Annotated in this window: 52 protein-coding genes (1 of these 52 running past the window's edge); 16 read left to right on the plus strand and 36 right to left on the minus strand. The window is 65.8% G+C overall.

The genetic code is table 11. The features are described from left to right. Positions 1-146: 146 nt before the first annotated feature. Positions 147-566 carry a YbaN family protein gene (locus ASE52_RS03110; RefSeq protein ID WP_057223717.1) on the minus strand — a complete coding sequence of 140 codons (420 nt, stop codon included), beginning with the start codon at positions 564-566 and terminating at the stop codon, positions 147-149. Positions 567-672: 106 nt separating this feature from the next. Here ASE52_RS03110 and def point away from each other — a divergent pair, with 106 nt between their 5' ends. Continuing rightward, on the plus strand, positions 673-1212 hold the full coding sequence (gene def / locus ASE52_RS03115; RefSeq protein ID WP_057223719.1) for a peptide deformylase: 540 nt from the start codon (positions 673-675) through the stop codon (positions 1210-1212). Positions 1213-1222: 10 nt separating this feature from the next. Here the strand turns inward: def and ASE52_RS03120 are convergent, their stop codons facing one another. The 3 genes from ASE52_RS03120 to map form a co-directional block, all read right to left on the minus strand. After that, positions 1223-1660, minus strand: a complete 438-nt coding sequence (locus ASE52_RS03120; protein WP_010461123.1) for a universal stress protein — start codon at positions 1658-1660, stop codon at positions 1223-1225. A 306-nt stretch (positions 1661-1966) separates the two neighbouring features. After that, positions 1967-4576: a [protein-PII] uridylyltransferase gene (locus ASE52_RS03125; RefSeq protein WP_057223721.1), complete on the minus strand. Its 2610-nt coding sequence runs from the start codon at positions 4574-4576 to the stop codon at positions 1967-1969. A 91-nt stretch (positions 4577-4667) separates the two neighbouring features. After that, entirely contained in the window at positions 4668-5483 is an 816-nt protein-coding gene (gene map, locus ASE52_RS03130) for a type I methionyl aminopeptidase (protein WP_057223723.1), read from the minus strand. A 136-nt stretch (positions 5484-5619) separates the two neighbouring features. On the opposite strand from map, the gene purL reads away from it, so the two are divergent. Next, positions 5620-9627: a phosphoribosylformylglycinamidine synthase gene (gene purL, locus ASE52_RS03135; RefSeq protein ID WP_057223725.1), complete on the plus strand. Its 4008-nt coding sequence runs from the start codon at positions 5620-5622 to the stop codon at positions 9625-9627. A 65-nt stretch (positions 9628-9692) separates the two neighbouring features. Here purL and ASE52_RS03140 read toward each other — a convergent pair whose 3' ends face one another. From ASE52_RS03140 to ASE52_RS03165, 6 genes are read right to left on the minus strand one after another with little or no spacing between them, the layout of a single operon-like run. Beyond that, positions 9693-10022: a non-heme iron oxygenase ferredoxin subunit gene (locus ASE52_RS03140; protein WP_010461129.1), complete on the minus strand. Its 330-nt coding sequence runs from the start codon at positions 10020-10022 to the stop codon at positions 9693-9695. A gap of 6 nt (positions 10023-10028) precedes the next feature. After that, a complete protein-coding gene (locus tag ASE52_RS03145) occupies positions 10029-10517 on the minus strand; it encodes an aromatic-ring-hydroxylating dioxygenase subunit beta (RefSeq protein WP_198928055.1) in 489 nt (162 codons plus the stop codon). Positions 10518-10519: 2 nt separating this feature from the next. After that, complete coding sequence (locus tag ASE52_RS03150) at positions 10520-11779, minus strand: aromatic ring-hydroxylating dioxygenase subunit alpha (RefSeq protein ID WP_057223727.1); 1260 nt, start codon at positions 11777-11779, stop codon at positions 10520-10522. Between the two features lie 24 nt (positions 11780-11803). After that, a complete protein-coding gene (locus ASE52_RS03155) occupies positions 11804-12499 on the minus strand; it encodes a fumarylacetoacetate hydrolase family protein (protein WP_057223729.1) in 696 nt (231 codons plus the stop codon). 39 nt (positions 12500-12538) lie between these two features. Continuing rightward, on the minus strand, positions 12539-13588 hold the full coding sequence (gtdA, locus tag ASE52_RS03160; RefSeq protein ID WP_057223731.1) for a gentisate 1,2-dioxygenase: 1050 nt from the start codon (positions 13586-13588) through the stop codon (positions 12539-12541). A 34-nt stretch (positions 13589-13622) separates the two neighbouring features. Then, positions 13623-14606: a 2Fe-2S iron-sulfur cluster-binding protein gene (locus ASE52_RS03165; RefSeq protein ID WP_057223733.1), complete on the minus strand. Its 984-nt coding sequence runs from the start codon at positions 14604-14606 to the stop codon at positions 13623-13625. 143 nt (positions 14607-14749) lie between these two features. Between ASE52_RS03165 and ASE52_RS03170 the strand changes: the two genes are divergently transcribed. Next, a complete protein-coding gene (locus tag ASE52_RS03170; RefSeq protein WP_057223735.1) occupies positions 14750-15670 on the plus strand; it encodes a LysR family transcriptional regulator in 921 nt (306 codons plus the stop codon). An 83-nt stretch (positions 15671-15753) separates the two neighbouring features. On the opposite strand, the gene ASE52_RS03175 is transcribed toward ASE52_RS03170, so the two are convergent. Continuing rightward, a complete protein-coding gene (locus ASE52_RS03175) occupies positions 15754-16440 on the minus strand; it encodes a methyltransferase domain-containing protein (protein WP_010461143.1) in 687 nt (228 codons plus the stop codon). Between the two features lie 272 nt (positions 16441-16712). Between ASE52_RS03175 and ASE52_RS03180 the strand changes: the two genes are divergently transcribed. Both ASE52_RS03180 and ASE52_RS03185 read left to right on the plus strand, forming a co-directional pair. Then, positions 16713-17699, plus strand: a complete 987-nt coding sequence (locus ASE52_RS03180; RefSeq protein WP_057223737.1) for a DUF808 domain-containing protein — start codon at positions 16713-16715, stop codon at positions 17697-17699. A gap of 130 nt (positions 17700-17829) precedes the next feature. Next, positions 17830-18420: an OmpW family outer membrane protein gene (locus tag ASE52_RS03185; protein ID WP_057223739.1), complete on the plus strand. Its 591-nt coding sequence runs from the start codon at positions 17830-17832 to the stop codon at positions 18418-18420. Between the two features lie 138 nt (positions 18421-18558). On the opposite strand, the gene ASE52_RS03190 is transcribed toward ASE52_RS03185, so the two are convergent. The 3 genes from ASE52_RS03190 to ASE52_RS03200 form a co-directional block, all read right to left on the minus strand. After that, positions 18559-19191 carry a LysE family translocator gene (locus ASE52_RS03190; RefSeq protein ID WP_057223741.1) on the minus strand — a complete coding sequence of 211 codons (633 nt, stop codon included), beginning with the start codon at positions 19189-19191 and terminating at the stop codon, positions 18559-18561. Beyond that, entirely contained in the window at positions 19188-19436 is a 249-nt protein-coding gene (locus ASE52_RS03195) for a DUF1272 domain-containing protein (RefSeq protein WP_057223743.1), read from the minus strand. The genes ASE52_RS03190 and ASE52_RS03195 overlap by 4 nt, the downstream gene beginning before the upstream one ends. A gap of 203 nt (positions 19437-19639) precedes the next feature. Beyond that, a complete protein-coding gene (locus ASE52_RS03200; RefSeq protein WP_241776905.1) occupies positions 19640-20314 on the minus strand; it encodes a protocatechuate 3,4-dioxygenase in 675 nt (224 codons plus the stop codon). A gap of 322 nt (positions 20315-20636) precedes the next feature. Between ASE52_RS03200 and egtD the strand changes: the two genes are divergently transcribed. After that, positions 20637-21557: an L-histidine N(alpha)-methyltransferase gene (gene egtD, locus ASE52_RS03205; RefSeq protein ID WP_057223745.1), complete on the plus strand. Its 921-nt coding sequence runs from the start codon at positions 20637-20639 to the stop codon at positions 21555-21557. 13 nt (positions 21558-21570) lie between these two features. Further along, on the plus strand, positions 21571-22842 hold the full coding sequence (egtB, locus tag ASE52_RS03210; protein ID WP_057223746.1) for an ergothioneine biosynthesis protein EgtB: 1272 nt from the start codon (positions 21571-21573) through the stop codon (positions 22840-22842). Positions 22843-22869: 27 nt separating this feature from the next. Here the strand turns inward: egtB and ASE52_RS03215 are convergent, their stop codons facing one another. The 19 genes from ASE52_RS03215 to ASE52_RS03305 form a co-directional block, all read right to left on the minus strand. Further along, entirely contained in the window at positions 22870-23223 is a 354-nt protein-coding gene (locus ASE52_RS03215) for an energy transducer TonB (RefSeq protein WP_057223749.1), read from the minus strand. A 178-nt stretch (positions 23224-23401) separates the two neighbouring features. Beyond that, positions 23402-24685 carry an aminotransferase class I/II-fold pyridoxal phosphate-dependent enzyme gene (locus ASE52_RS03220; RefSeq protein WP_010461160.1) on the minus strand — a complete coding sequence of 428 codons (1284 nt, stop codon included), beginning with the start codon at positions 24683-24685 and terminating at the stop codon, positions 23402-23404. Positions 24686-24812: 127 nt separating this feature from the next. Then, complete coding sequence (locus tag ASE52_RS03225; protein ID WP_010461162.1) at positions 24813-25610, minus strand: Crp/Fnr family transcriptional regulator; 798 nt, start codon at positions 25608-25610, stop codon at positions 24813-24815. An 89-nt stretch (positions 25611-25699) separates the two neighbouring features. Then, the gene (locus ASE52_RS03230; protein ID WP_057223751.1) at positions 25700-27595 is read right to left on the minus strand and encodes a VWA domain-containing protein; all 1896 of its coding nucleotides are present in this window, start codon (positions 27593-27595) and stop codon (positions 25700-25702) included. A gap of 70 nt (positions 27596-27665) precedes the next feature. Beyond that, complete coding sequence (locus ASE52_RS03235) at positions 27666-28697, minus strand: 4Fe-4S binding protein (RefSeq protein ID WP_057223753.1); 1032 nt, start codon at positions 28695-28697, stop codon at positions 27666-27668. 25 nt (positions 28698-28722) lie between these two features. Beyond that, the gene (locus tag ASE52_RS03240; RefSeq protein ID WP_057223755.1) at positions 28723-29532 is read right to left on the minus strand and encodes a CbbQ/NirQ/NorQ/GpvN family protein; all 810 of its coding nucleotides are present in this window, start codon (positions 29530-29532) and stop codon (positions 28723-28725) included. A gap of 18 nt (positions 29533-29550) precedes the next feature. Beyond that, a complete protein-coding gene (locus ASE52_RS03245; protein ID WP_057223757.1) occupies positions 29551-30987 on the minus strand; it encodes a cbb3-type cytochrome c oxidase subunit I in 1437 nt (478 codons plus the stop codon). 15 nt (positions 30988-31002) lie between these two features. Next, complete coding sequence (locus ASE52_RS03250) at positions 31003-31437, minus strand: cytochrome c (RefSeq protein WP_057223759.1); 435 nt, start codon at positions 31435-31437, stop codon at positions 31003-31005. Between the two features lie 193 nt (positions 31438-31630). Then, positions 31631-31903: a cytochrome C oxidase subunit IV family protein gene (locus ASE52_RS03255; RefSeq protein ID WP_057223762.1), complete on the minus strand. Its 273-nt coding sequence runs from the start codon at positions 31901-31903 to the stop codon at positions 31631-31633. 8 nt (positions 31904-31911) lie between these two features. Next, entirely contained in the window at positions 31912-32514 is a 603-nt protein-coding gene (locus ASE52_RS03260) for a cytochrome c oxidase subunit 3 family protein (protein WP_241776906.1), read from the minus strand. Beyond that, positions 32511-34079: a nitrite reductase gene (locus tag ASE52_RS03265; protein WP_241776945.1), complete on the minus strand. Its 1569-nt coding sequence runs from the start codon at positions 34077-34079 to the stop codon at positions 32511-32513. Before ASE52_RS03265 ends, ASE52_RS03260 begins: the two co-directional genes overlap by 4 nt. A gap of 100 nt (positions 34080-34179) precedes the next feature. After that, a complete protein-coding gene (gene nirJ, locus ASE52_RS03270) occupies positions 34180-35418 on the minus strand; it encodes a heme d1 biosynthesis radical SAM protein NirJ (RefSeq protein ID WP_057223766.1) in 1239 nt (412 codons plus the stop codon). Next, on the minus strand, positions 35405-35902 hold the full coding sequence (locus ASE52_RS03275; protein ID WP_057223769.1) for an AsnC family transcriptional regulator: 498 nt from the start codon (positions 35900-35902) through the stop codon (positions 35405-35407). Before ASE52_RS03275 ends, nirJ begins: the two co-directional genes overlap by 14 nt. Beyond that, positions 35892-36371, minus strand: a complete 480-nt coding sequence (locus ASE52_RS03280; RefSeq protein WP_057223771.1) for an Lrp/AsnC family transcriptional regulator — start codon at positions 36369-36371, stop codon at positions 35892-35894. Before ASE52_RS03280 ends, ASE52_RS03275 begins: the two co-directional genes overlap by 11 nt. After that, positions 36364-37353: an Lrp/AsnC family transcriptional regulator gene (locus ASE52_RS03285; RefSeq protein ID WP_057223773.1), complete on the minus strand. Its 990-nt coding sequence runs from the start codon at positions 37351-37353 to the stop codon at positions 36364-36366. Before ASE52_RS03285 ends, ASE52_RS03280 begins: the two co-directional genes overlap by 8 nt. Before the next feature lies 1 nt (position 37354). Further along, positions 37355-38548: a cytochrome D1 domain-containing protein gene (locus ASE52_RS03290; protein WP_057223774.1), complete on the minus strand. Its 1194-nt coding sequence runs from the start codon at positions 38546-38548 to the stop codon at positions 37355-37357. Further along, on the minus strand, positions 38545-38895 hold the full coding sequence (locus ASE52_RS03295) for a cytochrome c (protein ID WP_057223776.1): 351 nt from the start codon (positions 38893-38895) through the stop codon (positions 38545-38547). Before ASE52_RS03295 ends, ASE52_RS03290 begins: the two co-directional genes overlap by 4 nt. A gap of 10 nt (positions 38896-38905) precedes the next feature. Next, entirely contained in the window at positions 38906-39229 is a 324-nt protein-coding gene (locus ASE52_RS03300) for a c-type cytochrome (protein ID WP_057223778.1), read from the minus strand. Positions 39230-39389: 160 nt separating this feature from the next. Next, complete coding sequence (locus ASE52_RS03305; RefSeq protein ID WP_057225152.1) at positions 39390-41111, minus strand: nitrite reductase; 1722 nt, start codon at positions 41109-41111, stop codon at positions 39390-39392. Positions 41112-41319: 208 nt separating this feature from the next. On the opposite strand from ASE52_RS03305, the gene cobA reads away from it, so the two are divergent. After that, positions 41320-42153, plus strand: a complete 834-nt coding sequence (gene cobA, locus ASE52_RS03310; protein WP_057223780.1) for a uroporphyrinogen-III C-methyltransferase — start codon at positions 41320-41322, stop codon at positions 42151-42153. Positions 42154-42205: 52 nt separating this feature from the next. Here the strand turns inward: cobA and ASE52_RS03315 are convergent, their stop codons facing one another. Then, a complete protein-coding gene (locus ASE52_RS03315) occupies positions 42206-44878 on the minus strand; it encodes a cation-translocating P-type ATPase (RefSeq protein WP_057223781.1) in 2673 nt (890 codons plus the stop codon). Between the two features lie 34 nt (positions 44879-44912). Next, positions 44913-46916, minus strand: a complete 2004-nt coding sequence (locus tag ASE52_RS03320; RefSeq protein WP_057223784.1) for a U32 family peptidase — start codon at positions 46914-46916, stop codon at positions 44913-44915. Between the two features lie 219 nt (positions 46917-47135). Here ASE52_RS03320 and ASE52_RS03325 point away from each other — a divergent pair, with 219 nt between their 5' ends. The 5 genes from ASE52_RS03325 to ASE52_RS03345 all read left to right on the plus strand — a co-directional run bounded on the left by ASE52_RS03325 (position 47136) and on the right by ASE52_RS03345 (position 52085). After that, positions 47136-47810 carry a hypothetical protein gene (locus ASE52_RS03325; protein ID WP_010461202.1) on the plus strand — a complete coding sequence of 225 codons (675 nt, stop codon included), beginning with the start codon at positions 47136-47138 and terminating at the stop codon, positions 47808-47810. 243 nt (positions 47811-48053) lie between these two features. Continuing rightward, complete coding sequence (locus ASE52_RS03330; RefSeq protein WP_057225154.1) at positions 48054-49184, plus strand: branched-chain amino acid ABC transporter substrate-binding protein; 1131 nt, start codon at positions 48054-48056, stop codon at positions 49182-49184. Positions 49185-49318: 134 nt separating this feature from the next. Then, on the plus strand, positions 49319-49573 hold the full coding sequence (locus tag ASE52_RS03335) for a hypothetical protein (RefSeq protein WP_010461206.1): 255 nt from the start codon (positions 49319-49321) through the stop codon (positions 49571-49573). A 58-nt stretch (positions 49574-49631) separates the two neighbouring features. Further along, positions 49632-51023, plus strand: coding sequence for a tRNA adenosine(34) deaminase TadA (gene tadA, locus ASE52_RS03340; RefSeq protein ID WP_057223787.1), 1392 nt, complete (start codon positions 49632-49634; stop codon positions 51021-51023). 78 nt (positions 51024-51101) lie between these two features. After that, complete coding sequence (locus tag ASE52_RS03345) at positions 51102-52085, plus strand: LD-carboxypeptidase (RefSeq protein ID WP_057225157.1); 984 nt, start codon at positions 51102-51104, stop codon at positions 52083-52085. 66 nt (positions 52086-52151) lie between these two features. Here the strand turns inward: ASE52_RS03345 and ASE52_RS03350 are convergent, their stop codons facing one another. Next, positions 52152-52505: a hypothetical protein gene (locus tag ASE52_RS03350; RefSeq protein WP_010461212.1), complete on the minus strand. Its 354-nt coding sequence runs from the start codon at positions 52503-52505 to the stop codon at positions 52152-52154. A 331-nt stretch (positions 52506-52836) separates the two neighbouring features. Here ASE52_RS03350 and ASE52_RS03355 point away from each other — a divergent pair, with 331 nt between their 5' ends. The 3 genes from ASE52_RS03355 to ASE52_RS03365 all read left to right on the plus strand — a co-directional run. After that, entirely contained in the window at positions 52837-53766 is a 930-nt protein-coding gene (locus ASE52_RS03355) for an adenylate/guanylate cyclase domain-containing protein (RefSeq protein WP_029413749.1), read from the plus strand. Between the two features lie 118 nt (positions 53767-53884). Continuing rightward, positions 53885-56410, plus strand: a complete 2526-nt coding sequence (locus ASE52_RS03360; RefSeq protein ID WP_057223789.1) for a penicillin acylase family protein — start codon at positions 53885-53887, stop codon at positions 56408-56410. A gap of 22 nt (positions 56411-56432) precedes the next feature. Then, positions 56433-57097, plus strand: the 5' portion of a protein-coding gene (locus ASE52_RS03365) for an asparaginase (RefSeq protein WP_057223791.1). Its footprint extends 343 nt past the window's final position; the window shows 665 of its 1008 coding nt (coding positions 1-665); it begins with the start codon at positions 56433-56435; the stop codon falls past the right edge of the window.

A 57097-nucleotide genomic window follows, 5' to 3' on the forward strand; every position in this document is an offset into this window, starting at 1 on the left:
CAAGACTTAGATTATATACATAAAAATGGGGCCTCTAAAGATTCTGCAGCTTGTTCGAGCATGCAAATGCGGTGATACGGAGGGGTGGTGAAGGAGCGATGTAGGAATCACCCCATGCGCCGCCAGCACTCGCTGAGTGGGGCTCTTCAGGGCTCCGGCCGGCGCCACAGCCAGGCCGCCACGCAGACCATGCAGGTGATCGCAATACCTGCCACCCAGGGGCGGGAGCCCGTGGCGAACAGCACGATGCCGCTGAGTGCCATGAGCAGCGTGGCGCTCCACTTGGCCCGCCGACTGACCTTGCCGCCCTGGGCCCAGTTGCGCAGCAGGGGGCCGAACAAGCGGTGGTTCCACAGCCAGCGATAGAGCCGTGGCGAGCTGCGTGCAGCGGCCCATGCTGCCATCAAGATGAACACCGTGGTCGGCAGCCCGGGAACGATCACACCAATGATGCCCATGACCAGGCACAGCACGGCAAACACGAGCAGCAGCCAGCGCACGGGCCAGGGCAGGGTGCGCAGTTGCGGTGTGGTGTCCTCGGGGGACTCGGGTGGGGGCTGGGACATGCCCTGTATTGTGAATGCGCTGGTCGCTCCGCGACGGGCGCGCACGCGCTATGCTGCCGCAGCTGCGCGTGTGCCGCTTCCTCCCCTTGAACTGAATGCACCTTCGATGACCATCCATACCATCCTGAAGATGGGCGATCCCCGCCTGCTGCGCATTGCCCAGCCCGTCACTGAGTTCGATACCGATGCGCTCCACCTTCTGGTGCGCGACATGTTCGACACCATGCAGTCTGTCAATGGTGCGGGGCTTGCCGCACCGCAGATCGGCGTGGATCTGCAGCTCGTGATTTTTGGCTCTGGCGAGCGCAATCCGCGCTACCCGGACCGGCCGGTGGTCCCTCGCACCGTCTTGCTCAACCCGGTTATCACGCCGCTTGGTGATGAGGAGGATGAGGATTGGGAAGGTTGCCTGTCCGTCCCAGGTTTGCGTGGCAAGGTGCCTCGGTGGTCGCGCATTCGCTATACCGGGTTTGATCCGTATGGAGACCCGATCGACCGCACGGTGGAGGGCTTTCATGCCCGGGTGGTGCAGCACGAATGTGACCACCTCATTGGCAAGCTCTACCCCATGCGGGTGCGCGACTTCACGCAGTTCGGCTTTACCGAAGTGCTCTTCCCGGACATCAGCGCCACCGAAGACGACTGATCAATCTCCATCACCTGTGCACCAGCACCGGGATCTTGCTGTGGGTCAGGACTTTCAGCGTCTCGCTGCCCAGCAGGAGGCCCTGAAGCCCCCGGCGGCCATGCGATGCCATCAGGATCAGGTCACACCCCTGGGCGTGTGCGGCGTCAATGATGGCTTCGTACGGGTGGTCGCTGATGCTGGTCACGGTGTCGCAGGGCACGCCGTACTGTGCCGCTGTCTCCCGGATGTAATCCAGCACCACTTCGGCGCGGGCGCGGGCCTGGTCCTCCTGGCTTTTGCGCGTGTGTTCCAGCATCTCTGCGTGGTAGGCCAGCGAATGGAACTCGGGCAACGCGTAGAAACCGGTGACTTTGGCATGGGCCTCGCGGGCAAAACGCATGCCACGCAGGATGGCTGCTTCCGACAGGGCTGTGCCGTCGGAGGGCATCAGGATGTGCTTGTACATGCTGGCTCCTTGGGGCTGCGCAGGCAGCCTCGAAGGGCGCTGGGTGCCCACCTGGGCTGCGGTGGCGCAACGCGGCAGGGCGGACACCGTGGGCGCCTTGAACGCGCCACATTCACGGTTCTCTTATAGGCCGATGACACGCGCAAAGCAAGCGCGTACCCGAGTTCGCGGTGGCGGGGAAATATGGCTGTAGATGCCTCTATCGCCTATTCATCATCGATTTTTGCTATTAAAAATATAGCAATATTGCGCAAAAAATGCATCGCGGGTGTGCAGGCCAGCCGCTGGACTGATTGTCCGCGCCGGTCAGTCGGACAACTCGCGCAGGAGCTCGGTTTCGATCTGGATCTGGCGGGCGTTGTTCTGCAGCTCGGGGCCCTGGATCAAGAACGTGTCTTCCACCCGCTCCCCCAGGGTACTGACCTTGGCCAGCTGCACGCTCAGGTGATGCTGCGCCAGGATGCGGGCCACCAGGTAGAGCAGGCCCGCCCGGTCGCTGGCCGAGATGGCCAGCAGCCAGCGCTGCGCTTTCTCGTCGGGACGCAGCGTGACGCGGGGTGCCACCGGAAAACTCTTGACCCGCCGCGAGACCCGCTTGCGTGCGGGTTCTGGCAACGGACCACCGGCCTCGATCACACGGACCAGATCGCTTTCGACCATGTGCGTCAGCTCCCGGTAGTGCCCGGGCTGGGAGGACGCCACCACCTGGAAAGTGTCGAGCGCGTAGCCGTTGTTCGCGGTGTGCACGCGCGCGTCCAGGATGGAGAAGCCCGCACGGTCGAAATAGCCGCAGATGCGTGCGAACAGGTCGGCCTGGTCGGCCGCATACACCATGACCTGCAAGCCGTCGCCCGCGAGCGACTGGCGCGCACGCACCACAGGTTTTGCCGTGCCGACATGGCGCGAAAGGTGGCGCGTGTGCCAGGCGATGTCGGCCGCTTCATGGCGCATGAAGTAGCTCACGTCCAGCGTGGCCCACAGCGCCTTGTGCGCCTCGAAGGGCAGGGCGCTCAGGGCCAGCAGCACCAGCGCCTCGCGCTTGCGCGCCTCGATCTCGGCGGCAGCGTCGGGCGCGCGGCCGCCCAGGGTGCGTAAGGTGGCACGGTACAGGTCTTCGAGCAGCTTGCCCTTCCAGGCGTTCCAGACCTTGGGGCTGGTGCCGCGGATGTCGGCCACCGTGAGCAGGTACAACGCGGTGAGGTAACGCTCGTTGCCCACGCGCTGTGCAAAGGCGGCAATCACATCGGGGTCGCTCAGGTCTTCCTTCTGGGCGATGCGGCTCATCGAGAGGTGTTCGCTGACCAGGAACTCAATGAGCTTGGCGTCCTCGCGGTCCACGCCGTGCTGGCGGCAGAAGTGCCGCACCTCCACGGCGCCGATCTGCGAGTGGTCGCCTCCACGGCCTTTGCCGATGTCATGAAAGAGTGCTGCGATGTACAGAATCCACGGCTTGTCCCACCCGGCGGCCAGCTGTGAGCAGAAGGGGTATTCGTGCGCATGCTCGGCCATGAAGAACCGCCGCACGTTGCGCAGCACCATCAGGATGTGCTGGTCCACCGTGTAGACGTGGAACAGGTCGTGTTGCATCTGCCCCACGATGCCGCGAAACGCCCACAGATAGCGCCCCAGCACCGAGGTCTGGTTCATCAACCGCATGGCATGCGTGATGCCCGACGGTTGCTGGAGGATGCGCATGAAGGCCGCACGGTTGGCCGGGTCGCGGCGAAACGCCCCGTCCATCACGCCACGCGCGTTGTACAGCGCGCGCAGGGTGCGGGCCGACAGGTCCTTGAGGCCCACCGTGGTCTGGTAGAGCAAAAAGGTTTCGAGGATGGCGTGTGGGTCACGCGTGTAGAGGTCGTCGCTGGCCACCTCGATGAGCCCGGCCTTTTCGAAAAACCGCTCGTTGATGGGGCGTGGCTCGTGCGTGGAGGGGTTCAGCCGCTCCTCGATGTTGAGCAACAGGATCTGGCTGAGCTGCGACACAGCCTTGGCCGCCCAGTAGTAGCGCCGCATCAGGCTCTCGCTCGCCCGCATGGGCAGGCGTGATCCGTCGGGCGCCTGCGAGCGGTAGCCGAACGACTCGGCCACGGCGGTCTGCAGGTCGAACACCAGACGATCCTCGTGCCGCCCAGCGGCTGCATGCAGGCGCGCGCGGACGAGGCACAGCACCGCCTCGTTGCGTTCGATCTGGCGCACTTCGAAGGCCGTGGCCATGCCGCTGGCGGCCAGTTCCTTCCAGTTGCGGCCCAGGCCCGCGGCCTGGGACACCCACAGGATCATCTGCAGGTCGCGCAGCCCGCCGGGCGACTCCTTGCAGTTGGGCTCCAGCGAGTAGGGTGTGTTCTCGTACTTGTTGTGGCGCTGGCGCATCTCCAGCGTCTTGGCCACCAGGAAGGCCTGTGGGTCCATCTGCGCGCGGTACTGCCGCTGGAACTCCTCGAACAACGTTGCATTGCCGCACACCAGGCGCGATTCGAGCAGGGAAGTCTGCACGGTGACATCGCCTGCACTTTCGGCCAGGCATTCGGCCACCGTGCGCACGCTGGAGCCAATCTCCAGCCCCGCATCCCAGCAACTGCCGATGAAGCCTTCGAGCTGGGTGCGCAGTGCGCTGCCCGCGTCGGGCGCTGCACCGTCGGGCATCAGCAGCAGCACATCGACATCCGAATAGGGAAAGAGCTGGTCGCGCCCGAACCCCCCCACCGCCACCAGCGCCATGTCGGCTGGCAGCTCGGCGCGCTGCCACAGGGTTTGCAGCAGGTGGCCGGCCAGTGTGGAGAGCTTGCGCAGCAATACACGGATGCCGCGCGTGGAGGCTCCCGTGGCCTTCATGGCAGCCAGCAGGGCGGCTTTGTCGTTGCGGTAGGCGTCCCGCAGGGCATGCACTTCAGGCAGGGCACGGATTTTGGTCATGGTCGTTGAGGGTCGCGCTGAAAAAGGGCCATGCAAAAAACCATGCAAGAGTTGTACGCGCCGGCTGGCGATGGGCCATCCGGCGCGCGGGTCAGGTCTTGGTCGCGGTCACAAACGCCGGCAGCGGGGGGGAGCCTGCCGACAGCGTCATCACTTCATAGCCCGTCTCGGTGACCAGCACCGTGTGCTCCCACTGGGCCGACAGGCTGTGGTCCTTGGTCACGATGGACCAGCCATCGTTGCTGAATTCCTTGACCTCGCGGCGGCCGGCGTTGATCATGGGCTCAATGGTGAAGACCATGCCGGGCACCAGCTCTTCGAGTGTGCCGGGGCGGCCGTAGTGCAGCACCTGGGGTTCTTCGTGGAATTTCTTGCCAATGCCGTGGCCGCAAAACTCGCGCACGATGGAAAAGCCCTGGCCTTCGGCAAACTTCTGGATCGCGTGGCCGATGTCGCCCAGGTGGGCACCTGGCTTGACCTGCACGATGCCATGCCACATGGCATCGAACGTGATGGCCGACAGCCGCTTGGCGGCGATCGAGCATTCTCCAATCAGGTACATGCGGCTGTTGTCGCCATACCAGCCGTCCTTGGTGATGACCGTCACATCCACGTTGACGATGTCGCCCTTCTTGAGCGGCTTGTCGTTGGGGATGCCGTGGCACACCACATGGTTGACCGAGGTGCACAGCGAGGCCGGATAGGGTGGATAACCCGGCGGTTGGTAGCCCACGGTGGCCGAGATGGTGCCCTGCTGGGCCATGCATTCGGCGCCCAAGCGGTCGATTTCCTTGGTGGTGATACCGGGCTTGATGTGGGGGGCGATGTAGTCCAGCACTTCGGAGGCCAGGCGGCACGCAATGCGCATGCCGGCGATGTCCTCTGCGCTTTTGATGGTGATGCTCATGCCTTGATTATCCCATTGGCCCCCGCGCCGTGCAGGCGGCACGGCCTGGGCCGGTAAAATGGCGGGCTCCGGTCCTGGCTGCAAGCTGCTGGGCCGGGTCTCTGTCTACCCCTCACACCCCCAACAGGCCGCTACCGTGACCTTGCACATGACCACGCTGGCGGGCGGCAACGCCCTCAGCACCTTCCGCGCCCAGCAACTTCAACCTGCCCTGGAGGCGATTCACCCCAAGATCAGTGGCATTGCGGCACGTTTTGTGCACTTGGTGGTGACCGACGCAGCCCCCACGGCGGCGGAACAAGAACGCCTGGCCGCGCTGCTGACCTATGGCGACCCGTACGCAGGCCCCGAGGACGGCGCCGTCCTCATCGTCACGCCCCGCCTGGGCACGCTGTCGCCCTGGGCCTCCAAGGCCACCGACATTGCGCGCAACTGTGGCATCGCCATCCGCCGCGTGGAGCGCATCACCGAATACCGCGTCAGCCTCAAATCGGGCCTGCTGGGCAAGACGCCCGAGCTGACCGCCGAGCAACTGGGCCAGGTCGCCGCCTTGCTGCACGACCGCATGACCGAATCGGTGGTGGCTGACCGCAGCGCTGCTGCCGCCCTGTTCACCGAACTGCAGCCCGCGCCCATGGAGCATGTGGACGTGCTGGCCGGTGGCCGCGCTGCCCTGGAGGCCGCCAACACCCGCTTTGGCCTGGCCCTGGCCGATGACGAAATCGACTACCTCGTGACCGCCTTCACGGGCCTCAAGCGCAACCCCACCGATGTGGAACTGATGATGTTCGCGCAGGCCAACAGCGAACATTGCCGCCACAAAATCTTCAACGCCGAGTTCACCATCGACGGCGTGGCGCAGGACAAGAGCCTGTTCGGCATGATCCGCAACACCCACCAGCTGGCGCCCCAGCACACGGTGATCGCGTATTCGGACAACGCCTCGGTCATGGAGGGCCATCAGGTCGAGCGTTTTGTGGCAAAAATGGCCTCTGGCGCTTATCCATCAAGCGCCAATAGCTATCAAAAAAGTAGCGTTACCCAGCATGTGCTGATGAAGGTGGAAACGCACAACCACCCCACGGCCATCTCGCCCTTCCCAGGTGCATCCACCGGTGCAGGCGGCGAGATCCGCGACGAAGGCGCCACCGGCCGGGGCTCCAAGCCCAAGGCGGGCCTCACGGGCTTCACCGTCTCCAAGCTTTGGGGCTCCACCGTGGGCAAGCCCGAGCACATTGCCAGCCCGCTGCAGATCATGGTCGAGGGCCCCCTGGGTGGCGCGGCGTTCAACAACGAATTTGGCCGCCCCAACCTGAATGGCTACTTCCGCGAATACGAGCAGGAAGTTGCTGGTGTGCAGCGCGGCTACCACAAGCCCATCATGATCGCGGGCGGCGTGGGCGTCATCGATGCCGAGCTGACGAAGAAAATCGAGTTTCCTGCGGGCTCGTTGCTGATCCAGTTGGGCGGCCCGGGCATGCGCATCGGCATGGGCGGTAGCGCGGCCAGTTCCATGGCCACGGGCACCAACGCGGCCGAGCTGGACTTTGACTCGGTGCAGCGTGGCAACCCCGAGATCGAGCGCCGTGCGCAAGAGGTCATCAACCATTGCTGGGCGCAGGGTACCGACAACCCCATCCTGGCCATCCACGACGTGGGCGCGGGCGGCCTCTCGAACGCCTTCCCAGAGCTGACCAACGATGCAGGCCGTGGCGCACGCTTCGATCTGCGTGCCGTGCAGCTCGAAGAATCGGGCATGGCGCCCAAGGAGATCTGGAGCAACGAGTCGCAAGAGCGTTACGTGCTGGCCATCGCGCCCGAGTCGTTGCCCCTGTTTCAGGCCTTCTGCGAGCGCGAACGCTGCTCGTTTGCCGTGATCGGCACGGCCACGGAAGAGCGCCAGCTGGTGCTGCACGACCCGGCCGCGACGGCCGACGACCAGAAGCTGCCCGTGGACATGCCGATGAACGTGCTGCTGGGCAAGCCGCCCAAGATGCACCGGGACGTGAAGACCGTGGTGCGCGAATTCGCACCGATGGACTTGACCGGCGTGCCGCTGCAAAAAGCCGTGATCGACGTGCTGGCCCACCCCACGGTGGCGTCCAAGCGCTTCCTCATCACCATCGGCGACCGTACCGTGGGCGGCCTGAGCCACCGCGACCAGATGGTCGGCCCCTGGCAAGTGCCCGTGGCCGATTGCGCCGTGACTTTGGCCGATTACAAAGGCTTTGCCGGTGAGGCGATGAGCATGGGCGAGCGCACCCCGCTGGCCGCCATCAACGCCCCCGCATCGGGGCGCATGGCCGTCGCCGAGGCGCTGACCAACTTGTTGGCCGCCCCGATTGAACTGCCCCGCGTGAAGCTCAGCGCCAACTGGATGGCCGCCTGTGGCGAGCCCGGCGAAGACGCCGCGCTGTACGAAACCGTGAAGGCCGTGGGCATGGAGCTGTGCCCGGCCCTTGGCATCAGCATCCCCGTGGGCAAGGACAGCCTGTCCATGCGCACGCAGTGGAACGAAGGTTCGGGCAAGAAAAAGGTCACATCACCCGTCAGCCTGATCGTGAGCGCGTTTGCCTCGCTGTCCGACGTGCGTGGCACCCTCACCCCCCAGCTCAACGCCACCGAGGCCGACACCACGCTGGTGTTGATCGACCTGGGCAAGGGCCAGAACCGCATGGGTGGCAGCATCCTGGGCCAGACGCTGGAGCAAAGCGGCGACGTGGTGCCCGATGTGGACGACCCGAAAGATCTGGTCAATCTCGTCAACGCCGTGAACGCGCTGCGCGCCAAGGGCCAGATCCTGGCTTACCACGACCGCAGCGATGGCGGCCTGTTGGCTGCAGCGGCAGAAATGGCGTTTGCAGGCCACGTGGGCGTGGCGCTCAACGTGGACATGCTGGTGACCGAGGGCGACGGCATCAGCGACAGCCGCATGGAAACCGGCGACGCCAAGAACTGGGCGCAGCAGGTCAGCGCGCGCCGTGAAGAACTGACGCTCAAGGCACTGTTCAACGAAGAGCTGGGCGTGGTGCTGCAGGTGCGTACGGCCGAGCGCAACGATGTGATGCAGACTCTGCGCGAGCACGGCCTGTCCAAGTTCAGCCACTTTGTGGGCAAGACGCGCCCTGCGTCGTCCGAGATCGATGCTGGCAAGGGCGAGCTGCAGGTCTGGCGCGATGCCAAGTCCGTGTTCAGCGCCCCGTTGGCCGATCTGCACCAGGTGTGGGATGCGGTGAGCTGGAAGATCTGCCAGCAGCGCGACAACCCCGCCAATGCCGATGCCGAGCACGCCGCAGCGGGCGAGCCCACCGACCCCGGCCTGCATGTGCACCTCACGTTCGATGCCACCGACAACGTGGCAGCGCCGTACTTGAATCTGTCCCGTCCCAAGGTTGCCATCCTGCGCGAGCAGGGCGTGAACTCGCACATTGAGATGGCCTACACGTTCACGGAAGCAGGCTTTGAGGCCTACGACGTGCACATGACCGACCTGCAGACTGGCCGCGTGAAGCTTGAAGACTTCAAGGGCGTGGTCGCCTGTGGTGGCTTCAGCTATGGCGACACGCTGGGTGCGGGCATTGGCTGGGCGCGTTCCATCACCTTCAACCCGGTGTTGGCCGCTCAGTTCCAGGGCTTCTTCGGCCGTTCCGACACCTTCGGCCTGGGCGTGTGCAACGGCTGCCAGATGTTTGCCGAGCTGGCTGACATCATCCCCGGCGCGCAAGACTGGCCACGTTTCACCACCAACCAGAGCGAGCGCTTTGAGGCCCGCCTGTCGCTGGTGGAAGTGCTCGAATCACCCAGCCTGTTCCTGCAAGGCATGGCCGGCAGCCGCCTGCCGATTGCCGTGGCGCATGGCGAGGGTTATGCCAACTTCAAGTACCGGGGCAATGCTGAGAAGGCGATTGCCGCCATGCGCTATGTGGACAACCACGGCCGCGCCACCGAGCAGTACCCGTTCAACCCCAACGGCAGCACGGGTGGCCTCACGGCCGTGACCACGGCCGACGGCCGCTTCACCGCCATGATGCCGCACCCCGAGCGCGTGTTCCGCAATGTGCAGATGAGCTGGACCAGCGAAGACGCATCGCAGTACAGCGCCTGGATGCGCATCTGGCGCAATGCGCGCAAGTGGGTGGGGTGATGTGGCCTGAGGCATCCTGCGGCGCAGGTTGCCCACTGCCAGCCTATCTGCGATGAATGCTTCTTTCAGGTGGATGAAATGCCCACCTGAAGGAACACGCGGCCCCCATCAATGCGCACCGGGTAGCACGTCAGCGGGGCCGTGACCGGAGCACAGGTGGGCTGGCCATCGCGGACATCAAACTTCCCCTGGTGCAGGGGGCACTCGATTTCATGGCCGTCCAGAAAGCCATCGCAAAGACGCGCATGCCCGTGCGTGCAGATGTTGTCGGTCGCAAAAACACTTCCGGCAACCTTGTACAGGGCAATGCTGCGCTCACCCACCTGCAATCCGATGACATCGTCTTCGGGTACTTCGGCCTCGCTGGCAGCGTCAATCCAGGATGATTCGTTCATGGCGGTTCAGATGGGATAGATGATGGAGTTCGGGATCATTTCGCTGTCGTACACGCAAATGCGCGTTGCAAACTTGAGCCCTGCAGGGGTGCGTTCGATCACGTCGAGATACCGCCCCACGTTGAACACTGTCGATTCGCGCGAGAGCTTGGTGCGAAACACTGCGTAGTTCGCCTCTGCCTCGAAGCGGTTTTCACTGGCTATGAGGATCACAGGCGCGCCCACCACATGGCGTTGGTAGTAGGGGTCATGGAACAGGGTTTCCCGGATGCCGTACACACGGTCCTTGAGCATCCCCTTGCTTTCAAACAGGAGCGTTGCCAATGGAAATCCGCGCTCGTGGTTCTCGCGGGGCACCAGCTTGTAGGTGCAGTCGTCCGTGAAAAACTCGGGCCACAAATCCCAGTCGCCAGAGTCCACAGCCAGTGCGTACTCTGCATACAGGCGCGATATGGCCAGGTAGTCATCAAAGTGAATGTGGGGGGCGGCGCTCATGGTCAGGCCTCCATCACTTCACGCCAGTACGCATACATTCCGCGGATCAGCGTTTCGGTCACCATGTGGTCGGTGTTTTCCACGGTCTTCCCCCCCAACTCCGCCAAGGTGCGGTGGTAGGGCTTGCTTTCAAAGCCCTGCTGGGAAAACTCGATCACCTCTCCGTCGTCTGCGGAGACGAACCCGGCAGGGCCGAACAGGTTGGCCTGTCGCAGGCGGCGCTGCGTCATCTCTTCGGTGTCATCCTCAAAGCCGAAGTGCGTCCACACGAAGTCGAAGGTGCCGTGGCCATCCGGCTGGATGTGCCGGGTGGAGACGCTGTTGACCTGCTGCTGAAGGATGACGCTGGGAAACACCGTCATCATCACTGCGGTGGGGCCACCCCACCAGGGCTCTGGCACGATGTCGAGGAATCGGGGATCGTGCAGCTGCATGCTTTCCTTGAAGCTGGACACCTGGGTGACCTGGTCGGCTTTTCCTGCCTGACCCCGCGTCGAGATCATGGCCGCATGCCGATGGCGTGCGTCCATCTTCAGCTCACTCTTGTTGTCCGCCCGCCAGAGGCCAAAGGTCACAAACCAGGTGTGAAGCAGGCCTGGGTGGTAGGGGTCCTTGATGTTCTCCTGCATGAGTTTCCAGTTCCCTGGAATGCGCTGACGGTTGTAGCCCAGAATTCTCAGCTGCCGGCCGTTGAAGAGCCGGTCAAAGTACGAAAGAATCTCTGCTCCCAGGAAGTCTTCGAGGGACTCGATGTCATGGTCGAAGCTGGCAAACACGACGCCACCGCGGGTCGCCACTTTCAGCTTGTTCAGGCCGTGGTCCGCTGTCTGGAAATCAGCGGGCATGCCGCCGTTGACCTTTCCGTCCTGCTTGACGCCACGACGAAACGGCACCCCCTGAAGATCCCCCTGCAGCGTATAGCTCCACTGGTGGTACGGGCACACAAAATCTTTCTTGTTGCCATGGCGCTCGCGGCAAAACTGCATTCCACGATGGGCGCATACGTTCTCGACGACGTGGACGCCATCCGCGTCGCGCACCATGAGGACCGAACGTTCACCCACCACCGTGCGCTTGAAGTCACCAACCTTCGGAACCTCGGCTTCCAAACCGACGTAGTTCCAATGCCGCTGGTAGAAGAAGCGTTCAAGCTCCTTCTTATGCAGGTCGTCGTCGGTGTAGGCCATGAAGGGAATTCGGCTGCTTCCCTCGGTTTCCCATCGCATCTGGGCGGGGAAGACTTCATTTGTCGGTGTGCTCATCGCTATCTCCTTCGCTGCTTTTTCTCAGGCTTCGACAGTGACGGTGATGGCCGACAGGCCATCGATTTCCCCATGCATCACATCTCCCCGCACCACGGCGTTCACGCCCTCGGGAGTGCCCGTCATGATCAAGTCCCCGGGCTCCAGGGCTTCGTACTGGGACAGATAGGCGATGCACTCCTCGACAGACCAGATCAAGAGACCGACATCCGAGGACTGCCGTGCCGCACCATTGACGCTGACGCGGATGGCACCGTGAGAGACTGGTTCGTGGGATGTGGCTGGAGTGATCGCGCCGATCGGTGCAGACTGAGAAAACGACTTGCCAAATTCCCATGGACGCCCTTTGTCACGGGCTTCCAGTTGGAGGTCGCGGCGCGTCATGTCCAGACCCACGGCGTACCCAAAGACGTGTTCGTATGCCCGGTCTTGTGCAATGTCACGCCCGCCCTTGCCGATCGCCACGACGAGTTCAATCTCATGGTGAAAGTTAGTCGTCTTGGGTGGATAGGGGATGGTTGTGGGCGTCGAGGCATCGACCGCGGCATTGGCAGGCTTCATGAAGAAGAAAGGGGGATCGCGGTCAGGGTCCTTGCCCATCTCACGGGCATGCGCTGCGTAGTTGCGGCCCACGCAGAAAATCCGGTGGACCGGAAATCGCTCAGGCTGCCCTTGAATGGACAACGAAGGAACAGCGGCGGGAGCTATGGCGAAGGACATGGGTGGGTCTTTCAAGGCAAAGTGGGAAATGGCAGGACTTCAGGATCGCTGCTCGCGCCACAGGCCAAGTGCCTGTTGCACGGGACGATCGGAGTAGCTGAACAGCACCGCCTCAGTGAGTGCGCAGAACTGCTGGGAATGCCACGAGGGGACCACCAGCACGTCGTTTTCCTCCAGGCGAAAGGTCTGTCCTTCGATGTGGGCTTCTGCCGAACCGGAGAGGCAGACGTACACCGTTCCATCCGTGCAGCGATACGGCTGGGTCTCGAAGCCTGCGGGAATCAGTTGCGCGAAAGCGGCCATCGTTGGCATGGGCGAACGTCCTGTAGCCGGGTTCACGTAGCGCTGCTTGTGGCCGAAATGAGGGTCTGGACTGCCAGCCTTCAGGGCATGCAGCGTGGACAGGGTGCGCTCCCAGGGGTATACAAAGACCTTGGTCGGGTCGGATGGTTGCTGCTGGAAGTCCACCGGGAGCATGTTGGAGCCATACCGGGCCAATGCGTCCCCTTCCGGGCGGGTGACCGTCTGGTATTCGCTATCGCTTTTTTCAGCAAAACCTGCGTCCAGAAAGCGCACGATCGGGATGTCCAGCCCATCGAGCCAAACCACGGGTTCAGTGCCCAGGTTGCCATGGTCATGCCATGTCCAGGCGGGCGTGATGATGAAGTCACCACGCCGCATCGTTGTGCGTTCTCCATCCACAGCGGTGTAGGCGCCAGCACCGTCCAACACCAGGCGCAGGGCGGACTGGGTGTGGCGATGGGCCGGTGCAACCTCGCCAGGCAGGATGAGTTGAAGACCTGCATACAGTGCCTGCGTGATGCTGGACTGGCCTCGCAATGCGGGGTTCTCCAGAATCAGAACGCGGCGTTCCGCCTCTGCTGCGCTGATCAACGAACCAGCCTCCAGCACCTTGGCGCGGACCTGGGCATAGGACCAGGCGTGCGCCACCGCAGGAGATCGGGGCTGTTGCGGCACCAGTGCTCCCAGCACTTCCCACAAAGGGGTCATGCTTTCTTCGGCGATGCGGTCGTAATAGCTTTTGCGCTGCTGGCTTGTTGCAACATCGGCAGACAGGGTGGTGTTCATGGGTTGCTCCTGAAATCAGTGCGAGGAACCTGGTTTACGTGCCGCTGGCATAGAAAGCATCCGCGTAGACCTGTCCGGGCAAAACACCCATTTGCCGCACCAGCAGGGACGTGGCTTCGACCATGGGCGGTGCGCCGCAGAGGTACGCGCGAAAGCCCGCCAGGCTGGGCCAGTCCTTGGCGATGGCGTCGGTCACCAGGCCTGTGCGGCAACCCTGTGCCTGGCCAGACGCGACCACAATCTGCACCTTGAGGTTCGGGTGTTGACGTTGCAGCGCTTCCAGCCATTCACGGCCATAGATGTCGCGCTCAGATCGGACCCCGAAGTACAGATGGATGGGATTGCCCATGCCTGCGGCAACGGCACCGCGAACAACGGACAGGATCGGCGCCAGCCCCGTGCCGCCCGCTACACACAACATCGGCCCGGTGTGTTTGCGCCGAAGGTACGCAGAGCCCAGTGGGCCGCTCACTCGAACCGAGTCCCCCACGCGAAGTTCGTTCGCGACATAGGCGGTGACACGGCCTTGCGGAATCAGCCTCAGATGGAACTCCAGCGTTTCGTCGCTGGTCGTGCCGGCCATGGAATAGGGTCGCGCGTGGGTCGGTGTGAATTGCAATTGCGCATACTGGCCCGGCGAAAAATCCAAGGCCTTCGCTGGCTTGAGAATCAGTCGCTTGATGTCATGGGTGGTGTCTTCAATGGCCACAACGGTGGCCTTGATGATCCGCGCCGCATGCACGACCACTTCATCAGGCTCAGCAATCTCCACGGTGCAGGCCTCCGTCAAGAAGGTCTGGCACGCCAGGACGTACGAATCTTGCGCGGCCAGAGGTTGCTGCACCTCGCGCCCCGACTCCAGCACGTTCCCCGTGACGATCTTGCAACGGCAAGTTCCGCACCTTCCCGCCATGCAGCTGTACGAAACCGGCACGTCGTTTTCGCGCAAGGCGTCCAGCAGATTGGCGCCGGCTGCGACATTGAAAGTGCGCTCTAGTGGGCGTACGTGGATTTCCATCGTGCGTTGTCTCTGATGTTCTTTTCGGCATCGTTTCCTGCAGCAGGAATCGCAGGGTCCGATGATCAGACTCGCGAGAAAATCAGTCAACGCGATGGTGTGAATGTTTAATATCATTCAAATCAATATTCAAGGAAACCCCGATGGAGCTCAAAGACATTGACCTGAATCTGTTGGTGGTCTTCAATCAGCTCCTCACCGAACGCAAGGTCTCCAAGGTGGCGGAGAACCTGGGTCTTGGGCAGCCAGCCGTGAGCAATGCCCTTTCGCGGCTGCGCAAGCTGTTTGACGACGAGCTGTTCACCCGCACCGCGAGCGGGATGCAGCCCACCCCGTTTGCGGACCAGCTGGCGGAATCGGTGGGGTATGCACTTGGCATGATTCACGGGGCTGTGAACGCCAGAAATTCATTTGATCCAGGCACCAGCAAACGCAGTTTCACTGTGGGGATGACGGATATCGGGGAGATCTACTTTCTGCCGCAACTGATGCAGCGAATTCAGGAGGTCGCGCCGTTCGTGGCCATCAGCACCGTGCGCAATGCCGCCACCAACCTGAAGGACGCCATGGAGGCAGGCCATGTGGATCTGGCGATGGGCCTGCTGCCGCAGTTGAAGGCGGGGTTTTTTCAACGCCGGCTTTTCGAGCAGAATTACGTCTGCATGTTTCGCAAAGGCCACCGGCTGGATCAGAAAAAAATCCGGTTGCAGGACTTCTTCAGCGCGGACCATGTGGCCATCGTGTCTGCGGGCACGGGCCATGGGCAGGTGGACGAGATACTGGACAACCATTCACCCCAGAGGCAGGTGAAACTCAAAGTACCCCACTTTGTCGCGGTGGGGCATATCTTGCAGTCCACCGATCTCATCGCCACCGTACCGGAAAGGCTGGCCGAGCGCATGGCCGAACCTTTCCAGCTCCAGTACCTTCCTCACCCGGTCAAGCTGCCAAAAATAGCCATCAACATGTTCTGGCACGCGAAATTTCACAAGGACCCTGCGAACCAATGGCTGCGCGCGCTGGTCTTTGATCTCCACGCGGATGCTTCAAGCCTCAGGGCCTAGATGCCGCCGTGGGGCAGCGGTGCCCTGCAATAAAATACCGCTTGAATCTTGATGGCGGGAGCTCTTCCCTGTGTCTCCATCGCTCAGGCCAGCACGGGTCTTTCGTACACCAGCAGACGCCCCTTGTAGGCCGGCACGCTGCCGAGCGCAGGGTGATCCAGGCGCTCTTCCACCACCTCAAAACGGTGCGCCGCCATCTGCTTGTGAAAGGTGGAGCGGTTGCCCCGGTTCGGGTCCACGATCCAGATCTGTGCGCCTTGGCTGGCGTGGCGGTCCAGAAAACTGGCCAGCGAGGCGCGGGCGTCGCGTTCATACAGCACATCGCTGCCCATGATGAGGTCGAACTCGCCGTGCACGGCACCGGCAGGTGCCGAGGTGTCTGCTCCCCAGTGGCCGGTGCGGTACTTGAGGGGCGGCAGACTGTTGAGCCGGGTGTTTTCCTGCAGGAACTGCTGCGCCAACGGATGGCAGTCGCTGGCAGTGACATTGATGCCGCGCCGGTGGCACACCAGACTGGCCAGGCCCAGTCCACAGCCAATCTCCAGTACACGCTCGCCAGTCTGCAAAGGGCGGCTGGCCATGCGTTGCGCCAACTGTGCGCCTGAAGGCCAGAGCAGGCCGAACAGGGGCCATGCGGCGGACGAAATGCCAAGGGCCTCGGCGGTGCCCAGCGGGTCGGAGAACTGTTGCTTGTCGAGCAGTGATCGAATGATCAGGTCGGCGGCGCCGACGATGGAAATGTCTTCTTGCTTGGTGAGATAGCCGGGCATGGCTCGGGCGTGAAGCCCGGATATGAGCACATGCTCGAGGACCCCAGAGGTGGTGGGTGAGGGCGCGAGTATGCGCTTCTCCCTTGGAAGGGCCATGCAGGCGGTCGTTGGCAAAGGAAACCGGCGGCCCGCCGGGGGGTGAATACGAAGGAATGGCCGCCCACGCCGAGGGGACTTTGGTGGGTGATGCAGCAGTCTTGCGCGTTGCTATAGTGCAGCGCACACAGGCGGCATGCCCGCCGCTTTTCACAGACCCATTTCAAGGACTCCCCATGGCCGCTGGCAGCCTGCTTGCCCTGTTGGACGATATCGCCACCATCCTCGACGATGTGGCCCTCATGACCAAGGTGGCGGCCAAGAAGAGCGCCGCCATGGCCGATGACGTATCGGTCATGACCAAGGTCGCAGCCCAGAAGACAGCGGGTGTGCTGGGGGACGACCTGGCGCTCAATGCCCAGCAAGTCACCGGTGTGCGCGCTGAGCGCGAAATACCCGTGGTGTGGGCCGTGGCCAAAGGGTCGTTCATCAACAAGGTCATCCTCGTGCCGACGGCGCTTTTGATCAGTGCCTTTGCGCCTTGGGCCGTGACGCCCTTGTTGATGGTGGGCGGCGCCTTCCTGTGTTTTGAGGGTTTTGAAAAGGTGGCGCACAAACTGCTTCATGCGCAGCATGAGGATGACGCCGAGCACGAAAGCCACGCCAAGGCCAATGCCAACCCGGCGGTGGATCTGGTGGCCTTCGAGAAAGACAAGATCAAGGGCGCTGTGCGCACCGACTTCATCCTGTCGGCGGAAATCATCGCGATCACCCTCGGCACCGTGGCGGCGGCACCTTTCACGCAACAAGTGGCCGTGCTGTCGGGCATTGCGGTGATCATGACCATTGGTGTGTATGGTCTGGTGGCGGGCATCGTCAAGCTTGACGACCTGGGCCTGTGGCTGAACGGCAAGGCCAGCAGCGCGGCCCGGGCCGTGGGTGCAGGCATCCTGCGCGCTGCGCCCTGGCTCATGAAGGGCCTGTCCATCGCGGGCACGGCGGCGATGTTCCTGGTGGGTGGTGGCATCCTGGTGCACGGGGTTCCGATGCTGCACCACGCGGTGGACGCCTCCGGTGCGGTGGCCGCGCAATGGCCCGTGGGCGGGCTGTGGGCGGTGCTGGTGCCCAATTTGCTCAACGCCGTGGTGGGGATTGTTGCCGGTGGGCTGGTGCTGGTCGGCGTGAAGCTGGTGCAGCGCCTGCGCGGCAAGTCCACTGCGTGAGAGTGGGTATGTCTTGATGTAGATCTAAGGGTTAGTACGGAGGCCTTGAGATAGGGCAAGGCCGGTGGGTGGGTGCAGCGGTTCAATAGATGCACGGGGGTCGTCCCCGTCCAACCGATGCGAAATCACCATGAAAAAAAACCTGCTGGCTGTCGCCGTTCTTTGTGCCCTGTCTTCTGGCGCCGCCTTGGCGCAACAGGCTGAAGGCCCCTGGATGGTCCGTGCACGCGTGGTGCACCTGGACAGCGCCAACAAGGACAGCACGCCCCTGGGCCTGTCGATCAACGACAAGACGATTCCCGAAGTGGACGTCACCTACTTCTTCAACAAGAACGTTGCGGCCGAGCTGATCCTGACCGTGCCCCAGAAGCACACACTCAGCGCTGGCGGCGCTGCCATCGGCACGCTCAAGCACCTGCCACCCACGCTGTTGGTGCAGTACCACTTTGATGCCGCTGGCTTCAAGCCCTATGTGGGCGCAGGCCTGAACTACACGCGGTTTTCCAGTGTGAACCTGCCCGCAGGCGTGGACATTGACCGCAACAGCTTCGGCCCCGCGCTGCAAGTGGGTGTGGACATCCCCCTTGCCAAGAATCTGTACCTCAACTTCGATGTGAAGAAGGTTTTCATCAAGACCGACGTGAGCGCCGGCGGTGCCAAGCTGGGCACCTTCAAGGTGGACCCCGTTCTGGTGGGGGTGGGTCTGGGCTGGCGGTTTTGATTACCCCTCTGAGCTGTCTTTGGCCCCTCAGCCCCTGAAGGGGCGTCGCCGGTGGCCCGGCGAAGCCCGTTGCGCGGTGGCGCTGGCTGGGGTTGCGCCAGTTTCATAGTGCTGCGATGGCAAGACGTCGTGGGCTGACTACGTCCGCTTGTAAATGGCCAGTGAGCCCGCCAAGGCCAGCAGAGCGCCGCCGCAGCAGCGGTCCAGCCACAGCACCGCGCGACGGCGCAGCAGCTTGACGGCGCGCGCGCCGATCAGCGCGTAGGCCAGCATCACGGCGAAGTCGAGGGTGGCGAAAACGGCTGCAATGGCGGCGTACTGCGGCCATTGCGGTGTACTGGAGTCGATGAATTGCGGCAGCAGTGCCGAACAGAAAAGATAGCCCTTGGGGTTGGTGACCGCCACCAGGAACGAACGCGCGAAGATACTGCGCGGCGTGGCCAATGGGCCGGAGGCTGCTCCGCCCGCGGCCGCAATGTCCAGCCCGCCTTGCGAGCGCAGCAGTCGCAATCCCAGCCAGGCTAGGTAGGCCGCGCCCAGCCACTTCACCACCGAAAACCAGAACTCCGACGCTGCCAGCAGCGCCCCCAGGCCCAGCGCCACTGCACCGACCAGCACAAGGTCCGACGCCACGGCGCCCAGCATGCCCGGCAGCGAGCGGCGCATGCCGTAGCGCGAACCATTGGCCAGCGCCAGCAGCACCGTGGGCCCTGGCGTGGCGATAGCCACCAGGGCCACCAGCGCGAAGACAAGCAGTGTGGCGATGGTCATGCCAGCATCCCGCAGCCCTGGGGCTTGAGCACGCGTTCGGTGGAGGCCGGGTACTGGGACAGCTTGGAGGCTGGCCTGCGGGGGCGCTGCACCAGGTCGCCTCCGCAGTTGGGGCAGACGTGGCCCAGCCGCGTGCCGGTGCAGTCACTGCAAAAGGTGCATTCGAAGGTGCAGATGCGTGCGTCGGTGGAGTTGGGCGGCAGGTCCCTGTTGCAGCATTCGCAGTTGGGTCGCATCTGGAGCATAGGGTGTCCTTTGGGAAAGAAGTGGGGGCCGGTTGCGGCAAGCGTATGGCAGGCGGTGCGGCGGGGCAAGGGACAGATGCCGCGATTCCAGGCAGTACACCCGCGCTGCGTATCTGTCCTGCTGGGGCTGGCGAGGGGTTGGGTGGTTGCACTCTGCGCGGGGCCGTCTTTCGGGCCGCAGCAGCAGGGGGAGCTTCGCAGCGTCAGGCCTGCACCACGAGCGCGAACTGGGCACGCACGCCATCGGGCGACGGCGCAAAGGGCACGGTGAGCGCTGCGCGCTCGGCATCGCCCAGGCGGCTCCAGAGGTAGTCGCGTGTGTTGCCGGGATCTCCTGCCACGTACATCTGCGTGGTCAGCAGCTCGCGCCCCGGCAGCCGCACCTTGAAGTGGATGTGCGGCGTGCGCCCGGTGTATGGCGCTGGCCGGATGGTGCGAAAGCGGTAGCGCCCGTCGCGCCCCAGCACCACACGGCCGAAGCCCTGGAACGCCGGGGCCGCCTTGCCGCCGTCGCCCGGGTGGTGGTAGTGGCCGTCGGCATCGCACTGCCAGATCTCGACCGTGCCGCCTGACAGCGGCACGCCCTGTGTGTCTGTGACCCGGCCTTCCACCCAGACAGCCTCGCCCTGGGTGTAGCGCAGCATGCCGTTGCGCAGCAGGTCGCCGTCGCTGTCCGCCGGGATGTCCACGGGGTAGTAGGGCCCTTCGGTCTGGCGCGGCGTGGGCATGGCGCGGGCCTGGGCTGCTGCGGGCTGCACCAGCGCCGGCGCGGCCACCAGGGCAGCACCCCGCAGACCCTGCTGCAGCCACTGGCGGCGTGTGGCGGCGGTGGGGGCGGGGTGCAGTGGCGAAAGACTCGGGGTGGCAATGTCGGGCATGGTGGGCTCCTGCCTGGGGCGGCTGCGGGTGGTGATCCGCTCCGTGCGGGTCGCACGGCGGTAGGAGCCACCCGACGCGCAAAAAGTGCCGCAGTGTCGTGCCGGGCGGCGAGGGCGGCCTTTGCGCCGCAGGCAACGGGGAAATGACCTACACGCAGCATCGTCCCGCCGTCGCAGAATGTCCCGATGGTCGTGGGGTTATATTGCCTTTCACGGTCCAGCCTGCGGGCGGGATGGTCGTCTCGGAGCCTGTGGGCTCCACGGCGGTTCCGCTCTTTCACCAGCAGTGGCAAGCCATGCCGCGCGAGACGCTTCAAGATCCATGCCTTTGCCCAGCCCCACCGATGACATCACGCGCGGCCTGAACCAGCGCCCCGCCAGCATCTCCCCCAAATACTTCTACGACCAGCACGGCTCACAGCTGTTCGAAGAGATCACCCGCCTGCCCGAGTACTACCCCACCCGCACCGAAACCGCGCTCATGCAGCAGCACGCAGACGGCATCGCCCGGGCTGTGGGCCCGGGCCGTACGCTGATCGAGTTGGGTGCGGGCAACTGCCAGAAGGCGCGCACGCTGTGCCGCCTGGTGCAGCCCGCCTGCTTCGTGGGGGTCGATATTTCGGCCGACTTTCTACAGGCCGCGGTGCAGGGCTTGCGCGATGACTTCCCCGGGTTGGACGCGCGCGCCGTGGGCGGCGACATGACCCGGGGCGTGGTGCTGCCCGCAGACATTCCGCGCAAGGGGCGGCTGGTGTTCTACCCGGGTTCTTCCATCGGCAACTTCGACCCGCCGCACGCCCTGGAGCTGCTGGCCCACATGCGCGAGCTGATCGACGACGACGGGGGCCTCCTGATCGGCATCGACCTGCCCAAGGACGTGCAGGTGCTGGAAGCCGCGTACGACGACGCGGCAGGCGTCACGGCCGCGTTCAACCGCAACGTGCTCACGCATGTGAACCGGTTGATCGGCAGCGACTTCGACGTGCAGCAGTGGCAGCACCGCGCGTTCTTCAACCAGGACGAGTCACGCATCGAGATGCACCTGGAGGCCCTGGCCGACGCCGAAGTGCGCTGGCCTGGTGGCGCCCGCCGGTTTGACCAGGGCGAGCGCATCCACACCGAAAACAGCTACAAATACCCCCTGCCCGTGTTCACCGACATGCTGGCGCGCGCTGGGTTCTCGCAGGCCCAGGCGTGGACGGATGACCGCAGCTGGTTTGCCGTGCTGCATGCGCGCCCCTGAGAATGGATTGACTATGACCAACATGGATGTGTACCCCCCGCTGACCGCGCTGCTCTCGCGCTATGCCGCTGTGCGGGACCACAGCGTGGCACTGGTTTCGCCCCTGTCGGCCGAAGACTGCGGCGCGCAGTCCATGCCCGACGCCAGCCCCGCCAAGTGGCACCTGGCGCACACCACCTGGTTCTTCGAAACCTTCGTGCTGGAGCCGAACGAGCCGGGCTTTGCACCGTTCAATCCCGCGTTTCGCGTGCTGTTCAACTCCTACTACAACGGCGTGGGTGCCAAACACCCGCGGCCGCAGCGGGGGCTGCTGACCCGGCCGCCGCTGGATGAAGTACGCGCCTACCGCGCCAATGTGGACCAACGCATGGCGCGCCTGTTGCCCACCGTGTTGAACGACGCTGCGCTGTGCGCGCTCATCGAGCTGGGGCTGCAGCACGAGCAGCAGCACCAGGAGCTGCTGGTGACGGACGTCAAGCACCTGCTGTCGTGCAATTCCACGCATCCTGCGTATAGGGCGGCCGACGATGGTGCGGCCACCAGTGCGGCGGGCGACCTGGCCCTGGTGCCGGCCACCGAACCCTTCGGGTGGTTGACGCTGGACGGCGGGCTGGTGGACATGGGCCACCGGGGCGATGGTTTTGCCTTCGACAACGAAAGCCCACGCCACCGCACCTACCTTGCGCCGTATGCGCTGGCCTCGCGGCTGGTGACCAACGCGGAATGGCTGGCCTTTGTGGAGGGCGGCGGCTACGACAACCCCGCCCACTGGCTGGCCGAAGGCTGGGACTGGCGCGTGGCCCAGGGGCTTGACCAGCCCCTGTACTGGCACCTGCTCGACAGCGGCGTCTGGCATGCGTTCACCCTGGCTGGCCTGCAGCCGCTGCGTGGCGATCTGCCCGTGGTGCACCTGTCGTACTACGAGGCCGATGCCTATGCCCGCTGGGTGGGCGCACGCCTGCCTACCGAGGCCGAGTGGGAGCATGCTGCGCAAGCCGTAGCGGCTGACGGGCACGATGATGAAGGCCACGATGGCCAAGCGCTGGAACAACTGTTCGGCAGCGCCTGGCAGTGGACCCAGTCGAGCTACGCGGCCTACCCGGGCTTTCGCACCGCCGACGGCGCGGTGGGTGAATACAACGGCAAGTTCATGGTCAACCAGTACGTGCTGCGCGGCAGCTCGTGCGCCACGCCTGCGGGGCATGCACGCAGCACCTACCGCAACTTCTTTCCGGCCACGGCCCGCTGGCAATACACGGGTGTGCGGCTGGCGCGTGACGCTTGAGTGGCTTTATCGCGTTATTTGGCGCGCTCAGGGCTCCATGCGGAAGGTGTGCTGCAGCACCAGGCGGGCAGGCTCCCCGTTGCGCAGCAGCGGCGCAAACTTCCAGCGGCGCACCGCATCGATCGCCGGTTTGTGCAGGGCATCTTCTCCCGTTCCCGACACTACGCGCGTGGTACCGACCAGCCCGCTGGGCATGATCTCGAACGACACCGTCACATCGCCACGCGCCTTGGGCGACGGGTCATTCAGCAGAAACGACGGGTAGCGCGGCAGCGGTGCCTCCAGCAGCGTCAAGGGCGTGTCCAGCGGAGGCGACACCTGCTGCCTCAGCAGTTGCACGTCCTCCTTCTGGCGGAAACTGGTGACGTGGGATTCGGTCACATCCGCTCCGCGGGGCGGGGTAAACAGTGAGGAACTGCAGCCGGCCAGAGTCAGCAGGCCGAGGGTGAGCGGTGCAAGAGTAGATAGGCGGAACATGGCGATGGGGGGTCAGGGAGCCCCGCGATCTGCGGGGCAATCCCGCCAGTATCCCGCAACTGGCGTCGGCTGCGGTCGAAGGTCAGACGGCGTCGAGCGCCTGCACCAGGTCCGCCTGCAGGTCGTCAATGTGCTCGATGCCCACCGACAGCCGCACCATGCTCTCGCTCACGCCCGCCTTGGCCAGCTCTTCGGGGTTGAGCTGGCGGTGCGTGGTCGATGCGGGGTGCGTGGCCAGCGATTTCGCGTCGCCGATGTTCACCAGGCGGGTGAAGAGCTGCAGCGCGTCCAGGAAGCGCGCACCGGCCGCCCGCGGGTCGGCGTCGGTGCTCTTGAGCCCGAAACTCAGGATGCCGGACGCCTTGCCGCCCGACTGCCGCTGCACCAGCGCGTGGTCCGGGTGGTCGGGCAGGCCGGCGTAGCGCACCCATTCCACCTTGGGGTGGCTTTGCAGGTACTTTGCCAGCGCCAGCGTGTTGTCGCAGATGCGGTCCATGCGCAGGGCCAGGGTCTCGATGCCTTGCAGAATCAAGAAGGCATTGAGCGGTGCCAGCGCCGCGCCGGTATTGCGCAGCGGCACCACGCGCGCGCGGCCGATGAAGGCGGCGGGGCCCAGAGCTTCGGTGTAGACCACGCCGTGGTAGCTCACGTCGGGCTCGTTCAGGCGCGGAAAGCGGGCCTTGTGCTCGGCCCATGGGAACTTGCCGCTGTCCACGATGGCGCCGCCCACACTGTTGCCGTGGCCGCCCAGGTACTTGGTGAGCGAGTGCACCACGATGTCGGCGCCGTGCTCGATGGGGCGCAGCAGGTAGGGGCTGGGCACCGTGTTGTCCACGATCAGCGGAATGCCGTGCGCATGGGCCACATCGGCCAGTGCGCGGATGTCGGTCACGTTGCCCAGCGGGTTGCCGATGGACTCGATGAAGATCGCCTTGGTGCGTGCGTCGATGTGCTGCGCAAAGCTGGCCGGGTCGCGCGGGTCGGCAAAGCGCGTGGTGATGCCCTGCTGGGGCAGCGTGTGCGCAAACAGGTTGTAGGTGCCGCCGTAGAGGGTGCTCGCCGACACGATGTTGTCGCCCGCCTCGGCAATCGTCTGGATGGCGTAGGTGATGGCCGCCATGCCCGAGGCCACGGCCAGCGCCGCGATGCCGCCTTCGAGCGCCGCGACGCGCTTTTCCAGCACGTCGGTCGTCGGGTTCATGATGCGGGTGTAGATGTTGCCCGGCACCTTCAAATCGAACAGGTCCGCGCCGTGCTGCGCGCTGTCGAAGGCGTAGGCCACCGTCTGGTAGATGGGCACGGCCACGGCCTTGGTGGTGGGGTCGGGGCTGTAGCCAGCGTGCACGGCCAGGGTTTCGATCTTCATGGTACGAGGTCCTTGTCAGCGGTTGAATGGGGCGAGGCGGCAGTGCCGCCGCAGGGCCATTCTTGCATCGCCGCGCGCCGCTTCGTTCGAATCGTTGGTGATGAGCTTATGGGGCGCCCGGCCTGTTTCAGGCGGGCAGGGCCACGGCGGCCTGGGCTGACATGCACCGGCGTGAGCAGGGCTCGGGCCAATTGTGCGCGGCCAGGCGCGCTGCGTCGGGGATGTGAATGTCGCGCCTGGCCATGCGGATGAGGCCTGCGTCTTCCAGTTCGTGCAGCACGCGGGAGAAATACTCGGGCGTGAGGGACAGGCGCGAGGCGATGGTGGCCTTGCTCACCGGAAGGGTCACGTTCAAGCCACCAGGCCCCTGCGGCTGGCCATGGCCGGCACAGGCCAGCGCGAGGCCGGCGGCGTCGTTCGAATCTTCGGGCAGTTCGCGCAGCAAGTAGCTGATCACGCGCTGCATGCCGCTGTGCAGCGTATAGGTCTGCACGTCATGCACCAGTCCATGCAGCCGCCGCGAAATGCCGGCAAGCATGCGCATGGCAAAGCGCGGGTCCGCTTCGATTTCGCGCTCGACCGTGCTTTTGTCGACGCTCAGCAACAGCGTGTCGCTCAGCGCCTGGGCGTTGATGATGTAGGGCTTGCCCGTGAACATGAGCGCCTCGGCAAAGGTGCTTCCGGGGCCCACCAGTTCAATGACTTTTTCCTGCCCTGAGGGCGAGAGCGCAAAGAGTTTGACCTGACCGAGCACCGTCACGTGAAACTCCTCGCACGGTGTGCCCACCCGGAAGATGGTGTCGCCGCGTGCAAAGCGGCGCAGCCGGCAGCCGGTCGCCAGGCGCGCCAGATCGGACGGAGTGGCTTCCTGAAACAGCGGTAGCGCCGACAGGTAGCGTGGGATATCAAATTGCCGGATGTCCATGGCGGGGCACTGGAGAGCGGGGATGCGCCCATTACACCGGCGTCTGCGGGATTCGTTCATGTCCGATGTCAAGGAAATGCTGCGGCGCGTCAAATTCCGTGGCGGGTGATCTGACTGTACACAGCGGCCAGGCGCAGGGCCAGGTCGCGCGGACGGTGTACGAGCGCATAGCCCTGCTGGCCAAAAAGAAAGGGCAGGTAGTCGTGCCCTGCGTTGTCGATGGTGATGGCAAAGGGCGTGAGGCCCTGCGCGCGCGCCTCGTGCACCGCGTGGCGCGTGTCCTCCAGCCCGTAGCGGCCCTCGTACACGTCCAGGTCATTGGGTTTGCCGTCGGTGAGCAGCAGCAGCAGGCGCTGGCGCTCGGGCCGTGCCGCCAGGCGCGCCGTGGCGTGGCGGATGGCAGCGCCCATGCGCGTGTAGTAGCCCGGCTTGATGGCGCCTACCCGCGAACGGGCCGCGCCTGTCCAGGCTTCGTCAAACCCCTTGAGGTGCTGGATGCGCACGTTCTGGCGCCGCACCGAGCTGAAGCCCAGCATCTCGAAAGTGTCTCCTCCGGCCGACAGGGCCTCGCCAAAGACATAGAGCGCGTCGCGGATTACGTCCACCACGCGCATAGGCCGACCGGCACCGGCCACGTGCGCGTCGGTGGAGAGTGACAGGTCGGCCAGCAGCAGTGTGGCCAGGCTGCGCTCGGCGCGCACGCGCCGCTGCCAGACGGCCGGGGACTCGCTGCGCCAGGCGGCTGCGTCTGCGGCGTGGCGTACCCAGGCATCCACGTCCAGCTCATCGCCGTCGGCCTGGGCGTGCGCGCGCGCGGGTGCCGCGCGCAGTACCTCCAGGCGCCTGCGCACTTGCCGCACGGTGGTGCGCAGCTGTGCATCGGGCGTGAACGGGGCGGTATCGCGGGCCACCCTGCATTGCACAGCGCAGTGCGCGGGGCGCAGTGCACCGGCCTTCCAGTCCCACTCGGGCAGGTGCTCGCCGGGGCCCAGGGCCATATCGTCTGCCGCGGCGCTGGGCAGGTCCAGGTCGAAGCGCACACGCGCAGCCAGGCGGCTGGCATTGCCCGGGTCTTCGGCGATGGAGAGCACGTCCATGTCGCGCGCGGCTTCCAGCGCGTTGCCGTCGTCGCTATCGTCATCGGCCCGCTGCACCTTGGTGAATTCGCCCCACGAGAAGATGGATTCGGCGCGAAAGAACAGCATCAGTGGGGCGGCATGGCGCTCGTCGCGCACCCGCTCGGCCTTGCGGCGCGTGCTGTCTTCTGGCGCGGGTGTGGCGGTATTCCCGGTTGATTGGGGCCCAGGGGGCTGCGCCGGGCGGCGCGGCGCGTCGGCGTCGCTGGTGCCGCAGCTCTCCAGCCATAGCCAGACTGGGGCAACCTCGGTGGGTGTGAGGCTGGGTGGCAACAGGGCGCCGGGCGCAAGGCCCTGGTCAAATTCGCCCCGCAGGGCGCGCTGCACCCACGCCTCGGCCTCGGCGGCCGGGCCGCGCAAGCGGCCGGGCGCCGGGCGCAGTGCCAGCTGGGCCTGCCGCAGTTGCGCGTACATGGATGCCAGGCCCGGGAAGGTGGCCAGCGTGGCTCGCACTGCGGCGAGGTTGTGACCTATCCAGCCGCAGCCGTGCAGGGGGGCTGCGCTGTTCCATTGCGAGGCCAGGGCCGCCAGCCAGAGATAAAGAGATCGATTCAGCGCTTTATCTGGAAATACCGCCACGCTGGGTGGCAGGGCCAGCAGGTCGTGGTGGAACTCCGGCAGGGCGGCGCGCGTGCCGCTGCCGGCCACGCGTTGCACCCATCCACGCGGCCCGCCGTGGCCGCGCACGGCGGCGGGGCCAATGCGCATGCCGGCCGGCCCGCCGCCGCAGCGCAGCAGCAAGCCCAGCGGCTTGCGCATCTCGTCCAGCGACACGGCAACCGTGGCGTGGCCAGGCTCGGCCCAGCGGGTGATGAGGCGGTGCCATTGCTGGCCGATCCACTCTTCCATGTCAGTGCTCCGCGGCGTGTGCCGCTTGGGATGCCGCGGGGGCGGCGTTGGGCAGCACGGCGGTGTGCTTTTAGCCCCCGGGGGCGGGATGTGTTGGGTGTGCGGGATACGGCGCCGCAGCCGGTGCGTCCACGGCCTCGGTGCGCCGCGCCCGCAGCGACTCGCGCAGCGCATCGACGCCAATGCTCCACTGCAGCAAGGGCTCGCGCTGCTGCGCGGCCTGTGACGCCTCACAGGATTGCACGCACAGCCCGCACTGCACGCACGAGAACTTGCGCCGCTTGAACTGGCGCGGCGGCAGGTGCATGGGGCAGGCGCGGTCGCAGGCATTGCCGTGCGGTGCGTCGCAACTGCGGCAGTGGGCGGGGGTGGCGGGCGCGAGGCCACTGGGCGCGCTGGGATGGGCGAGTACGCCCTGGCGCCCCACATCCCGGGAAAAACCGACCACCCGGCCGCGCGGATTGGCCATCCACACCAGGCTCTGGAACAGGCCCACGGCGCAGCCAAAGCGGCAAAACAGGTGACGGGCCAGCAGAAATTCGGCGCTGAAGACCGCGGTACCGGCAATCAGGAAGCGCAATTGTCCCGGGGTCGAGGTGCCGCTGACCAGCCGGCCCCAGACATCGGCGGGCGGCAGCAGGTAGGTGAGCAAAGTGATGGCCCACACAAAACCCATCAGCACGGACAGCAGCACGAACACCGGCCACCAGCGGCGGCGGGGCGTGAGGCCCTGGCGCGGCGTGGCTTTGCGGTCCCACAGCGACAGGCGCCCGCAGGCCTTTTGCAGCACATGGTTGAGCAGCTCCACCAGCGAGAAATGCGGGCACAGCCAACCGCAGTACAGACGCCCGTAGCGCCACGCCACGGCCAGAAAGCCGCCCACCAGCATGATGGCCGGGAGCAGCGCACGCACAAAGAGCCGCCAGGTCATTTCGCCCGGCCCGATCAGCCCTTGGCGGAAGTCGTCGATCCCCAGGCTCCAACGCTGGCCCAGCGCCCACAGCTGGACCTCGGTGATATCAAGGCGCAGCAGGTTCAGCGCGGGTGCGAGCAGAAACAGCGCGAAGAAGGCGATCTGGAACGTGCGTCGCTGGCGTTGCATGGGGCGCAGACATGGACCGGCGGCCCTAGCCCAGCAGGGCCTGGACGACCTCGCCCAGGGCCGCAGCCGTGTCGGCATCGTCCGTGAGGGCATCCACGATGGCCGCGCGGCACGCGGCCGCCAGCGGCACGCCCGAGACGGCCAGGCGTGCAGCCATCACCAGCAGCCGGGTGCTGGCGGTTTCTTCCAGGTCCTGGTCGGTCAACTGGCGCAGGGCGGTGCCCAGGCGCACCAGCGTGGCCGCCAGGTGGGGGCTTGCGCCCGCCTCGGTGCGCAGGATGGCTTCTTCGACCGCTGGAGCGGGGTAGCCCAGCTTGAGCGCCACGAAGCGCTGGCGGGTGCTGGGCTTGAGGCTCTTGAGCAGGCTCTGGTAGCCGGGGTTGTACGAGATCACCAGCATGAACTCGGGCGGCGCGGCCAGCTGGTCGCCGGTGCGCTCGATGGGCAGCACGCGCCGGTCGTCTGCCAGCGGGTGCAGCACCACGGTGGTGTCCTTGCGCGCTTCCACCACCTCGTCCAGGTAGCAGATCGCACCCTGGCGCACCGCGCGTGCCAGGGGGCCATCGGCCCAGACGGTGCCCTCTGCGCTCAGCAGGTGGCGGCCTACCAGGTCGGCGGCGGCCAGGTCGTCGTGGCAGCTCACTGTGATGAGGGGCCGCCCCAGGCGGGCGGCCATGTGTTCCACAAAGCGCGTCTTGCCGCAGCCCGTGGGGCCTTTGATGAGCAGCGGAAGGCGCTGCCGCCAGGCGTGTTCGAACAGTGCGGCCTCATTGCCCTGCTCGGCGTAGAAGGGCATGACCGCGGAGGCGATGCGGTGCAGTTCGCTGTGGTCCATGGGTTTTCCTTGCGCGGCTCAGGCGGTGCCCAGGGCCGTGTGGCCGGGGGTGCCCGTGCGGCCTTCCTCGGTGACGGGATCGCCGCCGATGAAGAAGCTGTAGAAGAACAGCAGCTGGCCCAGCAGGAAGACCACGCCGCCCCCCACGCGCACCCAGTAGAAGATGGACAGCTGCTCCTGCGTAGCCATGAATCCCATGGCGTTGGTCTCGGGGATGCGCTGCAGCCACACTTGCAGGATGCCTGCGCCCGTGAGTGCCAGCACCATCACGGCCATGCCGATGCTCATGATCCAGAAGCTCCACATCTCCGCCGCCTGCGCCCGGGGGCTGTTGGCAATGCGCCCGCGCAGGGTGGGCATGGCGTAGCTGATGAGCGTGATGACCACCAGCACATACGCCCCATAGAAGGCCAGGTGGCCGTGGGCCGCGGTGATCTGCGAGCCATGGGTGTAGTAGTTGACGGCCGACAGCGTGTGGATAAAGCCCCACAGGCCGGCGCCCAGGAAGCCCAGCACGGCGGTGCCCACGGCCCACAGCACGGCGGCTTGATTGGGGTGGTCGCGGCGGCGGCGTTGCACCATGTTGAAGGCGAACACCGTCATCATGAAGAAAGGCACGGGTTCCAGGGCGCTGAAGATGCTGCCGATCCAGTGCCAGTAGCCGGGCAGGCCGATGAAGTAGAAGTGGTGGCCCGTGCCCAGGATGCCGGTCATCAGCGCGAAGGCGATGATCACGTACAGCCACTTGTCGATCACCTCACGGTCCACGCCCGTGGTTTTGACGAGCACGTAGGCCAGCAGCGAGCCCAGGATCAGCTCCCACACGCCCTCCACCCACAGGTGGACCACAAACCACCAGTACATCTTGTCGCGCACCAGGTTGTGCGGGTTCACGAAGCTGAACAGGAACACCAGCGCCAGGCCCCACAGGCCCATCAGCAGCACCAGCGAGATGGCGGTCTTGCGGCCCTTGAGCACCGTCATGCTGATGTTGTAGAGAAAGCCCAGCGCCACGACCACGATGCCCACCTTGGTGGGCAGCGGCTGCTCCAGGAACTCGCGCCCCATGGTCTGCAGCAGGTCGTTGCCCGTCAGTTCGGCGAGCTTGGCGTAGGGCACCGTGAGGTAGCCCACGATGGTCAGCGCGCCCGCTGTGAGAAAGACCCAGAACAGCACCTTGGCCAGCAGGACGGAGTGCAGCTCGGTCTCCGACTCCTCGGGCACCATGTAGTAGGCCGCGCCCATGAAGCCAAACAGCAGCCACACAATGAGCAGGTTGGTGTGCACCATCCGCGCCACATTGAACGGGACGTAGGGGAAGAACAGATCACCCACCACGTATTGCAGGCCCAGCGTGATGCCGAAGATGATCTGCCCGGCGAAGAGCGCCATGGCTGCGATGAAGTAGAGCTTCGAGACCGATTGGCTCTGGTATTTGAGTGTTGGAATGTGCATGGTGTCGGTCCCTCTTCAGCCTTCGATGTTGGGTGGCCACTTCTCGGTGTTGATCTCGCCAGTCCACTTGAGGAACTCGACGAGCTCATCGAGCTGCTGGTCGGTGAGGTTGAATTGCGGCATCTGGCGGCGGTGCGCCACGCCGGTGGGCTGGAGCTTCATCCACACCTTGATGAAGTCGCCGCCCCGGCGCTTGTAGACGTTGCCCAGCTCGGGTGCGAAGTACGCGCCCTCGCCCAGCAGGGTGTGGCAGCCGATGCAATTGCGGGTCTCCCAGATCTTCTTGCCTGCCACCACAGCCGGGGTGATGGCCTGGGCGTTGGAGCGCTCGGGGATGCGGCGCTCGCTGTCGAACACAGTGGCGGCAAACAGCAGGGCGAAGAACACAGTGCCCCCGTAGAACATGTTGCGGGCCATCTGTTTGGTGAACCCGCTGTGTGATTGGCTCATTCGAAGCCCTCCTTGAAATGGACGGCTATATCCTCCCAATTTGCTCGGCTTTTTTCCTTGAACCGGTTCAAGGAATGCGCAGCTGCCCCCGGGTTTTTTGCGCGGAGTTTTTGAGCAAAAATGGCCCCGCACGCTTGTGCGGAAAGCGCAAGCAGCTATTGATTTGATAGTGGGTGGCGAAGGCGGTGGCAGGCTACCGCGGCCAGAGCGTCGCCACTAGCACCAGCAGCACCACGGCGGCCAGCCAGCCCAGCAGCAGGCGGCGCCACAGCGCCGGGGCACGGCGCAGTTCCATGTAGTCCAGGATGATGAGGCAGCCCTTGGCGGCGGCCAGGGCCAGCACCAGCACGGCCGCGCCGGTGCCCAGGCCTTGCGCACCCGCGTGCTCGCCCAGCCAGGCGGTGATGGCCGTGGCGGCCAGCAGGGCGATCCAGATGGCGTTGATGCGGTGGTGCGGGTGTTTCATGCAGACCTTTATCGCAGCACGTAGACCAGCGGGAACAGCACCATCCACAGCAGGTCCACCATGTGCCAGAAAACCGCACCCGTCTCCAGCGCATGGCAACCGTGCGGCCCGTAGGCGCCGCGCCGCGTGGGCCCCCACAGCACCGCAAAGATGATGCAGCCCACGGCCGCGTGCAGAAAGTGAAAGCCCGTGAGCATCACGTACAGCAGGTAGAACGTGTTCTCGGCCACGTCGATGCCCTCGCGCCACTTGTGCGCGTACTCCAGACTCTTGAGCAGCAGAAAGCCGCAGCCGCAGGCCAGCGCGCCCAGCAGCCAGCGCGCGCCCTGGGCAGAGCAGCCGTTGCGCACGGTGTGCACGCTGCGCGCCGCACACCAGCTGGCGGACACCAGCAGCACGGTGTTGGCCGCGCCGGTGGAAAGGTCCAGCGTGGCCTGGCCGGCCGCGAACAGACCCGGTTCGCGCAGCCGCGCAAAGGCAAACGCGGCAAACAGGATGCCGAAGGTGAGCAGCTCGGCAAGCACCAGCAGCCACACCACCAGGTCGCCCACCAGGCGAGGCGATGTCGGCGGGTGGGCCGCCTGGGCCGGGGGCATCGCAGTGCTGCTCAATGCGAAGTCCCTTCCGATCGCGTGATCTTGTTCCACACGTTGTACTTGCCCACGGGCTTGCTCATGGGCAGGCGCTTGACCTCCCTGAACGTGGCGGCGTCGTACACGATGAGGGCGCCTTGCATCTCCCACAGGCTGGCCAGCGCCAGGCGGCCGTCGCGCGTGAACTCGATGTGCGCCAGGGTCTTGCCGGGCTCGCGCACCGTGGCCACGGGCTGCAGCGTGGCCTTGTCGATGATGGTGAGGGTGTCCCTGGCGGTGGCGCTCATCATCGAGTCCGTCCAGGCATAGGGCGTGTTCTCGTGGCTGCGCATGAAGAAGCCCGGCCCCGGTGTGGGGATGCTGGCCACGGGCTTCCAGGTCTTCATGTCGATCACGTCGATGCTGCCGCCCTGCAGGTTGGGCGAGGCCAGCACCGTGGTGCCCTGCCAGGCGAAGGTGATGCCCGAGCCCAGGTGCGGCATGCCTGCAATCGGCAGGTCGGCGATCTTGCGGCGCACGTCCAGGTTCACCACCTGGGCGGTGGCGGGGTCGGTGCCGGCCTTGCCGTCCGGGGCAGCCGTCTTGGGGCGCGTGGCGCCCAGCACGTGGCGGTAGCTCTGGTCGAAGAAGAAGTCGTCCAGCGGTTCATCCAGCGGCGTGCGGCGCACGCCCAGGTAGCCGGGCTTCGCAATGGCCTCGCCCATCTTGTAGTCGTGCACCAGGCCGTCGTGGATGGGCGGTGCCTCTGGGTCGTACGAAATCTCCCAGATCTCCGGGATGTCCTTGAGCGCCACGACAAAGCTCTTGCGCGGCGCGGCGTCGTACACGGCCGAGACGCGCGAGCTGCTTTTACCGTCCAGCGTGCGCGCGTCGTAGGTGCGCACCAACTGCAGGTCGCTGTCGAACAGGGCCAGCGTGTGTGGCAGGTAGTTGGCGGCCATCACCCAGCGGCCGTCGCCGCTCACCGCCACGTTGCGCATGTTCAGCCCGGCACGCACTTCGGCCACCACGCGCAGGCGGTACAGGTCGTACTTGGTGATCCAGCCGTCGCGCGAGCCGAAGTACACGTAGCGGCCGTCCGGCGAGAATTTGGGGCCGCCGTGCAGCGCAAAGCGGCTGGCAAAGCGGGTGATGACTTCCAGGCGGTCGCCGTCGAGCAGGCTCACATGGTGGTCGCCACCTTCCACCACCACGAAGAGGTTCATGGGGTCCGCCTGCCAAAGCGGCGTGGCGGGCTCGTTGGCCGGTGTGGGATGGAATTCGCGCGACGTGCGGATGTTGTCCTCCGTCCAGCGCGGTGCGGGCACCACGGGAGTACGGACGAACGCGCCCAGCGCCTGGATTTCGGCAGGCGAGAGCGTGCCGGAAAAACCGGGCATCTGCGTGGCCGTGCGACCGCTGGTGATGACCCGCAGGGCTTCTCCGGTCGGCAGGCGGGCCAGGCTCTCGGGCAGCAGGGCCGGGCCCATGGCGCCGGTGCGCTGCGCACCGTGGCAGCTGGCGCAATGCGTGGCGAAGGTACTGGCCGCGCTGGGGCTCGTGTTGGCGGTGGCGCTCGTGCTGGTGCTGTTTTGCTGGGCCATGGCCAGGTCCCAGCCCATCCAGAAAAGGCCAGCCACCAGGGTGGCACGGGCGGCGTCGGCCAGCCACGCGCGCCAACGGTGCGGTGTAAGGACAGGGATGTCAGGCATGGGCTTGCTCCCGGATGGGAATGGTGATGCGTTGGCGCGGGCCGTGCGGCGCGCTGCCTGCTGCGGCCACTGCACCGATCTCTTCGTCTTCCAGATAGCAGCCCGGGTCCTCGGCCCAGGCGTTGCCGGTGAGCTGTTGGGCGCGCACCCGGGTGTTGCCGCCGCACAGCGGCAGGTAGTGGCACTGCGCGCAGCGGCCCTGCACGGGGCGCGGTTGCTGCTTGAGCCCGGCCATCAGCGGGTCGGAGGTATCGCTCCAGATGGCCGAAAAGGGCCGCTCGCGCACATTGCCCAGCGTGTGGTGCCACCACATGGTGTCGGGGTGCACCTGGCCCAGGTTGTCGATGTTGGCCACGTTCAGGCCGCTGGCGTTGCCGCCCCAGGCGGCCAGGCGCTGCGCGAGCAGCGGTGCCCAGCGCGGCAGGTGCATTTGCGCCCATTGCAGCAGGAAGGGGCCATCGGCATCGTTGTTGCCAGTCACGTACTCCTCGGCCAGGCCTGTTTGCGCTGCGTGCCAGGCTCGGTCGAACAGCAGAGTGAGCGCATCGCGTGTGGCCTGGAACTGGGCGTCCTTGCCCCGGTGGATGTTGCCGCGCCCGGCGTAGTTCAGGTGCGAGAAATAGAACTTGTCGACCTGCTCTGCGCGCATCAGGGCCAGCAGCGCGGGCAGATCATGTGCATTCATCGCGGTCATGGTGAAGCGCATGCCCACCTTCACGCCCCGCTCGCGCAGCAGCTTCAGCGCGTTCAGGCTCAGGTCGAACGCGCCCTGCATGCGCCGGAAGCGGTCATGGGTGTCGCGCAGTCCGTCGAGGCTGATGCCCACGTAGTCAAAGCCCTGGGCGGCGATGCGGTCGGCCATGGGTGCGTCGATCAGCGTACCGTTGGTGGACAGGCCGGTGTAGAACCCCAGGTCCCGCGCACGGGCGGCAATGTCGAACAGGTCCTGGCGCATCAGCGGCTCGCCACCCGAGAGGATGAGCACGGGCACGCCGTAGGCGCGCAGGTCGTCCATCACACCGAACACCTCGTCGCGCGAGAGTTCACCCGCGTAGTCGTGGTCGGCCGACAGCGCGTAGCAGTGCTTGCAGGTGAGGTTGCAGCGGCGGATCAGGTTCCAGATCACGACGGGCCCCTGCGGGCCTTTCTGCGGGCGGCTGCGCACGGCCGGGTAGGCGCCCGCCGCCTCGGCGGCGGCGAGCTCACGCATGTATTGGCTAATCCTGAACATCGTTGGTGCCTTTCAAGCGCAGGCCGGTTTTTTTGAGAATGGCCGTGGAGTACAGGATGTCGTGTGCACGGCACGCTGGGCCCAGCAGCGCGGCCACCACGTCGGCCTGGCGCTCGACCTCATCGCGCGTGCGGCCGTGCAGCATGGCGAACAGGTTGTAGGGCCAGTCGGGCAGGTGGCGGGTGCGGCGGTAACAGTGGCTCACGCCATTGAGCCGGGCGATCTGGGTGGCCAGTGCATCCACCTGGCGGTCGTCCACGTCCCATACGCTCATGCCGTTGGCGGTAAAGCCCAGGCGGTAGTGGTTGGGCACGGCGCCGATGCGGCGCACCAGGCCCTCGTCCAGCATGGAGGCAAGGCGCTCTCGCACCTGTTCGCCGCTCACGCCCAGCATGGCACCCACGGCCTCGTAGGGGCGGGCCACCAGCGGCAGGCCACCCTGCACGGCGGCGATGAGGGCGCGGTCGAAGGCATCAAGCGCCACGGCGGGCTCCTTTCGGCGGGATGAGGGGCAGGCGCAGCTCGACGCGGTATTCGTGCTCCTTGGGGAACTGGAACACCGGCAGGCCGGTCGTGTGCTCGATGCGGCGGGCAGCATCGGCCACGGCGCCTGCAGACTCCCCGGCCAGCACGAACCACATGTTGAGCGACGGGTGGTCGCGCCGGTAGTTGTGGGCCACTTCGGGCAGCGCGTTCACCAGCGCCGTGACTTCGTCAAAGCGCTCTTCGGGCACGGCCAGCGCTGCCAGCATGAACTGCCCGCCCGCGCGCTCGATCTGGAACAGGGGGCCAAAGCGCGTGAGCACGCCGCTGGCCAGCAACTGGCGCAGGCATTCGATGACATGGTCCTCGCTCCAGCCCAGGGCTTCGCCCACGGCGGCGAAGGGGCGGTCCACCACAGGAAAGCCGCCGTGGAGGTAGTCCACGAGGCGAAGCTGGTCCGGCCTAAGCATGGGGTGCCTCCTGGAGCGCTGCAAACCGGCGCGGGCCGCGCTGGGTGAAGCGCCGCAGGGAGAACAAGGTTTCGCGGCGCAGGTGTGCAATGCCGGCCTGCTGCGAGGCCTGCTCTATCAATGCCAGCACCTCGGTGCGATCTTGCCCGTGAACCATGCAATACAGGTTGTAGGGCCAGTATTCCGAGCGCTCGCGCCGGTAGGCAAGGGTGATGCCGGGCTGCCGGGCGAGCAGGGCACCACAGGCATCCACCTGCTGGTCGGCCACATCAAACACCGTCATCGCGTTGGCGGTGTAGCCCACCTCATGGTGGCGCACGACCATGCCAAAGCGGCTCAAGATGCCTTGTGCCAGCCAGCGGTGCAGGGTCTCCAGCACGGTGGCGGGGCTCCATCCCAGGTGCTCCGCCCAGGCGTCGTAGGGCCGCTCGACCAGCGGCAGGCCCTGCTCGGCCAATGCCGCCAGTCCTGCTTCATGGGCGGGCACGGGCGTGGAGGCTGCCTGCGTAGCGCCCCCCGCTGCGACGGTGGTGGCGCAGAGGTCGAAGCCCAGGTCGATGCGGTAGGGGCGCACCATGGGCAGCCGCAGCACGCGAAGCCCGGTGTCCTGTTCAATGCGGCAGAGCACCTGCTCCAGGGCTGCCGGGTCTGTGGCGGTAGCAACAAACCACAGGTTGAGCGGGTTTTCGCGTTCGTAGTTGTGGTTGACGCCCGGGTGGCTGGATACCAGGGCCGCGACGGCCTCCAGCCGCGCATGGGGCACGGCCATGGCGGCCAGCAGGCCCGCGCCGCCTGCGCCCGGCGCAAACACGGCGCCTATGCGGCCCAGAACCCCCGCGTCCTGCAGGCGCCGGCAATGGGCGATCACGGCGTTGGCGGGGCGGCCCAGGGCGTGCCCCAGCACATCGAACGGTGCCAGGCAGAGCGGGAAATCGCGTTGCCAGGTGTTGAGCAGCGGCAGGTCGCTGGTGTGTGCACACATGCTAAAAACCCATGCGCTGGGCGCGCGCCGTGAAAAATATGCCACTGGGCGCCTGGGCGGCCAGCGATGCCTGGGTGGACAGCGTGGCGGTGTCCACCACCTGCACCTTGTCGTCGTCGCGGCAGCTGATCCACACCGACTCGCCGCGTGGCGTGAACTCCATGTGCATCACGGCCTTGCCGGGCTGCAGCGTGGCGGCCACGCGCTGGACCAGGGTGTCGATGACCTGCACACGGTGGTAGTCGGGCATGGCGAAGTTCACCCATACCTGGCGGCCATCGGGCCGCGCCATCACGAACACGGGCTGGCCTGCTACCGGGATGCGGCCGACTTCTTCCCACGTGGTGGTATCCACCACCAACACCTCGTGGCGACCGATGGCTGGCAGATAGGCATGGCGCCCGGCTACGGCCCAGCCGCGCAGGTGGGGCATCTTGAACACGGGCAGGGGCTGCTGGCCGCGGCCATAGCCGCCCAGGATGCGCCGGGCGACCGGCTGATCGGCCCAGGTGTCCACCAGGGCCAGGCCGTCTTCGCCAAACAGGCCCGCAATGTAGTGGCGGCCGTTGGGCGTGACCAGCGCGTCATACGGCTGGCGGCCAATGCCGTCGATGCGCGTCACGCGCGGCCGCGCGGGGTCGGTGCAGTCGGCAATGCAGATCGCGTTGGCGTCGAACAGGCTGTAGATGAACCGCTGGCCGGGCAGGTCGGCCAGGCCCACCACGCGCGAGCGCTGGCCGTCGGCAGTGAGCGCGGGGATGTCCGCCCGCAATGCCAGCGTCTCGGCGTCGAACACCTTCACGCCGCCGGGCGTGTAGTTCTGCGTGGCCACCAGCGTGCCGTCGGCGCTGATGGCGCCGCCGATGGAGTTGCCGGCCTGCTGCTCGCGCGCGGTGATGCGCCGGGTCAGCAGGTCGATGCGCGTGAGTGCGCCGTCGCGGCCAAACACATAGGCTTGGCGGCCATCGCGCGAGAACACGAGCGAGGCATGGGAAAGGTCCCCCAGACTGGTGATGCGGGCCAGGACGGAGCGGTGTGTGGTGTTCACCAGCAACACCGAGCCGGTGGCGCGCTCGATGACCAGGCCCAGGTCGCCGGTGCCCACGAGCGGGGGCGCGGGCTGCTGCAGCGTTGCGCAGCCGCTGGTCAGCAGCGGGAGGGCCGCCAGGCCCAGGAGGAGGGGGCGTCGTTTCATGGCTGGGGGCGCGGGGGCCAAGGAGGGAAGCCACTCGCCAATTGCTCGGCGATCCACAGGGCTTCGGCTTCGGTGACAAAGGTGCGCCAGGGCGGCATGGGCGTGCCCGGGCGGCCGTGAAAAATGGTGGCAGCCATGGAAGGGACGGGTTTGTCCGCCAAGGCCGCAGAGGTGAGGGGCGGTCCCAGCCCACCGGTAAGGTGCATGCCGTGGCACGAGCCGCAGTCCTGCCGCACCATGCGTACTAGCTCGCGCTGGCGCTCTGGTGGTGTGCCAGTGGCCTGTGCCATGGCCCCGGCACAGGCCAGGACGCACAGCGTGGTCAGGGCGGCGGCGCGCAGCGGCATGGCGTGGCGCTCAGGTCCCGAGAATCAACTCGACGGCCGCCTTGAGGTCGGCATCGCCGATCTTGTCCGGCCCGTTGGGCGACATCGGAATCGGCCCGAACACGCCGGAGCCGCCCTTGCGCACCTTGTCAACCAGCTGCGCGGTCGCGTCCTTGCCTTTGTACTTGGCCGCAATGTCCTTGAATGATGGCCCAACGAGCTTCTTGTCCTTGGAATGGCAGGCCATGCAGCCGGCTTTGTTCATGGCTTCCTCCGGCGAGGCTGCGCTGGCCGCACCGGCGCAAAGTGCCAGGGCTGCAGCAATGGCCAGAGGCCCGGTCAGATGGTGTCTCATCGTTTGCTCCTGTTATGTGGATGAATTGCCTCGACGCTTGGCATCGCCCCCGGCATGCGCATCCGCGCGGCCTGGGGCCCGCAGCCGCCGGGGAACTGGCTTCGCCAAGCCCCTGGCGGCGTCCCCCTGGGGGGAAGGCACCGCAGGCGACTCAGGGAGGTCAATAAATGTCGTGCTGGGTGTTGTAGACGTTGAAGTGGCCCGTGGGCGTGATCAGGCGCGGGTCCTTGATCACGGCCTTGAGCTTGAGCGTCTTGTCGTCCACGATCACGAGCGCGCTTTCCTTGTTCTTGGCGCTCCACACCGCAAACCACACCTCATTGCCGGCCTTGTTGAACTCGGGCTGCACAACGCGTTTGGCGCCGTTATCCTTCAGGTCCGCCCACTCCGCGATCGGCAAGGTCACAAAGCCCTTGTCGAGGTTCTTGATGTCGTAGACCACGATGGACTGCGAGATCTTGGGATCAGGGTTCAGTGGTGCATCCGAGTACAGGTGCGTGCTCTTGGGGTGGCTCTTGATGAACAGCGCGCCGCCGCCCGGGCCGGTGAGCTTGGCCACTTCCTTGAAGGCGTATTGCTTGTGCTTCTTGGGGTCTGTGCCGATGAGCGAGATCGTTTCGTCGCCCAGATGGCCGGTGGCCCAGACGGGGCCGAACTTCGGATGCAGCAGGTTGGCGCCTCGGCCGGGGTGGGGAATCTTGCCCACGTCCGTGATGGCGGCCAGCTTGCCTTCCTTGGCATCGATGGCCGCGATCTTGTTGCTGTTGTTGGCCGCCACCATGAAGTAGCGTTTGCTTGAATCCCAGCCGCCATCGTGCAGGAAGGGCGCGGAGCCGATCTCGGTGACCTTGAGCGCGTCGATGTTGGAATAGTCCACCATCAGCGTCTTGCCGGTCTCCTTCACGTTGACCACGAACTCGGGCTTGAAGTGCGAGGCCACGATGGAGGCGACGCGTGGCTCAGGGTGGTATTCCTGCGTGCCCACCACCATGCCCCGGGTGCTCACGATCTTCTTGGGCTCCAGCGTGTCGCCGTCCATGATGGTGAACTGCGGCGGCCAGTAGCTGCCCGCGATGGCGAGCTTGTCCTCATAGCCCTTGAACTTGGAGGTATCCACCGAACGCGCCTCCAGGCCCACGCGCACTTCGGCGACGTTGTCGGGCTTTTCCATCCATAGGTCGATCATGTTGATCTTGCCATCGCGGCCGATCACGAACAGGTAGCGGCCCGAGGCCGACGTGCGCGAGATGTGCACGGCGTAGCCGGTCTTGACGATGTTGATGATCTGCTTGGTGTCGCCGTCGATCAGCGCCACTTCGCCGGTGTCGCGCAGCGTGGTCGAGAAGATGTTCTCGATGTTGTAGTTGTTGAGCTTTTTCTTCGGCCGGTCCTTGGGCTCGACGATGACCCTCCAGGTCTTTTTCATGTCGGCCATGCCGAACTCGGGTGGGGTTGGCGGCTCGTGCTGAATGTAGCGGGCCATCAGGTCCACTTCCTTCTCGTTCATCTCGCCGGAAGTCAGCCAGTTGGGCATGCCCGCTGGCGAGCCATACGAGATGAACACCTTGAGGTAGTCCGTGCCCTTGGCCGTGGTGAGGTCCGGGGTCAGTGGCTTGCCGGTGGCTCCCTTGCGCAGCACGCCGTGGCAGCCCGCGCAGCGCTCAAAGTAGGTCTGGCGGGCCTTCTCGAACTCTGCGGCCGTCATCGGCGGCGCCTTGGGGTTGGTGCTCTGGTGCATGGGCTCGTTCACCAGGGGGGAGCCGCCAGCCTGGTAATTCATTTCGGGTTGCGAGACTCCCTTGCCTGCCTGTGCCATCGCCGTGGCCGCAGCCATAGCGAGGGCTGCCAGGGCCAGGTGCTGGACGGTCTTGATTGCTTTCATCATCGGTCCTCTGCGTCATGGGCAGCGAATGGTTGGCGGGGGATGCGGCTGCTGCGCCCTCCGACCCGCACCACGGCTGCCCTACGTTGCTTGCGGGTGAGGCAATGGTCCTGCGGTCAGCGTGCGTTGTCCTTGAACTGGTTCAAGGACGCGGCATCCGGCCTGTTCCACCATGGCCGCACCCACAAAACACCAGCGAGCCGTACACATGAGCTTCATGGATGACCCCCAATGGCTGAAGAAACCCGCACGCGGCGGGGCAGAGAACAACAACCCAGTGCCTACAGGCCATGTGACGCTGGTGGGTGCGGGCCCGGGCGACCACGACCTGCTCACGGTGAAGGCCGCACGCGTGCTGCGCGCGGCGAGCCTGGTGCTGTACGACCACCTGGTGGGTGAGGACGTGCTGGCCCTGGTGCCCGCTGGCGCGGAGTGCATCTACGTGGGCAAAGAGTCGTCGCGCCACGCGCTGCCGCAGGAGGACATCATCGAACTGATGTGCCGCCTGGCGCGTAGCGGCCGGGCCCTGGTGCGCCTCAAGGGTGGCGACTGCTACATCTTTGGCCGCGGTGGCGAAGAAGCGCTGGGCCTGGCCCGCGCGGGAATTTCCTTCGATGTGGTGCCGGGCATTACGGCCGCGCAGGCCGCGGGAGCTTGCGCAGGCATCCCGCTCACGCACCGTGACCATGCGGGTACCCTGGTGCTGGCCACCGGGCACCTGCGCGGCGACAACGACACAGCACTAGACTGGCCCCTGCTGGCGCGCCCACGTCAGACCGTGGTGTTCTATATGGGGGTGGCCACGCTGCCCACCATCTGCGCGCAACTCGCCGCGCACGGTTTGCCGCCGACCACGCCCGCAGCCATCGTCGAGCGTGCGTCCCTGCCGGATCAACGCTGCCTCACCGGCACCCTTGCTTCGTTGCCAAGCCTTGCGGCCAGCCAGGGCGTAAAGGCACCTGCACTGATCATCGTGGGCGAGGTGGTAGCGCTGCAGCCTGCGCTGGTTCAGGGCCTGGCGCAGGCTTCAGCGCATCATTGAGCCAAGGCGCCGTGGTGAACGAGCATCGGTGCAACGCCTACTGAACAGGTTCTCAGGCGTCCAGCGCGGCGTCAGAGGCCACTGACTGCGGGCGCTGGCGTCGCCAGGCCTTTTCAATCTCCACGACCACCAGCACCACCAGCGCGGCGCCAATGCACAGCGCCAACTCGCCCAGGCTCAGCGGCTCGGTGCGGAAGATGGGGTTGAGCCAGGGCACATAGATAGTCGCCATCTGCAGCGCGAAGGTGAGCAGCACGGCACCCAGCAGCGGGCGGTTGCTGAGCAGGCCCAGGCGCCAGATGGGTTCGGATTCGGAGCGGATGGCGATGACATGCGCCATCTGCGCCAGCGTGAGCACTGTAAATACCATGGTCTGCCAGTGCGCGTGGCCGGTGTGCAGGGCCCAGGCCTGCACCGCCAGGCACAGTCCGCCAATGAGCAGGCCCACGCCCAGGATGTGCTGCCACATGCCGTGGGCAAACAGGCTCTCGCGCGGCGCACGGGGCGGGCGCTGCATGATGCCGCGCTCGGCCGGTTCGGCCGCGAGCGCAAGGCCCGGCAGGCCGTCGGTCACCAGGTTGACCCACAGGATGTGGATGGGCAGCAGCGGAATGGGCAGGAGCAGCAGCGGCGCGAGGAAGATGGTCCAGATCTCGCCCGAGTTGCCCGTCATCGCGTAGCGCACGAACTTGCGGATGTTGTCGTAGATGCGGCGGCCTTCGCGCACGGCGGCGACGATGGTGGCGAAGTTGTCGTCCAGCAGCACCAGGCTCGATGCCTCGCGCGCCACGTCGGTGCCGCCCTGGCCCATGGCCACGCCGATGTCGGCGCGCTTGAGCGCCGGGGCATCGTTCACGCCATCGCCCGTCATGGCCACGAAGTGGCCCTGGGCCTGCAGCGCTTCGACGATGCGGATCTTCTGCGCCGGGTCCACGCGGGCGTAGACCTGCACCTGCTCCACCCGGGCGCGCAGGGCGGCATCGTCCAGTGTGGCCAGGTCTGCGCCGGTGAGCACAGGGGCATCCGCACTGCGCACAATGCCCAGCCGGTGCGCGATGGCGCGCGCGGTGGCGGGGTGGTCGCCCGTGATCATGACCGGAGTGATGCCCGCGCTGATGCAGTCGCGCACTGCGGCCTGGGCCTCGGCGCGGGGTGGGTCGATGAGGGCGATCAGGCCCAGTAGCTCCAGCTGGTTTTCTACCGCGTCGATGTCGTTGGTGTCCGGCAGGCGGCCGTGGCTGCGGCGGGCGAGGGCCAGCACCCGCAGGCCCTGGGCGGCGAGTTGCTGGGCAGTGGCGAGGACCTTGGCGGTGTCGAGTGCGGCAGCGCCGTCGGGTGTCCAGTGGGCGGTGCAGCGGGGCAAGAGCGATTCCGGCGCGCCCTTGGTATAGGCCACAAAGCCATCGGCAGCGCGGTGGAAGGTCGTCATGCGCTTGCGGTCGGAGTCAAACGGCTGCTCCTGCACGCGCGGCCAGGTGGTGTCGAGCTGGGCCTTGTCCAGCCCGCCTGCGTGGGCGGCCAGCACCAGCGCGGTTTCGGTGGGGTCGCCCTGCCAGTGGGTGGCGGACTGGCCCTCTTCGTTCTGTGCCTGGAGCGTGGCGTCGTTGCACAGCGCGGCGGCGCGCAGGGCCTCCGCGTGCGTCGGGTCGGGCAGGGGGTCGCCGGGCACCCAGCGCACACCGTGGGCCAGCAGCAGCTCGGCATGCATGCGGTTTTGCGTCAGGGTCCCGGTCTTGTCCGAGCAGATGGTGGTGACTGAGCCCAGGGTTTCAACCGACGGCAGGCGCCGCACCAGCGCATGCACGGCCACCATGCGGCGCGCGCCCAGGGCCAGCAGCACGGTGACCACGGCAGGCAGCGCCTCGGGGATGGCGGCCACGGCCAGGCTGATGGCGGTGAGGGCCATGAGCAGCGGCGCCTCGCCGCGCAGCACACCCACCCCAAAGATCACGATGCAGATGCCCAGCACCGCCAGCGCCAGCCGCTTGCCGAACGCTGCGAGGCGCAACTGCAGCGGCGTGCTGCGGTCGCCTGTGTCGAGCAGCGTGGCCACCTTGCCCAGCTCGGTGTGCATGCCGGTGGCCACCACCAGGCCGCGTGCCCTGCCATGTGTGGCCGTGGTGCCCTTGAAGGCCATGTTGGTGCGGTCGCCCAGTGCGCCCACATCCTCGGCGGCCAGGGCCTCCGTCTGCTTGGCCACCGTGACGGATTCACCCGTGAGGGCCGATTCATCCACCTGCAACTGCGCAATCTCGATCAGCCGCAGGTCGGCCGGGATCTGGTTGCCCGCCTCCAGCAGCACGATGTCGCCGGGCACCAGTGCGGTGGCAGGCACCACCTGCACGGCTCCGTTGCGCAGCACGGTGGCATGGGCTGCTGCCAGCTGGCGCAGCGCCGCCATGGCCTGGTCGGCGCGCCAGGCCTGCACAAAGCCGATGACCGCGTTGAGCACCACGATGACGAGGATGACCAGCGTATCCGTGACCTCGCCCACCAGCCCCGAAATGACGGCGGCGCCCAGCAGCACCAGCACCATGAAGTCCTTGAACTGGTCGGCCAGCAGGTGCCACCAGGGACGGTTTTGTCCGGTTGCCAGCTCATTGGCGCCGTGCGTGGCGCTGCGGCGCTGGGCCTCGTCGGCATGCAGGCCCGCATCGGGGTTGACGCCATGTGCCTGGGCGACGGCCTCGGCGGTGTGCAGGTGAGGGGCTTGAGAAGGGGGCATGCGGCAATCTGGACAGAGGCCGCACGCCAGTGCGTCAGTGCGCGTTCTGCGGCCGGGCTTTGTAGAAGGTCAGGGGGATCTCATTGGCCTGGTTCAGCACCTGGCGCTTGATCTTGCCCACCACGTGCATTTCACAGGGCTTGCAGTCAAAGCGCAAGGTCAGCTTCTCCTTGCCATTGATCAACATCAAGGGTTCGGCCTTGATCGTGCCCTGTACACCGGTGACGCCCTTGGCCTGCTTGGGGCACAGGCTCATCGAGAAGCGCACGCAGTGCTTGGTGATCATGAGGCTGACTTCGCCTTCTTCCTCGTGCGCCTCGTAGGCTGCGTCGATCACCTTGACGCCGTGGCGCACATAGAAGTCGTGTGCCTTGTGGTTGAACACATTGCCCAGGAAGGAGAGCGTGTCCTCGGGGTAGGGCGCGGGCGGCTCGATGGGCGTGGCGCGCTGCAGGCGCTCGAAGTTGCGCGCGCGGTTTGCTTCCAGGTCGGCCAGCGCGTCGCGGCGCAGCGCGTTGAGCACCGATGCGGGCACGAACCAGGGCTGCGACAGCTGCAGCGCAATGTTGTGCACCGTAAAGATGGTGGCGCCGAAGCGGCCCAGTTGCTCGCGCAGGCTGGCTTCGGCCTTGGCGGCATCGGTAGCGCTCTGGTGGGCGTGCAACACGTCGGCGCAGCCCACGTTGCCGTCTTCGTCGGTCAGCATCAGGCTAAAGCCGGTGGGCGTTTCGCTCAGGTGCGCCCACAGGCCGATGCGGCGGTCGCTGGACTTTTTCTCCAGCGTGCGCACCCAGTCCATGTCGCGGTTGCGGTTGACCTCGGTGCCCTTGCGCAGGTCCTTGAAGCCTTCCATCGGGTCCTTGGGGTACACGCGCCACTGGCCCACGCTGCGCGCGGACACGGGCTCGGCCACGTTGATGGCCATGCCCACCAGATCCTTGTGCAGGTCGTAGTAGCACAGGCCGTCGCCGTTGTGAAGCACGGTGGCGGGGTCGCTCACCTCCAGCTCGACGAAGTCCGGGCCCACCTTGGTCACCCAGCCGATGGCCTGGCCCGGGTTCTTGGGACTGTCGAACGCGCCGATGTCTTCCTTGCGGCCGGTCACGAAGTAGTCGGTGAACTCGCGGTTGAAGTTCTGCAGCGGGTCGGGCGTGAACGTGAAGCTGGTGCGCCCGCTGGATGAGCGCGACAGCGGGCGGCCCCCGTTTTCGCGCTCTTCCAGAATCTCGTCGATCAGCGTGCGGTAGTGGGCCGTGATGTTCTTCACGTAGCCCATGTCCTTGTAGCGCCCTTCGATCTTGAAGCTGCGCACGCCCGCGTCGATGAGGGCGCGCAGGTTGTCGCTCTGGTTGTTGTCCTTCATGGAGAGCACGTGTTTGTCGTGCGCGATGAAGCGGCCTTGTGCGTCGGTCACCTGGTAGGGCAGGCGGCAGGCCTGGCTGCAGTCGCCCCGGTTGGCGCTGCGGCCGGTCTGCGCGTGGCTGATGTTGCACTGGCCGCTGTAGGCCACGCACAGCGCGCCGTGGATGAAGAACTCGATGTTGGCGCGGCCCGGCGCATCCACGGGCCCCAGTGCCTTGTGCACGGCGGCGATCTGCTGCACCGTCAGTTCGCGCGCCAGTACGATCTGCGACAGGCCCGCGTCCTGCAGAAAGCGCGCTTTTTCGGGCGTGCGGATGTCGGTCTGGGTGCTGGCGTGCAGCTGGATGGGCGGCAGGTCGATTTCGAGCAGGCCCATGTCCTGGATGATGAGGGCGTCGGCACCGGCTTCGTACACCTGCCAGGCCATCTGGCGCGCGGCCTCCAGCTCGTCGTCACGCAGGATGGTGTTGAGCGTGATGAAGATGCGGCTGTTGAAGCGGTGCGCGTGTTTCACCAGGCGTTCGATGTCCCGGATGTCGTTGCCCGCGCTGGCGCGTGCGCCGAAGGCGGGGCCGCCGATGTAGACGGCGTCGGCGCCGTGGTTGATGGCTTCGATGCCAATGTCGGCATCGCGCGCGGGGGAGAGCAGTTCGAGCTGGTGGGGCAGGAGGGACATGGGGCGTGATTATTTCAGTTTCACCATGCCGTGGGGCGCCCCTCGGGTATCGGGCGCTGCAGCTTTTGGTAACCATGTGGCGAGGCTTTGTGCTGCGTGGGTCTGGTACAACGGGCGCAGCGCGCCAGCCTCGGCGCCATGCCATGGCCTCTGTGAAACAGGTTTTGCTAGACCACCGGCGTCGTCGGCCACTCCGTCAAACCCAGTGAAAGGACTCTGATGAGCACCTCCCGCGTGAAGAAGCCCACCCAGCTCAGCCTGGCGATCAACGACCTTGACTTCTGTTACCTGCCACCCCGGCTCAGCTTGTCTCCCACACGGCACAACGATCTGGTCTGCACGGTGGACTGCTCGTGGTTCTTCTCGGAAGGTGCCAACCACATGGTGTTTGCGCTGGATTGCACAGGTGGGCAGGGCAGCTACAACCCCCACTGCGGGCCTATCTACCGCCACGGCCAGAACCTGTGGTCCGAGGCCCGGGGTTTCATCATTTTTGCAGATGGCACTGTGATGGCCGAACGATGGAACGGCACCGCCATGCCGGGGCTGGTGACAGTCACCAACACGGCGGGGGTGATCTTCAACCCGGCGGTGCACCCCGTCTTCACGCTCCGCATCCAGGCCGGCTACCGGGTAGGTGGGTTTGCCGACCGGATGTGCATCGCCATCCACCAGGGTATTGCTGCCGATGGTCCCATTCTGTTTGAAGGCGAGGTGACCGGGGCTGGGTGGGGCTGGGGCTGGACGGGGTCGCACAAGGTGGCCATTGCAGGTATTGGCCCGCATTTCGTGACCCCCAATGACACGGGCTGTGTGGAAGAACGTGTGCCCCGCGACGCGCCGAACGCCATCCTGCCGTTTGCCAACTTCAAGCTGCGGCTGATAAATGGCTGAGCGCGTGGCAGGGATTGCGGTGCTTGCCAAGCAGTAAATCCGGCGAATCAACCACGCCATTAGCCGTTTTAATGGCCTACCAAATTGCTAAGTCTGCATATCAATTTTCGGTGAATGGGGCCGATGCTGGCTAGGATGCGGGGCTTTGCGCCCCAAAATGGTGCGCAAACGTTCTGCCCCTACCTTTTGGAGACTCTCACCGTGTTTCGTGCTTTCACCCGCCAGCCTTTGCGTTCTTTCCCTGTGTCCTTCGTGCAGCTGGCTGCACTGGGTGTGTGTGCGGCCGCCGCTACCGCTGCTAACGCCCAGGACGTGCAGACTGTCAAGATCGCCCACGCCGGCCCCGTGTCGGGCGGTATTGCCCATATCGGCAAGGACACCGAAAACGGCGTGCGCTTGGCGATTGACGACCTCAATGCCCAGAACCTCGTAATCGGCGGCAAGAAGATCAAGTTTGAAATTGCGGCCGACGACGACGCCGGAGACCCGCGCCAGGCCACCGCCGTGGCCCAGAAGCTGTGCGACCAGAAGGTGGCGGGTGTGGTGGGTCACCTGCAGTCGGGCACGTCCATCCCGGCGTCCAGCATCTATGCCAAGTGCGACCTGCCGCACATCACCGCATCGGCCTCCAACCCCGACCTAACCAAGCCCGGCCACAAGACCACCTTCCGCCTGATCGCCAACGACAACGCGCTGGGTGCGGCGCTGGCACTGTTTGGTGCCGACCATCAGAAGCTCAAGAGTGTGGCCATCATTGATGACCGCACGGCCTATGGCCAGGGCGTGGCCTCGGTCTTCAAGGCCACGGCGCTGCAAAAGGGGCTCAAGGTGGTGGGCGAGGAGTTCACGAACGACAAGGCCACCGACTTCATGGCCATCCTCACGGCCATCAAGAACAAGAAGCCTGACGCGATCTTCTACGGCGGCCTGGATGCGCAAGCGGGCCCCATGCTGCGCCAGATGGAGCAGCTCGGCCTGGGCAACGTGAGGTTCTTTGGCGGCGACGCGCTGTGCACCGAGAAGCTGCCCGAGCTGTCGGGCAAGACCCCCGCGCTGAAGAATGTGACCTGTGCCACGGGTGGTGCTTCGGTCGACAAGATGCAGGGCGGCGCCGACTGGAAGAAGCGCTACGACGCCAAGTTCCCCGGCCAGTTCCAGATCTACAGCCCCTATGCCTACGACGCTGCCATGGTGCTGGCCGACGCCATGAAGCGCGCCAACTCGGTGGACCCCAAGGTATTTGCGCCCTTCATCGCCAAGACCGAATACAAGGGCGTGACGGCGAACATCGCGTTCACGGCCAAGGGTGAGCTGACCACGCCCGCCGTGACCTTGTACACCTTCAAGGACGGCAGCCGCGTGGCGCTGAACTGAAGCTGAAATCAGACCGGCAGCGTTCGCGCTGTGCGGGACGGCCGCTGCGTGCGGCCGTTTTTGCGTCTTGGATTTGCCTTTACAGTCAGGCGCGTAGCAAACGGGCAGGCCGTGCCCGGAAAAGGAGTGAAAACATGCGCGCAGTGTTTGGATTGGTCGGGTTGGTGGTGGCGCTGGCCGTGGTGGGCGTGGTGGTCAAAAAGCAGATGTCTGCGATGCGTACGCCCGTGCCCACACTGCAGACGACCGCCACGGGTGCGCCCGCGCCCACCACCAGTGCGGGTTCGGGCACGGTGCGCGACCAGAGCCAGCAGATCCAGCAGCAGGTCAAGCAACAAGTAGAAGGCCTGATGCAGCAGGCCCGGCCCATGCCAGACGAAGAAAAATGAGAAAAATTGACCGCCAGCGCTTATCTACCAAGCTCTGATAGCTATTATTTGAGTAGCAATGACCCTTGACCAAGATTCGCACTGGATGCGCCTGGCCCTGGCCGAGGCGCAAGACGCCGCAAGCGCCGGTGAGGTGCCCGTGGGCGCCATCGTGGTCAAGGATGGCCAGGTCATTGCGACGGGCCGCAACGCCCCCGTGGAAGGCCACGACCCCACGGCCCATGCCGAGATCGTGGCCCTGCGCGCGGCGGCGCAGCGGTTGGGTAACTACCGGCTCGACGGCTGCAGCCTCTACGTCACGCTGGAACCCTGTGCCATGTGCAGCGGCGCCATGCTGCATGCGCGGCTAGCAAGGGTGGTGTATGGCGCAGCAGACCCCAAGACGGGCGCGGCGGGGTCGGTGCTCAACCTGTTTGGCCACGCCGAGCTGAACCACCAGACCCAGGTGCAGGGCGGGGTGCTGGCGCAGGAGTGCGGCCACCTGCTCAGCGGCTTTTTCCGCCAGCGCCGCCATCAACAACGTACCGATGCCCTGGCCCGCCATCCGTTGCGCGACGATGCGCTGCGCACGCCCGATGCGGCGTTTGCCGGCTTGCCCGGCTACCCCTGGGCCGCCCACTACGTCAGCGACCTGCCCAGCCTGGCGGGCCTGCGTTTGCACACCCTGGACGAAGGCCCTGCCGATGCCCCCCGCACCTGGCTGTGCCTGCATGGCAACCCGGCCTGGAGCTACCTGTACCGGCACATGCTGCCCACCTTTCTGGCTGCGGGCGACCGCGTGGTGGCGCCCGACCTGATCGGCTTTGGCAAAAGCGACAAGCCCAAGAAGGAGGGCTTGCACCAATTCGGGTGGCACCGGCAGATCCTGCTGGAACTGATCGAGCGGCTGGACCTGCGCAATGTGGTACTGGTGGTGCAAGACTGGGGCGGCATCCTGGGGCTGACGCTGCCCATGGCCATGCCAGATCGTTTTGACGGCCTGCTGGTCATGAACACCCTGCTGGCCACGGGCGACGCGCCACTGCCAGCCGGGTTTGTCGACTGGCGTGCGATGTGCCGCGACAAGCCGCTGTATGGGGTAGGGCGCCTGCTGGCGCGTGGCAACCCGCATCTGACGCCCGAGGAGTGCGCGGCCTACGATGCGCCGTTCCCGGACAAAGGCTACCGCGCCGCGCTACGGGCCTTTCCCGAACGCGTGCCCGCCGCCGTCGATGACCCTGGCGCCGCCCTATCGCGCGCGGCCCGCGATTTCTGGCAGCACCACTGGCAGGGCCGCAGCCTGATGGTGGTGGGCGCACAAGACCCGGTGCTAGGCCCGGTGACCATGCGCGCGCTGCAGCAGTGCATCCACGGCTGCCCCGAGCCTGTCGTACTGCCCCGCGCCGGCCACTTTGTGCAGGAGCATGGCGAGGCGATCGCTGCGCAGGCTGTGGAATACTTCGCGCACTGACATCCGGCCTGGTGCTTGCGCATCCAGCGTCGGTCATCCCCCTGTTTACGGAGCAGGCCCCCGGTGGGCCTGAGCGCTTTGCACGACCACCATCACGACCATTCCCAGTGCGACCACGACCACGGTCCCAAACACATCTATATCTATTCGCCCTCCAGCGCCGTGCGCGACAAGGCGGCCTTCAAGCGCGGCATTGCCCGGCTCAAGGCCCTGGGCCACGAGGTGGAGGTGGATGGGGATGCGCTGGCCACCCACACCCGCTTTGCGGGCGACGACGCCACCCGCCTTGCCGCCATTCACCGTGCTGCGGCCAGCGGCGCCGATGTGGCGCTGATCTCGCGGGGAGGCTACGGCCTGTCGCGCATCCTGCCGGGCATCCGCTACAAGGTGGTGGCCAAGGCCATCGAAAAGGGCATGCACTTTGTGGGCGTGAGCGACTTCACCGCCTTTCAGCTGGCCGTGCTGGCCAAGACGGGTGCCACCACCTGGGCGGGGCCATCGCTGGGGGCCGATTTTGGGGTGGAGGGTGAGCCTGATGACATCATGGAGGCTTGCTTTGACGACCTGTTGACTGGCCACGGCGAAGGCACGGGCTGGCGCATGAACAAGGAGCAGCCCAACGCCGCCACGGGCAAGCCGGCCGTGCCCAATGTGTATGTGAAAAGCGCCACGCTCTGGGGCGGCAACCTGGCGGTGCTGGCATCGCTGGTGGGCACGCCGTACCTGCCGCAGATCAAGGGCGGCGTGCTGTTCATGGAAGACGTGCACGAGCACCCTTACCGCATCGAGCGCATGCTGACCCAGCTGCTGCATGCGGGCGTTCTGGCCCAGCAGAAAGCCATCGTGCTGGGGCAATTCACCAACTTCAAGCTGGCACCGCATGACAAGGGCTACAAGCTGCAGTCGGTGGTGGACTGGCTGCGTACCCAGATCAAGGCGCCGGTGCTGACCAACCTGCCGTTCGGGCATGTTGAAACGAAGGTGCTGTTGCCCGTGGGCGCCACGGTGTCGCTGTCGGTGGAAGAGCGCGATGCGCTGATCTACTGGGGGCACCAGCACTGACGCGGTGAGGCCTTCACCCACATGACACCGCCACGACGGCGGTTCGCCACGCGCGCGTGGTGCGCGTCAGGAGGGGGTGTGAGGGGCGGCCTGCGCCGGGCGCAGTGCGCGTGGGAGCTGGCCCTGGAACAGCTGGGTGACCTGATCGATCACGCCCCTGGCACCGTGCTCACCCTGCAGCGGCACCAGTGTGCTGAAAAGGTCGGTGCGCAGGTACCACAGCGCCTCGATGTCGCCGGCATAACGCAGCCGCATATTCATGCGCGCCACCTCGCAACCGGTCAGGCCGGCCAGGCTTTGCAGCATGGCCCGCCGAACATCCTCCAAACCCTGATCGCGCACCCATGCCGTGGACGACGGCTTGTCACGGCCCAGCAGGTCGTGAAGGTTGTTGCGAAGATTGGGCTTGTTCCAGCGCATGGAGGGAGGCAATGTGTTTTTTGTAACAGGGTCGGCCAAAGTAAGCGGGAGCGATGCGCAGCGCAAGGGGCGTGCTCCTGTTTTTGCATAAAGACAACAGGTCGCCTCTGTTTGTTGCGAAATTTTACGTGTTGGTGGGTTTTTCGAGAGCGTGGGCGGACCCGCCCGGGAGGGACGCTGACAGGCCCTTGGTCGGGTAGTGAGGGGGGCGCGCATCGCACCATTGAAGCCTCGCCGGGCGGTGGCAACGATTCTTGACGCTTTGAAGAGTGCGCAGCCAAGGCGCTTGCACTAAACTGATTCACATGATGTTACCAACGGGCCCGCGTTCATGAGTGTGTTGTCGACGATGGTCTTTGCGGACATTTCGGGCAGCACGGCCTTGTATGAAGCGCTGGGCAACGAGCGTGCCACCGAGGCGGTGACGCAGGTCACGCAGTGGATTGGCGAGACCGTCGAGGCACATGGCGGCCGGGTGGTCAAGAAGCTCGGGGACGGGGTGCTGGGCGTTTTTGGCGATGCCTCCAGCGCGGTGTCTGCCATGGCGGCCATGCTGCGCCAGCACAAGGCTCGGCAGGACCGCTGGCCCCAGCCCTTGCGCATGGACGTGCGCGTGGGCGTGGCCAGCGGCGAAGTGGTGGATGTGGACGGCGATTGTTATGGCGATGCGGTCAACGTCGCCTCCCGTTTGTGCGAACGGGCCGGGCCCGCCGAAATCTGGGCCACCGAAACCACCGTGCTGCTCGCTGGCACGGCGGCGGACGTCTGGTACCGCAAGCTCGGCATGATGGACATTCGTGGCAAGGCCGAACTGCTGATGCTCTACCACGTCGAATGGCGTGAGGACGAAGCGCCCGATTCCCTCACCATGCAGGCGGCACTGGTCAGCAGCTTTGCACCGGCAGACTCCATCCTGGGGCAGATCCAGTTCTCCTGGCATGGGGTGGACCGCACCTTCACCTCATCGGACGCACCGGTCATGGTGGGGCGGGCCCAGCACGCCCAACTGTGCATCAACGACCCGCGCGTATCGCGCCTGCATGCGCGCATCGACTGGCGCAACAGCGGGTTCGTACTGACCGACATGAGCAGCTTTGGAACCTGGGTGCGGTTCGAGGGCAGCGACTCGCCCGTGCGCCTGCGGCGCGATGCCTGCATCCTGCATGGCACAGGGCACATTGCGCTGGGCGTATCGTTCAACGAGCCCAGTGCGCCGGTCATGAGCTTCCATGTGGCGGGCGGCAGTGTGCACCTGAGCTGAAAAGCCCGGAGCCGGCCACTCCTTCTGCACAGCAGTGTGACCGCAGCACGGGCCCCAAGCCTCCATGGCCCCGTGTGCACAACATCAACAACAAGGCCAACGGCAGGAGACAAGAAACATGGCATGGATGAAGCGGACAGCCCTCGGGCTGGTGGCAGTGGCGCTGCTGGCGGGGGCGGGCGCGGCGGTGTATGTGCAGCGCAGCTTTGCGCAACTCGATGGTTCCCTGGCCGTTGTGGGGCTGGGTGGTCCGGTGCAGGTGCGGCGCGACGGTTCCGATGTGACCCACATCCAGGCGCAGACGCCGCAGGATGCCTGGTTTGCAATGGGCTACGTGCATGCGCAGGAGCGCACCTGGCAACTGGAATTCAACCGCCGGGTCATGCACGGCCAGCTTTCCGAGGTGTTTGGCCCCGCCACGGTCGAGACCGACAAGCTCATGCGCAGCCTGGACATCATGGGTGTGGCCCGGCGGCAATATGCCGGTCTGCCGCTGTATGCCCAAGAGGCCTTGCAGGCCTACAGCAAGGGCATCCATGCCTTCCACCAGAAACGGCCCCAGGCCCTGCCGCCGGAGTTTCTGGTGCTGGGCGCCCAGCCCGGTGGCGCCGCCGGAGCGGTGTGGGAGCCCGAGGACAGCGTGGGCTGGGCACTGATGATGGCGTTGGACCTGGGGGGCAATTGGGGTACCGAGTTCGCGCGCCTGTCGGTGGCACGCACGCTGGACACCGACCGGCTGTGGCAACTGATGCCACCCTATCCGGGGGAGCCGCCCGCTGCGTCTGCAGACCTGGCGGCGCTGTATCGCCAGCTGGGGGTTTATCGCGCACCTGCCGCCGGTGCTGCAGCGGCTGCTGTTGTGCCAGCCACCCCCGAAGGTCCGCTGTCCCGGCAGATCAGCGCCGGCATGCTGGCCTGGGCCGACGAGCTCACCCGCAACGCAGGCACCAATGAAGGCAAGGGCAGCAACAACTGGGTCATTGCCGGCACCCGCACCGTGAGCGGCAAGCCGCTGCTGGCCAACGACCCGCACCTGGGCCTGTCGGCCCCCGCCATCTGGTACTTTGCGAGCCTGCAGGCCCCTGCGGGCAAGGCGTCTGACGGTACGCCGATGGGCCCCATCGATGCTGTGGGCGCCACCTTGCCCGGCATGCCCTTTGTGGTACTGGGCCGCACCGACAAGGTCGCCTGGGGCTTTACCAACACCGGCCCTGATGTGCAGGATCTGTACCTGGAGCAGATCAACCCCGCCGATGCCACGCAATACCGCACGCCGGACGGCTGGGCCCCGTTCAACGTACGCAACGAAACCATCCGCGTCAAGGGCGAAGCCGACGTGCAGCTGCAGCTGCGCAGCACGCGCCATGGCCCCGTGCTGAGCGACGTGCAGAAGTCGCACGCCGAGGTGCTGGATTTGGGCAAATACGTGCTGGCGCTGCGCTGGAGCGCCCTGGACGACGACAACCAGACTGTGCTGGCAGGCTTCAAGACCAATCAGTCCAAGAGTGTGGATGAGCTCTTTGCGGGGCTGGCGCACTACCACTCGCCCATGCAGAGCGTGGTGGCTGCGGACGACCAGGGCAACATCCGCTTCAAGGCCGCAGGCCGTGTGCCGCTGCGCGATGCGGCCAACGACATCCGGGGCGTGGCGCCTTCGCCGGGCTGGGATGCGCGCTACGACTGGAAGGGCTGGGTACCGTACGACCAGACACCGCAGGACGACGGAAGCAAGGGATGGATCGCCACCGCCAACCAGCGCGTGACGGACCCCGATTACCCGCACTTCCTCACGCAGGACTGGGCCTTGCCCTACCGCTATGAGCGCATTGCGCACCTCATCGAAGCCACGCCGAAGCACGACGCCGCCAGCATGCAGGCCATCCACCGCGATGTGACCTCGCTCGCCACACGTCGCCTGCTGCCGCACCTTCAGCAAGCCCCGTCGTCCCACGCGCTGGCCGCCGCTGCACAAAAGCAGCTGCAAGGCTTTGACGGCCTGATGGACGCTGGCCAAGCCGCACCGCTGATCTTTGTGGCCTGGACGGACGAGCTGGCACGCGGCCTCATCATTCCGCGCATTGGCGAAGACCGGTTCACCGCCACGTATGGCAAGCGCGACTACCGCGCGGCCATCGAAGGCATCCTGGAGCGCAACGACACCTGGTGGTGCCAGCCCACAACGTGTGCCGAGCAATCGGCCGCCGCCCTGGGCCGTGCGCTCGACCGCCTGCAGACTGCCTATGGCGCGGACCCGGCCCAGTGGCGCTGGGGTGCGGCGCACCCAGCGCTCAGCGCGCACCGGCCCTTTGGCAACGTGCCGATGCTGGCGCCTTTCTTTGACGTCAGCGTGCCTTCACACGGCGATGCGTACACTGTGAATGTGGGCCAGTACAACGCGGGCGAAGCCTCTGGCCCGTACGTGAACCGCCACGCCGCTTCACTGCGCGCGGTGTACGACCTGGCCGATCTGGAGCAGTCACGCTTCATTTACCAAACCGGCCAGAGCGGCCTGGTGTTCTCGCCGCGCTACCGCGACATGAGCACCACCTGGGCCGAGACCGGCTATCGCGTGCTGCAGCGCCAACCTGCGCGCTGGGTGCACGCTCTGACGCTGACCCCAGCCACCGCCACCCCGGCGAAATGACGCGGTCTGCAAGGAAGCATCCATGGGTTTTGTACCGTTGATCGAAGTCAACCGCGGTGGCCTGCCCGAGTGCCAGCACTGGGGCGCCATGGCCGTGGTCAATCGCGAAGGCCGGTTGCTGGCCCAGGTGGGTGACCCCTATACCGTCACGTTCACGCGCTCCACCATCAAGGCATTCCAGGCGCTGCCCTTCGTGCAGTCTGGCGGCGCCATGGCACTGGGCTGGGGGCAGTGGGAACTGGCGCTGCTATGCGCCAGCCACAACGGCGAACCCATGCACGTGGCGCAGGTCGAGCGCATGCTGGCCAGCGTGGGCCAGGACTACCACGCGCTGCGCTGTGGCTGCCATCGGCCGCTGTTTGCGGAGCTGGGGCTGGGCGCGCTGCCCGAAGGCTTTGTGCCCGACGAGAGGCACAACAACTGCAGCGGCAAACATGCAGGCTTTGTGGCGTATTGCGTGCAACAGGGGCTGCCGCTCGACGATCACCTCGACCCGGCCCATCCGCTGCAGGTCGCCATCCGCGAACACGTTGCGCAAGCGGTGGGCTTGGCACCTGAACAACTGGCGATGGGCATCGACGGCTGCTCGGCGCCCAACTACGCCATGCCGCTGGCAAGCCTGGCCCGCGGTTATGCGCGCCTAGCGGGCGGCGCGCCGGACACAGACCTGGACGAGAGCCTTACTGC

Source organism: Acidovorax sp. Root275 (assembly GCF_001428965.1).
In the GTDB taxonomy this organism is placed as follows: Bacteria; Pseudomonadota; Gammaproteobacteria; order Burkholderiales; family Burkholderiaceae_C; genus Acidovorax; species Acidovorax radicis.

Coding starts and splice junctions, on each gene's coding strand:
- ASE52_RS03230 (WP_057223751.1), bottom strand. CDS start 27,595: ATGGAAGAGTGGATCGGCCAGCAATGGCACCGCCTCATCACCCGCTGG.
- ASE52_RS03200 (WP_241776905.1), bottom strand. CDS start 20,314: ATGCCCGACATTGCCACCCCGAGTCTTTCGCCACTGCACCCCGCCCCC.
- ASE52_RS03250 (WP_057223759.1), bottom strand. CDS start 31,437: ATGAGCCAATCACACAGCGGGTTCACCAAACAGATGGCCCGCAACATG.
- ASE52_RS03245 (WP_057223757.1), bottom strand. CDS start 30,987: ATGCACATTCCAACACTCAAATACCAGAGCCAATCGGTCTCGAAGCTC.
- cobA (WP_057223780.1), top strand. CDS start 41,320: ATGAGCTTCATGGATGACCCCCAATGGCTGAAGAAACCCGCACGCGGC.
- egtD (WP_057223745.1), top strand. CDS start 20,637: ATGCCTTTGCCCAGCCCCACCGATGACATCACGCGCGGCCTGAACCAG.
- tadA (WP_057223787.1), top strand. CDS start 49,632: ATGACCCTTGACCAAGATTCGCACTGGATGCGCCTGGCCCTGGCCGAG.
- nirJ (WP_057223766.1), bottom strand. CDS start 35,418: ATGTTCAGGATTAGCCAATACATGCGTGAGCTCGCCGCCGCCGAGGCG.
- ASE52_RS03300 (WP_057223778.1), bottom strand. CDS start 39,229: ATGAGACACCATCTGACCGGGCCTCTGGCCATTGCTGCAGCCCTGGCA.
- ASE52_RS03235 (WP_057223753.1), bottom strand. CDS start 28,697: ATGCAACGCCAGCGACGCACGTTCCAGATCGCCTTCTTCGCGCTGTTT.
- ASE52_RS03150 (WP_057223727.1), bottom strand. CDS start 11,779: ATGAGCACACCGACAAATGAAGTCTTCCCCGCCCAGATGCGATGGGAA.
- map (WP_057223723.1), bottom strand. CDS start 5,483: ATGAGCATCACCATCAAAAGCGCAGAGGACATCGCCGGCATGCGCATT.
- ASE52_RS03355 (WP_029413749.1), top strand. CDS start 52,837: ATGAGTGTGTTGTCGACGATGGTCTTTGCGGACATTTCGGGCAGCACG.
- ASE52_RS03180 (WP_057223737.1), top strand. CDS start 16,713: ATGGCCGCTGGCAGCCTGCTTGCCCTGTTGGACGATATCGCCACCATC.
- ASE52_RS03195 (WP_057223743.1), bottom strand. CDS start 19,436: ATGCTCCAGATGCGACCCAACTGCGAATGCTGCAACAGGGACCTGCCG.
- ASE52_RS03185 (WP_057223739.1), top strand. CDS start 17,830: ATGAAAAAAAACCTGCTGGCTGTCGCCGTTCTTTGTGCCCTGTCTTCT.
- ASE52_RS03140 (WP_010461129.1), bottom strand. CDS start 10,022: ATGAACGAATCATCCTGGATTGACGCTGCCAGCGAGGCCGAAGTACCC.
- egtB (WP_057223746.1), top strand. CDS start 21,571: ATGACCAACATGGATGTGTACCCCCCGCTGACCGCGCTGCTCTCGCGC.
- ASE52_RS03165 (WP_057223733.1), bottom strand. CDS start 14,606: ATGGAAATCCACGTACGCCCACTAGAGCGCACTTTCAATGTCGCAGCC.
- ASE52_RS03295 (WP_057223776.1), bottom strand. CDS start 38,895: ATGCCGCTGCGCGCCGCCGCCCTGACCACGCTGTGCGTCCTGGCCTGT.
- ASE52_RS03120 (WP_010461123.1), bottom strand. CDS start 1,660: ATGTACAAGCACATCCTGATGCCCTCCGACGGCACAGCCCTGTCGGAA.
- ASE52_RS03145 (WP_198928055.1), bottom strand. CDS start 10,517: ATGAGCGCCGCCCCCCACATTCACTTTGATGACTACCTGGCCATATCG.
- ASE52_RS03350 (WP_010461212.1), bottom strand. CDS start 52,505: ATGCGCTGGAACAAGCCCAATCTTCGCAACAACCTTCACGACCTGCTG.
- ASE52_RS03290 (WP_057223774.1), bottom strand. CDS start 38,548: ATGAAACGACGCCCCCTCCTCCTGGGCCTGGCGGCCCTCCCGCTGCTG.
- ASE52_RS03280 (WP_057223771.1), bottom strand. CDS start 36,371: ATGCTTAGGCCGGACCAGCTTCGCCTCGTGGACTACCTCCACGGCGGC.
- ASE52_RS03110 (WP_057223717.1), bottom strand. CDS start 566: ATGTCCCAGCCCCCACCCGAGTCCCCCGAGGACACCACACCGCAACTG.
- ASE52_RS03240 (WP_057223755.1), bottom strand. CDS start 29,532: ATGGACCACAGCGAACTGCACCGCATCGCCTCCGCGGTCATGCCCTTC.
- ASE52_RS03265 (WP_241776945.1), bottom strand. CDS start 34,079: ATGGCCCAGCAAAACAGCACCAGCACGAGCGCCACCGCCAACACGAGC.
- ASE52_RS03190 (WP_057223741.1), bottom strand. CDS start 19,191: ATGACCATCGCCACACTGCTTGTCTTCGCGCTGGTGGCCCTGGTGGCT.
- ASE52_RS03225 (WP_010461162.1), bottom strand. CDS start 25,610: ATGGACATCCGGCAATTTGATATCCCACGCTACCTGTCGGCGCTACCG.
- ASE52_RS03125 (WP_057223721.1), bottom strand. CDS start 4,576: ATGACCAAAATCCGTGCCCTGCCTGAAGTGCATGCCCTGCGGGACGCC.
- ASE52_RS03360 (WP_057223789.1), top strand. CDS start 53,885: ATGGCATGGATGAAGCGGACAGCCCTCGGGCTGGTGGCAGTGGCGCTG.
- ASE52_RS03175 (WP_010461143.1), bottom strand. CDS start 16,440: ATGCCCGGCTATCTCACCAAGCAAGAAGACATTTCCATCGTCGGCGCC.
- ASE52_RS03315 (WP_057223781.1), bottom strand. CDS start 44,878: ATGCCCCCTTCTCAAGCCCCTCACCTGCACACCGCCGAGGCCGTCGCC.
- ASE52_RS03325 (WP_010461202.1), top strand. CDS start 47,136: ATGAGCACCTCCCGCGTGAAGAAGCCCACCCAGCTCAGCCTGGCGATC.
- ASE52_RS03220 (WP_010461160.1), bottom strand. CDS start 24,685: ATGAAGATCGAAACCCTGGCCGTGCACGCTGGCTACAGCCCCGACCCC.
- ASE52_RS03155 (WP_057223729.1), bottom strand. CDS start 12,499: ATGTCCTTCGCCATAGCTCCCGCCGCTGTTCCTTCGTTGTCCATTCAA.
- def (WP_057223719.1), top strand. CDS start 673: ATGACCATCCATACCATCCTGAAGATGGGCGATCCCCGCCTGCTGCGC.
- ASE52_RS03170 (WP_057223735.1), top strand. CDS start 14,750: ATGGAGCTCAAAGACATTGACCTGAATCTGTTGGTGGTCTTCAATCAG.
- ASE52_RS03320 (WP_057223784.1), bottom strand. CDS start 46,916: ATGTCCCTCCTGCCCCACCAGCTCGAACTGCTCTCCCCCGCGCGCGAT.
- gtdA (WP_057223731.1), bottom strand. CDS start 13,588: ATGAACACCACCCTGTCTGCCGATGTTGCAACAAGCCAGCAGCGCAAA.
- ASE52_RS03305 (WP_057225152.1), bottom strand. CDS start 41,111: ATGAAAGCAATCAAGACCGTCCAGCACCTGGCCCTGGCAGCCCTCGCT.
- ASE52_RS03285 (WP_057223773.1), bottom strand. CDS start 37,353: ATGTGTGCACACACCAGCGACCTGCCGCTGCTCAACACCTGGCAACGC.
- ASE52_RS03255 (WP_057223762.1), bottom strand. CDS start 31,903: ATGAAACACCCGCACCACCGCATCAACGCCATCTGGATCGCCCTGCTG.
- ASE52_RS03335 (WP_010461206.1), top strand. CDS start 49,319: ATGCGCGCAGTGTTTGGATTGGTCGGGTTGGTGGTGGCGCTGGCCGTG.